At 68.4% G+C, this 54,124-nt stretch carries 69 protein-coding genes and 4 tRNA genes (1 of these 73 cut by a window edge); 17 read left to right on the forward strand and 56 right to left on the reverse strand.

The window, feature by feature from the left end; translation table 11 throughout:
* The 14 genes from RZ1_RS08860 to RZ1_RS08925 form a co-directional block, all read right to left on the reverse strand.
* Positions 1 to 267, reverse strand: a 267-nt coding sequence (locus RZ1_RS08860) for an ATP-binding cassette domain-containing protein (RefSeq protein ID WP_174565179.1), incomplete at its 3' end; no start/stop codon positions are given.
* Between the two features lie 338 nt (positions 268 to 605).
* On the reverse strand, positions 606 to 992 hold the full coding sequence (gene rplL, locus RZ1_RS08865) for a 50S ribosomal protein L7/L12 (RefSeq protein WP_072811088.1): 387 nt from the start codon (positions 990 to 992) through the stop codon (positions 606 to 608).
* Between the two features lie 108 nt (positions 993 to 1,100).
* The gene (gene rplJ, locus RZ1_RS08870) at positions 1,101 to 1,628 is read right to left on the reverse strand and encodes a 50S ribosomal protein L10 (protein WP_072811090.1); all 528 of its coding nucleotides are present in this window, start codon (positions 1,626 to 1,628) and stop codon (positions 1,101 to 1,103) included.
* Positions 1,629 to 2,064: 436 nt separating this feature from the next.
* Positions 2,065 to 2,781, reverse strand: coding sequence for a 50S ribosomal protein L1 (rplA, locus tag RZ1_RS08875; protein ID WP_072811091.1), 717 nt, complete (start codon positions 2,779 to 2,781; stop codon positions 2,065 to 2,067).
* A gap of 88 nt (positions 2,782 to 2,869) precedes the next feature.
* Positions 2,870 to 3,304: a 50S ribosomal protein L11 gene (gene rplK / locus RZ1_RS08880; RefSeq protein WP_016932670.1), complete on the reverse strand. Its 435-nt coding sequence runs from the start codon at positions 3,302 to 3,304 to the stop codon at positions 2,870 to 2,872.
* Between the two features lie 81 nt (positions 3,305 to 3,385).
* A complete protein-coding gene (gene nusG / locus RZ1_RS08885) occupies positions 3,386 to 4,201 on the reverse strand; it encodes a transcription termination/antitermination protein NusG (RefSeq protein WP_072811093.1) in 816 nt (271 codons plus the stop codon).
* 48 nt (positions 4,202 to 4,249) lie between these two features.
* Positions 4,250 to 4,675 carry a preprotein translocase subunit SecE gene (gene secE / locus RZ1_RS08890; protein ID WP_072811095.1) on the reverse strand — a complete coding sequence of 142 codons (426 nt, stop codon included), beginning with the start codon at positions 4,673 to 4,675 and terminating at the stop codon, positions 4,250 to 4,252.
* Between the two features lie 32 nt (positions 4,676 to 4,707).
* Positions 4,708 to 4,780, reverse strand: a tRNA-Trp gene (locus RZ1_RS08895).
* Between the two features lie 171 nt (positions 4,781 to 4,951).
* Entirely contained in the window at positions 4,952 to 5,377 is a 426-nt protein-coding gene (gene hadB / locus RZ1_RS08900; protein WP_072811096.1) for a (3R)-hydroxyacyl-ACP dehydratase subunit HadB, read from the reverse strand.
* Positions 5,364 to 5,939: a (3R)-hydroxyacyl-ACP dehydratase subunit HadA gene (gene hadA, locus RZ1_RS08905; protein WP_072811098.1), complete on the reverse strand. Its 576-nt coding sequence runs from the start codon at positions 5,937 to 5,939 to the stop codon at positions 5,364 to 5,366. Before hadA ends, hadB begins: the two co-directional genes overlap by 14 nt.
* 85 nt (positions 5,940 to 6,024) lie before the next feature.
* Positions 6,025 to 6,192 carry a 50S ribosomal protein L33 gene (rpmG, locus tag RZ1_RS08910; RefSeq protein ID WP_068156180.1) on the reverse strand — a complete coding sequence of 56 codons (168 nt, stop codon included), beginning with the start codon at positions 6,190 to 6,192 and terminating at the stop codon, positions 6,025 to 6,027.
* A gap of 59 nt (positions 6,193 to 6,251) precedes the next feature.
* Positions 6,252 to 6,327 (reverse strand) — tRNA-Met (locus tag RZ1_RS08915).
* Between the two features lie 53 nt (positions 6,328 to 6,380).
* Positions 6,381 to 6,453: transfer RNA gene (locus tag RZ1_RS08920), tRNA-Thr, on the reverse strand.
* A gap of 238 nt (positions 6,454 to 6,691) precedes the next feature.
* Positions 6,692 to 6,777 (reverse strand) — tRNA-Tyr (locus RZ1_RS08925).
* Between the two features lie 148 nt (positions 6,778 to 6,925).
* Between RZ1_RS08925 and RZ1_RS08930 the strand changes: the two genes are divergently transcribed.
* Positions 6,926 to 7,417 carry a YajQ family cyclic di-GMP-binding protein gene (locus RZ1_RS08930; RefSeq protein WP_072811376.1) on the forward strand — a complete coding sequence of 164 codons (492 nt, stop codon included), beginning with the start codon at positions 6,926 to 6,928 and terminating at the stop codon, positions 7,415 to 7,417.
* 43 nt (positions 7,418 to 7,460) lie between these two features.
* On the opposite strand, the gene htpX is transcribed toward RZ1_RS08930, so the two are convergent.
* Together htpX and RZ1_RS08940 are read right to left on the reverse strand one after the other, a co-directional pair.
* A complete protein-coding gene (gene htpX / locus RZ1_RS08935; RefSeq protein ID WP_072811100.1) occupies positions 7,461 to 8,321 on the reverse strand; it encodes a zinc metalloprotease HtpX in 861 nt (286 codons plus the stop codon).
* A gap of 98 nt (positions 8,322 to 8,419) precedes the next feature.
* Positions 8,420 to 9,466 carry a polyprenyl synthetase family protein gene (locus RZ1_RS08940; protein ID WP_072811101.1) on the reverse strand — a complete coding sequence of 349 codons (1,047 nt, stop codon included), beginning with the start codon at positions 9,464 to 9,466 and terminating at the stop codon, positions 8,420 to 8,422.
* A 112-nt stretch (positions 9,467 to 9,578) separates the two neighbouring features.
* Here RZ1_RS08940 and RZ1_RS08945 point away from each other — a divergent pair, with 112 nt between their 5' ends.
* On the forward strand, positions 9,579 to 10,850 hold the full coding sequence (locus RZ1_RS08945; protein ID WP_083583597.1) for a geranylgeranyl reductase family protein: 1,272 nt from the start codon (positions 9,579 to 9,581) through the stop codon (positions 10,848 to 10,850).
* Positions 10,851 to 10,899: 49 nt separating this feature from the next.
* Here the strand turns inward: RZ1_RS08945 and RZ1_RS08950 are convergent, their stop codons facing one another.
* The 3 genes from RZ1_RS08950 to menD are packed head-to-tail and all read right to left on the reverse strand — an operon-like array spanning position 10,900 to position 13,695.
* Positions 10,900 to 11,598, reverse strand: coding sequence for a demethylmenaquinone methyltransferase (locus tag RZ1_RS08950; RefSeq protein ID WP_072811105.1), 699 nt, complete (start codon positions 11,596 to 11,598; stop codon positions 10,900 to 10,902).
* Between the two features lie 17 nt (positions 11,599 to 11,615).
* Positions 11,616 to 12,065, reverse strand: a complete 450-nt coding sequence (locus tag RZ1_RS08955; protein ID WP_238071746.1) for a DUF3592 domain-containing protein — start codon at positions 12,063 to 12,065, stop codon at positions 11,616 to 11,618.
* A gap of 10 nt (positions 12,066 to 12,075) precedes the next feature.
* Positions 12,076 to 13,695 carry a 2-succinyl-5-enolpyruvyl-6-hydroxy-3-cyclohexene-1-carboxylic-acid synthase gene (gene menD / locus RZ1_RS08960; RefSeq protein ID WP_072811106.1) on the reverse strand — a complete coding sequence of 540 codons (1,620 nt, stop codon included), beginning with the start codon at positions 13,693 to 13,695 and terminating at the stop codon, positions 12,076 to 12,078.
* 104 nt (positions 13,696 to 13,799) lie between these two features.
* Here menD and RZ1_RS08965 point away from each other — a divergent pair, with 104 nt between their 5' ends.
* The gene (locus RZ1_RS08965) at positions 13,800 to 14,390 is read left to right on the forward strand and encodes a flavin reductase family protein (RefSeq protein WP_072811108.1); all 591 of its coding nucleotides are present in this window, start codon (positions 13,800 to 13,802) and stop codon (positions 14,388 to 14,390) included.
* Between the two features lie 77 nt (positions 14,391 to 14,467).
* Here the strand turns inward: RZ1_RS08965 and RZ1_RS08970 are convergent, their stop codons facing one another.
* The 3 genes from RZ1_RS08970 to RZ1_RS08980 all read right to left on the reverse strand — a co-directional run bounded on the left by RZ1_RS08970 (position 14,468) and on the right by RZ1_RS08980 (position 16,612).
* Positions 14,468 to 14,908 (reverse strand): DUF6918 family protein, encoded by a 441-nt coding sequence (locus tag RZ1_RS08970; protein ID WP_072811378.1) that lies wholly within the window; start codon positions 14,906 to 14,908, stop codon positions 14,468 to 14,470.
* Positions 14,909 to 14,993: 85 nt separating this feature from the next.
* Positions 14,994 to 15,977, reverse strand: a complete 984-nt coding sequence (locus RZ1_RS08975) for an o-succinylbenzoate synthase (protein WP_072811110.1) — start codon at positions 15,975 to 15,977, stop codon at positions 14,994 to 14,996.
* Positions 15,974 to 16,612, reverse strand: coding sequence for a PaaI family thioesterase (locus RZ1_RS08980; RefSeq protein ID WP_072811111.1), 639 nt, complete (start codon positions 16,610 to 16,612; stop codon positions 15,974 to 15,976). The genes RZ1_RS08975 and RZ1_RS08980 overlap by 4 nt, the downstream gene beginning before the upstream one ends.
* Before the next feature lie 63 nt (positions 16,613 to 16,675).
* On the opposite strand from RZ1_RS08980, the gene RZ1_RS08985 reads away from it, so the two are divergent.
* The gene (locus tag RZ1_RS08985) at positions 16,676 to 17,569 is read left to right on the forward strand and encodes a 1,4-dihydroxy-2-naphthoyl-CoA synthase (protein ID WP_072811113.1); all 894 of its coding nucleotides are present in this window, start codon (positions 16,676 to 16,678) and stop codon (positions 17,567 to 17,569) included.
* Between the two features lie 130 nt (positions 17,570 to 17,699).
* Here the strand turns inward: RZ1_RS08985 and RZ1_RS08990 are convergent, their stop codons facing one another.
* Both RZ1_RS08990 and RZ1_RS08995 read right to left on the reverse strand, forming a co-directional pair.
* Positions 17,700 to 17,954 carry a hypothetical protein gene (locus RZ1_RS08990; RefSeq protein ID WP_139281799.1) on the reverse strand — a complete coding sequence of 85 codons (255 nt, stop codon included), beginning with the start codon at positions 17,952 to 17,954 and terminating at the stop codon, positions 17,700 to 17,702.
* A 281-nt stretch (positions 17,955 to 18,235) separates the two neighbouring features.
* Positions 18,236 to 18,457, reverse strand: a complete 222-nt coding sequence (locus tag RZ1_RS08995) for a hypothetical protein (RefSeq protein WP_072811117.1) — start codon at positions 18,455 to 18,457, stop codon at positions 18,236 to 18,238.
* 100 nt (positions 18,458 to 18,557) lie between these two features.
* Here RZ1_RS08995 and RZ1_RS09000 point away from each other — a divergent pair, with 100 nt between their 5' ends.
* The 8 genes from RZ1_RS09000 to RZ1_RS09035 all read left to right on the forward strand — a co-directional run bounded on the left by RZ1_RS09000 (position 18,558) and on the right by RZ1_RS09035 (position 23,872).
* Complete coding sequence (locus RZ1_RS09000) at positions 18,558 to 19,004, forward strand: hypothetical protein (RefSeq protein ID WP_072811118.1); 447 nt, start codon at positions 18,558 to 18,560, stop codon at positions 19,002 to 19,004.
* Between the two features lie 34 nt (positions 19,005 to 19,038).
* Entirely contained in the window at positions 19,039 to 19,419 is a 381-nt protein-coding gene (locus RZ1_RS09005) for a VOC family protein (protein WP_072811120.1), read from the forward strand.
* 183 nt (positions 19,420 to 19,602) lie between these two features.
* On the forward strand, positions 19,603 to 20,811 hold the full coding sequence (locus RZ1_RS09010; protein WP_072811121.1) for an inorganic phosphate transporter: 1,209 nt from the start codon (positions 19,603 to 19,605) through the stop codon (positions 20,809 to 20,811).
* Entirely contained in the window at positions 20,808 to 21,071 is a 264-nt protein-coding gene (locus RZ1_RS09015; RefSeq protein ID WP_072811123.1) for a hypothetical protein, read from the forward strand. The genes RZ1_RS09010 and RZ1_RS09015 overlap by 4 nt, the downstream gene beginning before the upstream one ends.
* A 24-nt stretch (positions 21,072 to 21,095) precedes the next feature.
* Positions 21,096 to 21,533, forward strand: coding sequence for a DUF3349 domain-containing protein (locus tag RZ1_RS09020; RefSeq protein WP_083583598.1), 438 nt, complete (start codon positions 21,096 to 21,098; stop codon positions 21,531 to 21,533).
* Positions 21,530 to 21,829 (forward strand): DUF3349 domain-containing protein, encoded by a 300-nt coding sequence (locus RZ1_RS09025; protein ID WP_072811125.1) that lies wholly within the window; start codon positions 21,530 to 21,532, stop codon positions 21,827 to 21,829. The genes RZ1_RS09020 and RZ1_RS09025 overlap by 4 nt, the downstream gene beginning before the upstream one ends.
* On the forward strand, positions 21,802 to 22,974 hold the full coding sequence (gene menE / locus RZ1_RS09030) for an o-succinylbenzoate--CoA ligase (protein ID WP_283235751.1): 1,173 nt from the start codon (positions 21,802 to 21,804) through the stop codon (positions 22,972 to 22,974). The genes RZ1_RS09025 and menE overlap by 28 nt, the downstream gene beginning before the upstream one ends.
* Positions 22,975 to 23,002: 28 nt before the next feature.
* Positions 23,003 to 23,872: a 1,4-dihydroxy-2-naphthoate polyprenyltransferase gene (locus RZ1_RS09035; RefSeq protein WP_072811129.1), complete on the forward strand. Its 870-nt coding sequence runs from the start codon at positions 23,003 to 23,005 to the stop codon at positions 23,870 to 23,872.
* Positions 23,873 to 23,891: 19 nt separating this feature from the next.
* On the opposite strand, the gene RZ1_RS09040 is transcribed toward RZ1_RS09035, so the two are convergent.
* From RZ1_RS09040 to RZ1_RS09070, 7 genes are all read right to left on the reverse strand, one after another.
* Positions 23,892 to 24,284 (reverse strand): phage holin family protein, encoded by a 393-nt coding sequence (locus RZ1_RS09040; RefSeq protein WP_072811131.1) that lies wholly within the window; start codon positions 24,282 to 24,284, stop codon positions 23,892 to 23,894.
* A 68-nt stretch (positions 24,285 to 24,352) separates the two neighbouring features.
* Positions 24,353 to 24,907: a Clp protease N-terminal domain-containing protein gene (locus RZ1_RS31635; RefSeq protein WP_072811132.1), complete on the reverse strand. Its 555-nt coding sequence runs from the start codon at positions 24,905 to 24,907 to the stop codon at positions 24,353 to 24,355.
* Positions 24,908 to 24,912: 5 nt separating this feature from the next.
* A complete protein-coding gene (locus tag RZ1_RS09050; protein WP_072811134.1) occupies positions 24,913 to 25,128 on the reverse strand; it encodes a helix-turn-helix domain-containing protein in 216 nt (71 codons plus the stop codon).
* A gap of 62 nt (positions 25,129 to 25,190) precedes the next feature.
* A complete protein-coding gene (locus tag RZ1_RS09055; RefSeq protein ID WP_072811136.1) occupies positions 25,191 to 25,682 on the reverse strand; it encodes an NUDIX hydrolase in 492 nt (163 codons plus the stop codon).
* Positions 25,683 to 25,727: 45 nt separating this feature from the next.
* Positions 25,728 to 26,465 (reverse strand): lysophospholipid acyltransferase family protein, encoded by a 738-nt coding sequence (locus RZ1_RS09060; protein WP_072811138.1) that lies wholly within the window; start codon positions 26,463 to 26,465, stop codon positions 25,728 to 25,730.
* Between the two features lie 39 nt (positions 26,466 to 26,504).
* Positions 26,505 to 27,608, reverse strand: coding sequence for an L-cysteine desulfhydrase Cds1 (gene cds1 / locus RZ1_RS09065; RefSeq protein WP_072811140.1), 1,104 nt, complete (start codon positions 27,606 to 27,608; stop codon positions 26,505 to 26,507).
* The gene (locus RZ1_RS09070) at positions 27,605 to 27,940 is read right to left on the reverse strand and encodes a DUF4229 domain-containing protein (RefSeq protein ID WP_072811142.1); all 336 of its coding nucleotides are present in this window, start codon (positions 27,938 to 27,940) and stop codon (positions 27,605 to 27,607) included. The genes cds1 and RZ1_RS09070 overlap by 4 nt, the downstream gene beginning before the upstream one ends.
* A gap of 178 nt (positions 27,941 to 28,118) precedes the next feature.
* Between RZ1_RS09070 and RZ1_RS09075 the strand changes: the two genes are divergently transcribed.
* Both RZ1_RS09075 and RZ1_RS09080 read left to right on the forward strand, forming a co-directional pair.
* Entirely contained in the window at positions 28,119 to 28,328 is a 210-nt protein-coding gene (locus RZ1_RS09075; RefSeq protein WP_072811144.1) for a BldC family transcriptional regulator, read from the forward strand.
* Between the two features lie 193 nt (positions 28,329 to 28,521).
* Complete coding sequence (locus RZ1_RS09080; RefSeq protein ID WP_072811145.1) at positions 28,522 to 28,722, forward strand: hypothetical protein; 201 nt, start codon at positions 28,522 to 28,524, stop codon at positions 28,720 to 28,722.
* Here the strand turns inward: RZ1_RS09080 and RZ1_RS09085 are convergent.
* The 7 genes from RZ1_RS09085 to hemL all read right to left on the reverse strand — a co-directional run bounded on the left by RZ1_RS09085 (position 28,704) and on the right by hemL (position 35,997).
* Positions 28,704 to 29,672, reverse strand: coding sequence for a MinD/ParA family ATP-binding protein (locus RZ1_RS09085; RefSeq protein ID WP_072811147.1), 969 nt, complete (start codon positions 29,670 to 29,672; stop codon positions 28,704 to 28,706). The genes RZ1_RS09080 and RZ1_RS09085 overlap by 19 nt on opposite strands.
* Positions 29,673 to 29,725: 53 nt before the next feature.
* Positions 29,726 to 30,706 carry a c-type cytochrome biogenesis protein CcsB gene (gene ccsB / locus RZ1_RS09090; RefSeq protein WP_072811149.1) on the reverse strand — a complete coding sequence of 327 codons (981 nt, stop codon included), beginning with the start codon at positions 30,704 to 30,706 and terminating at the stop codon, positions 29,726 to 29,728.
* Positions 30,703 to 32,361 (reverse strand): cytochrome c biogenesis protein ResB, encoded by a 1,659-nt coding sequence (gene resB, locus RZ1_RS09095; protein ID WP_072811150.1) that lies wholly within the window; start codon positions 32,359 to 32,361, stop codon positions 30,703 to 30,705. Before resB ends, ccsB begins: the two co-directional genes overlap by 4 nt.
* A 118-nt stretch (positions 32,362 to 32,479) precedes the next feature.
* The gene (locus tag RZ1_RS09100; RefSeq protein WP_072811152.1) at positions 32,480 to 33,337 is read right to left on the reverse strand and encodes a cytochrome c biogenesis CcdA family protein; all 858 of its coding nucleotides are present in this window, start codon (positions 33,335 to 33,337) and stop codon (positions 32,480 to 32,482) included.
* A 17-nt stretch (positions 33,338 to 33,354) separates the two neighbouring features.
* Complete coding sequence (locus RZ1_RS09105; RefSeq protein WP_072811153.1) at positions 33,355 to 33,960, reverse strand: TlpA disulfide reductase family protein; 606 nt, start codon at positions 33,958 to 33,960, stop codon at positions 33,355 to 33,357.
* Positions 33,957 to 34,607: a histidine phosphatase family protein gene (locus RZ1_RS09110; protein ID WP_072811155.1), complete on the reverse strand. Its 651-nt coding sequence runs from the start codon at positions 34,605 to 34,607 to the stop codon at positions 33,957 to 33,959. The genes RZ1_RS09105 and RZ1_RS09110 overlap by 4 nt, the downstream gene beginning before the upstream one ends.
* Positions 34,608 to 34,671: 64 nt before the next feature.
* Positions 34,672 to 35,997, reverse strand: coding sequence for a glutamate-1-semialdehyde 2,1-aminomutase (hemL, locus tag RZ1_RS09115; protein WP_072811156.1), 1,326 nt, complete (start codon positions 35,995 to 35,997; stop codon positions 34,672 to 34,674).
* Between the two features lie 161 nt (positions 35,998 to 36,158).
* Between hemL and RZ1_RS09120 the strand changes: the two genes are divergently transcribed.
* A complete protein-coding gene (locus tag RZ1_RS09120; protein WP_072811158.1) occupies positions 36,159 to 38,093 on the forward strand; it encodes an acyl-CoA dehydrogenase family protein in 1,935 nt (644 codons plus the stop codon).
* A 2-nt stretch (positions 38,094 to 38,095) separates the two neighbouring features.
* Here the strand turns inward: RZ1_RS09120 and RZ1_RS09125 are convergent, their stop codons facing one another.
* The 11 genes from RZ1_RS09125 to RZ1_RS09170 form a co-directional block, all read right to left on the reverse strand.
* Positions 38,096 to 39,247: a PQQ-dependent sugar dehydrogenase gene (locus RZ1_RS09125; protein ID WP_072811379.1), complete on the reverse strand. Its 1,152-nt coding sequence runs from the start codon at positions 39,245 to 39,247 to the stop codon at positions 38,096 to 38,098.
* Positions 39,248 to 39,263: 16 nt separating this feature from the next.
* On the reverse strand, positions 39,264 to 39,467 hold the full coding sequence (locus tag RZ1_RS09130) for a heavy-metal-associated domain-containing protein (protein ID WP_072811160.1): 204 nt from the start codon (positions 39,465 to 39,467) through the stop codon (positions 39,264 to 39,266).
* 69 nt (positions 39,468 to 39,536) lie between these two features.
* Complete coding sequence (gene mce1N, locus RZ1_RS09135) at positions 39,537 to 40,013, reverse strand: transport-regulating membrane protein Mce1N (RefSeq protein ID WP_072811162.1); 477 nt, start codon at positions 40,011 to 40,013, stop codon at positions 39,537 to 39,539.
* Positions 40,014 to 40,061: 48 nt separating this feature from the next.
* Entirely contained in the window at positions 40,062 to 40,196 is a 135-nt protein-coding gene (locus RZ1_RS31640) for a hypothetical protein (protein WP_269437511.1), read from the reverse strand.
* Positions 40,197 to 40,299: 103 nt separating this feature from the next.
* Positions 40,300 to 40,725, reverse strand: coding sequence for a hypothetical protein (locus RZ1_RS09140; protein ID WP_238072303.1), 426 nt, complete (start codon positions 40,723 to 40,725; stop codon positions 40,300 to 40,302).
* Positions 40,726 to 40,850: 125 nt separating this feature from the next.
* Positions 40,851 to 41,828, reverse strand: a complete 978-nt coding sequence (gene hemB / locus RZ1_RS09145) for a porphobilinogen synthase (RefSeq protein WP_072811163.1) — start codon at positions 41,826 to 41,828, stop codon at positions 40,851 to 40,853.
* A 72-nt stretch (positions 41,829 to 41,900) separates the two neighbouring features.
* Positions 41,901 to 43,466 carry a bifunctional uroporphyrinogen-III C-methyltransferase/uroporphyrinogen-III synthase gene (locus tag RZ1_RS09150; RefSeq protein WP_072811165.1) on the reverse strand — a complete coding sequence of 522 codons (1,566 nt, stop codon included), beginning with the start codon at positions 43,464 to 43,466 and terminating at the stop codon, positions 41,901 to 41,903.
* A 63-nt stretch (positions 43,467 to 43,529) separates the two neighbouring features.
* Positions 43,530 to 44,552, reverse strand: a complete 1,023-nt coding sequence (gene hemC / locus RZ1_RS09155) for a hydroxymethylbilane synthase (protein ID WP_072811167.1) — start codon at positions 44,550 to 44,552, stop codon at positions 43,530 to 43,532.
* On the reverse strand, positions 44,549 to 45,973 hold the full coding sequence (locus RZ1_RS09160) for a glutamyl-tRNA reductase (RefSeq protein WP_072811168.1): 1,425 nt from the start codon (positions 45,971 to 45,973) through the stop codon (positions 44,549 to 44,551). Before RZ1_RS09160 ends, hemC begins: the two co-directional genes overlap by 4 nt.
* Complete coding sequence (locus RZ1_RS09165; RefSeq protein ID WP_083583610.1) at positions 45,970 to 46,839, reverse strand: redox-sensing transcriptional repressor Rex; 870 nt, start codon at positions 46,837 to 46,839, stop codon at positions 45,970 to 45,972. Before RZ1_RS09165 ends, RZ1_RS09160 begins: the two co-directional genes overlap by 4 nt.
* Positions 46,840 to 46,997: 158 nt before the next feature.
* Positions 46,998 to 47,288 (reverse strand): glutaredoxin family protein, encoded by a 291-nt coding sequence (locus RZ1_RS09170; RefSeq protein WP_072811172.1) that lies wholly within the window; start codon positions 47,286 to 47,288, stop codon positions 46,998 to 47,000.
* 149 nt (positions 47,289 to 47,437) lie between these two features.
* On the opposite strand from RZ1_RS09170, the gene RZ1_RS09175 reads away from it, so the two are divergent.
* Positions 47,438 to 48,442 (forward strand): HAD family hydrolase, encoded by a 1,005-nt coding sequence (locus tag RZ1_RS09175; RefSeq protein ID WP_072811174.1) that lies wholly within the window; start codon positions 47,438 to 47,440, stop codon positions 48,440 to 48,442.
* Positions 48,443 to 48,498: 56 nt separating this feature from the next.
* On the opposite strand, the gene RZ1_RS09180 is transcribed toward RZ1_RS09175, so the two are convergent.
* The 7 genes from RZ1_RS09180 to RZ1_RS29940 all read right to left on the reverse strand — a co-directional run bounded on the left by RZ1_RS09180 (position 48,499) and on the right by RZ1_RS29940 (position 53,987).
* On the reverse strand, positions 48,499 to 49,512 hold the full coding sequence (locus RZ1_RS09180; protein ID WP_072811176.1) for a lysophospholipid acyltransferase family protein: 1,014 nt from the start codon (positions 49,510 to 49,512) through the stop codon (positions 48,499 to 48,501).
* Positions 49,509 to 50,576 (reverse strand): NAD-dependent epimerase/dehydratase family protein, encoded by a 1,068-nt coding sequence (locus tag RZ1_RS09185; protein WP_072811177.1) that lies wholly within the window; start codon positions 50,574 to 50,576, stop codon positions 49,509 to 49,511. The genes RZ1_RS09180 and RZ1_RS09185 overlap by 4 nt, the downstream gene beginning before the upstream one ends.
* 289 nt (positions 50,577 to 50,865) lie before the next feature.
* A complete protein-coding gene (locus tag RZ1_RS09190; RefSeq protein ID WP_003402602.1) occupies positions 50,866 to 50,967 on the reverse strand; it encodes a 30S ribosomal protein bS22 in 102 nt (33 codons plus the stop codon).
* A gap of 197 nt (positions 50,968 to 51,164) precedes the next feature.
* On the reverse strand, positions 51,165 to 51,404 hold the full coding sequence (locus RZ1_RS09195; protein ID WP_072811179.1) for a helix-turn-helix domain-containing protein: 240 nt from the start codon (positions 51,402 to 51,404) through the stop codon (positions 51,165 to 51,167).
* 167 nt (positions 51,405 to 51,571) lie between these two features.
* On the reverse strand, positions 51,572 to 52,390 hold the full coding sequence (gene proC, locus RZ1_RS09200; RefSeq protein ID WP_072811181.1) for a pyrroline-5-carboxylate reductase: 819 nt from the start codon (positions 52,388 to 52,390) through the stop codon (positions 51,572 to 51,574).
* Between the two features lie 65 nt (positions 52,391 to 52,455).
* Positions 52,456 to 53,337, reverse strand: coding sequence for a thioesterase family protein (locus RZ1_RS29935; RefSeq protein WP_072811183.1), 882 nt, complete (start codon positions 53,335 to 53,337; stop codon positions 52,456 to 52,458).
* Positions 53,334 to 53,987, reverse strand: coding sequence for a MerR family transcriptional regulator (locus RZ1_RS29940; RefSeq protein WP_072811381.1), 654 nt, complete (start codon positions 53,985 to 53,987; stop codon positions 53,334 to 53,336). The genes RZ1_RS29935 and RZ1_RS29940 overlap by 4 nt, the downstream gene beginning before the upstream one ends.
* Before the next feature lie 94 nt (positions 53,988 to 54,081).
* On the opposite strand from RZ1_RS29940, the gene RZ1_RS09215 reads away from it, so the two are divergent.
* On the forward strand, positions 54,082 to 54,124 hold the beginning of the coding sequence (locus RZ1_RS09215; protein ID WP_072811184.1) for a hypothetical protein. Its footprint extends 374 nt past the window's final position; 43 of the gene's 417 nt are visible here — the first part of the coding sequence; its start codon is at positions 54,082 to 54,084; its stop codon lies off the right edge, out of view.

Raw genomic sequence — 54,124 nt, forward strand, 5'->3', positions numbered from 1 at the left:
ATCCTGGAACAGCACCCCGAACAGCTTCCGGATCTCGTAGAGCTCCTTGCTCGAACACTGCAGGATGTCCGTGCCGTCGATGACGATCGAGCCCTGCTCCGGACGCAGCAGACCGATCAGCGACTTCAGGAACACCGACTTACCCGTACCGGACGGGCCCAGCAGCGCACTGACCTCACCCGCGGGGAGAGTCAACGTGACGTCCTGCCAAATCCTCTGTGAGCCGAACGACTTCGTGAGCCCCTCGACCGCTACCTCAACTCCCACCGCTACCTCCACACCTCTCCGACACCGTCCCCACCTGTGGGTCGCGTCACTCTATCGCATCGGAGTGGTACCTGTGACACCGAATACTACCCAGGAGTAAGAAAGGCGGTCAACGCGAGCAACATACCCTGACCTATGTCAGTGACCTGCGCCGATGCGACACACGTCACGTGGTTCGCCGACAACATATCGCCACCGGTTCGTTCCCGCAGGCCAACTCGCCGGACGCCCGGAAACACGAAAAGGGCCGCTTCTCGCGGACTTCACAGTCCACGGGAAGCGGCCCCTGTTCACACTCGAACGCCGGTCACCCGGCGAGCAGCGCAGGCACAGCCGTCTTACTTGACGGAAACCTTGGCGCCGGCCTCCTCGAGCTTCGCCTTGGCGGCCTCGGCAGCGTCCTTGGCGACCTTCTCCAGGATCGGCTTCGGAGCACCCTCGACGAGGTCCTTGGCTTCCTTCAGGCCCAGGCCGGAGACGATCTCGCGGACGACCTTGATGACCTGGATCTTCTTGTCGCCGGCACCCTCGAGGATGACGTCGAACTCGTCCTGCTCGGCCTCGGCCTCGGCAGCGGCGGCCGGAGCACCGGCGGCGGCAACGGCGACCGGAGCAGCGGCGGTGACCTCGAAGGTCTCCTCGAATGCCTTGACGAACTCCGAGAGCTCGAGCAGGGTCAGTTCCTTGAACGCGTCGAGCAGCTCTTCGGTGGTGAGCTTCGCCATGATGGCGGTCCTTCCTGTAAGTCCCTCGTCGCTGATCCGCGACCGTGGGATGGTGCGCGCCGGAGCGCGCATGGATGTGTCAGTGATTCGCGGAGATGCGGATCAGCTTCAGGCGGCCTCTTCGGCTGCCTTCTTCTCCTGCAGGGCGGCCGCCAGGCGAGCCACCTGCGAAGCAGGAGCGTTGAACAGGCCTGCGGCCTTTGCCAGGTTGCCCTTCATCGCGCCGGCGAGCTTGGCCAACAGCACCTCGCGGGACTCGAGGTCCGCGATCCTGTTGACCTGATCCACGGACAGCACAGCGCCGTCCATGTACCCGCCCTTGACGACGAGAGCCTTGTTGTCCTTCGCGAAGGCCTTCAGAGCCTTCGCAGCGTCCACGGGCTCACCCGCGATGAACGCGATCGCGGTGGGTCCGACGAACAGATCGTCAAGGCCCTCGACGCCTGCCTCTGCAGCAGCACGCTTGACGAGGGTGTTCTTGGCGACGGAGTAGGTGGCACCCTCTCCGAGAGCGCGTCGCAGTTGGGTAAGACTTCCGACCGACAGACCGCGGTACTCCGTGATCACAGCGGCCGTCGAGTTCTTGAACTGCTCGGTGATCTCCGCAACCGCGGAAACCTTCTCGGGCTTTGCCATACTTCGCCTCCTCTCAGTAACAGTCGTTTTCCCGTCCGTCCCGTGCGGGACGTCCCACTTACGAAAACCGCACAGGCCGGAAACGACGAACGCCCCGGTGCAGGGCACACGGGGCGCAGAAGGAGAAGGCTCACACGTTTCGCGCGTCGCCGCGCGTGATGTTCACATCTCCCCTGACCTCGTCCTCCTGCGTGGGCCGCCGGATGACTTCCGGACCTTCAACCGAATCCGCACGCGGACCCGGTGACCAACGGTCTTGGGTAGAACATGATCGGGGTGAGATCGGCACAATGCCGAACTACGCAGGACAGACTACCGGGCCTCGCAGAGCAAACACAAATCGGAGCAAATACACATCGGACCGGAAGATGTAGATCGGCCGGCCCGGACCCGAGGTCCGTGCCGGCCGATCGTGCTACGAGCGTGTCGTCCGACCTTACTGGTCGGCCTCCTCGAGGAGGTTACGCGTACGCGCCGGATCCACCGGGATGCCCGGTCCGGTGGTCGTCGCGATGGTGACCTTCTTGAGGTAGCGACCCTTCGCGGAGGACGGCTTGGCACGCAGGACCTCGTCCAGCGCAGCCGCGTAGTTCTCCACCAGCTTGGCGTCGTCGAACGAAGCCTTGCCGATCACGAAGTGCAGGTTCGCATTCTTGTCGACGCGGAAGTTGATCTTGCCGCCCTTGATGTCGGCGACAGCCTTCGCGACATCCGGAGTGACCGTGCCCGTCTTCGGGTTCGGCATCAGACCACGCGGGCCGAGGACACGCGCGATGCGGCCGACCTTGGCCATCTGGTCCGGGGTGGCGATCGCGGCGTCGAAGTCGAGCCAGCCACCCTGGATCCGCTCGATCAGGTCCTCGGCACCGACGACGTCGGCGCCGGCAGCCTCGGCCTCGGCGGCCTTCTCGCCGACCGCGAACACGATGACGCGGGCGGTCTTACCTGTGCCGTGCGGCAGGTTGACCGTGCCGCGAACCATCTGGTCCGCCTTGCGGGGATCCACACCGAGGCGCATCGCGACCTCGACGGTGGCGTCGTAGTTCTTCGACGACGTCTCCTTGGCCAGCTTCGCAGCCGCGAGCGGGCTGTAGAGGGCCGAGGCGTCGATCTTCTCAGCGGCGGCGAGGTACGCCTTGCTGCGCTTTGCCATGTTCTGTCCTAACTTCTCACCGTACGGTGAATGGTTCGGTCGTGGTTACGGGCCTGGCAGGCCCTCCCACGGGTTCCTGCTGTGGGCGTCAGCCCTCGACCGTGATGCCCATCGAGCGCGCGGTGCCGGCGATGATCTTCGCGGCGGCCTCGATGTCGTTGGCGTTCAGGTCTTCCTGCTTGGTCTTGGCGATCTCGCGCACCTGGTCCATGGTGACCTTGGCGACCTTGGTCTTGTGCGGCTCGCCGGAGCCCTTCTGCACACCCGCAGCCTTGAGCAGCAGCTTCGCCGCCGGCGGGGTCTTCAGCTTGAAGTCGAACGAACGGTCCTCGTAGACCGTGATCTCGACCGGCACGACGTTGCCGCGCTGCGACTCGGTCGCGGCGTTGTAGGCCTTGCAGAACTCCATGATGTTGACGCCGTGCTGACCCAGCGCGGGGCCGACCGGCGGTGCCGGGTTGGCCGCGCCGGCCTGGATCTGGAGCTTGATGAGCCCGGCAATCTTCTTCTTCTTGGGGGGCATCTCTATTCCTAGTTTCTTGCTCGGTGTGGTTCTTGCGTACTGCTACTGCAAGTTCTTGAGGGGGTCGGTTCCCGGAGCCGATCAGATCTTGGAGACCTGGTTGAACGACAGCTCCACGGGCGTCTCGCGACCGAAGATCGACACCAGGACCTTGAGCTTCTGCTGCTCGGCGTTGACCTCACTGATCGACGCGGGCAGGGTCGCGAACGGCCCGTCCATCACGGTCACGGACTCGCCGACCTCGAAGTCCACCTCGATCGTGGGCTTGGCGGCGGCCGCCGCGGCCTCACCGGTCGTCGCCGCGCCGGCAGCCGGCTTCTTCTTCGCCTGCTGCGGCAGCAGGAACTTGACGACTTCCTTGATCGTCAGCGGCGACGGACGCGAAGTCGCGCCGACGAAGCCGGTGACGCCGGGAGTGTTGCGCACCGCGCCCCACGATTCGTCGTTGAGTTCCATGCGCACGAGAATGTAGCCGGGCAGCACCTTGCGGTTGACCTGCTTGCGCTGGCCGTTCTTGATCTCGGTGACCTCTTCGGTAGGCACCTCGACCTGGAAGATGTACTCGGCGAGGTCCAGGTTCTGCACGCGGGTCTCGAGGTTGGCCTTCACCTTGTTCTCGTAACCCGCGTACGAATGCACGACGTACCAGTCGCCCGGCTCGAGGCGCAGCTGCTTCTCGAGCGCCTCGGCGGGATCCACATCGGCTTCCGCTTCGACTGTCTCTGCCTCGACCGCCTCGGACTCGTCGGTCTCGATCGGCGCGTCCTCGACGGTCTCGATGCCCGCCTCTGCCGACTCCCCGGCCGCTTCCGCGGTCGCGGCGTCGTCGACAAAGACCTCGTCCGAAACGCTCTCCTCGGCCGAAGGCTCGTATGAGTCGTTCTCGGGGGTGCTCACCGGGGCACTTTCCTCTCGTCGATCACAATTCGCCGGCACGCGTACGCGCTAGCCGAACAACCAGCTGACGCCCTTCACGAACGCCAGATCAATTCCAAAGATGAATGCGGTCATGACCGTCACGAAGACCACGACGACCGTCGTGTAGGTGACGAGCTGCTTGCGGTTGGGCCAGATGACCTTGCGCAGCTCGGCGATGACCTCGCGGAAGAAGCGCCGCAGACGCTTGAAGATGTTCTCGGGCTTCTTGGTTCCGGACTTTGCGGCGGGAGCCTTCGTGGCGACTGCGGATGCCGAACGTCCCGACCCGGCGGCACCGCGCGGGGAGTCGGGGGAACGTCGACCGGAACGCTTGCCGCTCGGACGGGAGGACGCAGAGGAAACGCCGGGGGTTGCGTCGGTTGCAGTCCGGCCGTCGCGGGGATCGGAGATCCCGGCGGTGTCGCCGTCGCGCGTACCGCGCTCCTCGCTCACATCGTTCCTCTCGGTCGCTGGCCGTCCGGGTGCAGGGGCGACAGGACTTGAACCTGCAACCTGCGGTTTTGGAGACCGCTGCTCTGCCAGTTGAGCTACGCCCCTTTGGTCGACTCGCCGGAACCCGGCGTCTTCCGTCGACCTATCCGTGACCACATGACACGCGCGCTACCCAGTCGGTCTGAACAAGCACCGAAGAGCAGCGCGCTGCGCTATGCGATCCCAGAAGCCTTAGTGTACTTCATAGCCCCGGAACAAACCCAATCCGACCGGCGCTCAGGCCAGACGAACCGTTGCGGTGGCCCGCCCGAAGATCTTACGCCCTTCGGACTTGGCCACAATCGCGACCACTGCTGTCTTGCTGGTCTCGTCCACCGACCTGATCTTGCCAGTGAACTCCACCTCGGCGGCCTTGTCGGCCTCCACGAAAACCGGGCTCGTGAAACGGACGTTGTATTCCGTCACCGCACCCGGATCCCCGAGCCACTCCGTCACGAAGCCGGCCGCGATGCCCATGGAGAGCATGCCGTGACCGACGACGCCGCGCAACCCGGCGAGTTCTGCAACCTTGTCGCTCCAGTGAATCGGGTTGGGATCACCCGACACACCCGCGTAGTTGACGAGGTTGCCCCGGGTCAGGGTGACGACCCGCGGGGGCAGCTCGTCTCCGACAGAAACGTCCTCGAATCTACGAAGCGACATGCATCATCACATCCTTGACCGCGTGGGCGATGTTCGCGTCCACCTCGCCGCCGGTCCGACCGACCAGCGTCGTCCACGTGGTCAGCACGAGGTTGTCGTGCTGGTCCGTGATGATGTTCTTGGTGGTGATGATGTCACTGCCGGCAGCCTGACGGAAATCGTCGAGGAACACGTCGCAGAACAGCCGATCACCGACCTGGATCGGGCGATGGAACACGATCCGCTGATCGGTCTGCATGATCTGGCTCAGGTCGTAACCGACGACGATCTCGTCGAACAACTTGCGCTGGGCGATCATGCCGATGATCGAGATGAAGGTCAGCGGCGCGATGAGACCGTCGTAACCGAGGCCCTTGGCCGCTTCCTCGTCGTGATGCGCCGGATGGGGATCCAGCACCGCACGCGCATACTCGCGCACCTTCTCCCGGCCGACCTCGTAGAAGTCTTCGACCCGGTAGTGGTGACCGACCATGGACGCAGCGTGGGCCGCGACATCGAACGGGATCCCGGCCTGTTCGGTCACGTCCACGATGTTCTCTTCACTCACCAGTGTGTCCGTCATACGAAAAACCCCCCGCAAATCTGCCCCGACGTCTGTGACGTGGGCAGTTCTGCGGAGAGCTCACGCGTCGACGTCGACCTGTTGACTACTTCGACTCGCGGTGTGCCTGGTGGCTGCCGCAGTTCGGGCAGAACTTCTTCAGTTCCAGCCGGTCGGGGTCGTTACGACGGTTCTTCTTGGTGATGTAGTTGCGGTGCTTGCACACCTCGCAGGCCAGGGTGATCTTCGGCCGAACGTCGGTTGAGGAGGCCACGGGATGCCTTCTTTCGCGTAAATCTGATCCGCTGTAGATCAGGGTGATTCATTCTGCTTTGGTAGCGATGGCCGGACTTGAACCGGCGACACAACGATTATGAGTCGTTTGCTCTACCAACTGAGCTACACCGCCTCGGTGTTGAGTGCCGTACGAAGCAGCTGCTCGGCGGGCACCACAATCCAGCGAGCCCCCTGACGGAATCGAACCGTCGACCTTTTCCTTACCATGGAAACGCTCTGCCGACTGAGCTAAGGGGGCGTGGCCGCCGTTCGCATCTCTGCTCCCTGCGGCCTCCAAAAGATTACACACACTCGCCCGCAGTACAAAATCACCAGGTCAGGGCGCGTAAATCACGCAAGAGGCGAGTGTTCCGCGAATCCGGCCGGAGCTGCCGGGGACACCACCCGATGTCGACCACCCGATGTCGACCACGCGACGAAACACAACCGGCCCCGAAATGCAGAACGGCCCCGATCCGCGAAGATCGGGGCCGTGCTGGTGGCAGGTGTAGGATTCGAACCTACGTAGGCGTAAGCCGACGGATTTACAGTCCGCTCCCATTGGCCGCTCGGGCAACCTGCCTGGTGCGATCCGGGACCGTGTCCCTGACGCGTTGGAAGAATACAACGCACACCCCCCTCGAATGCAAACCGGGTGGATACAGGCGGTTGCGAACCGATAGCGTCGGCATGGAAACCCGTACAGAACTCGATCCGAAGTGGAGTGCCTCGTGGCTGATTCGTCGTTCGATGTGGTGAGCAAGGTCGACCGGCAGGAGGTGGACAACGCACTGAACCAGGCCGCGAAGGAACTCGCGACCCGCTTCGACTTCCGCAACACCGACGCCTCGATCGAGTGGTCCGGTGACGAGGCCATCACTCTCACCGCGAACACCGAGGACCGGCTGCTCGCCGCGCTGGACGTGTTCAAGGAGAAGCTGATCCGCCGCGACCTGTCGCTCAAGTCGTTCGATGCGGGCGATCCGGCGCAATCCGGCAAGGTCTACAAGCTGACCGGCACCCTCGTGCAGGGCATCAGCCAGGAGAACGCAAAGAAGATCTCCAAGCTGATCCGCGACGAGGGACCGAAGGGCATCAAGGCGCAGATCCAGGGCGACGAGCTGCGCGTCTCCGGCAAGAAGCGCGACGATCTGCAGGCCGTGATCTCGCTGCTCAAGAACGCCGACCTCGACGTGGCCCTGCAGTTCGTCAACTACCGCTGACCGACGCCGCGCATCCGCAGCGGCCTGCGCTGGCACACCCCGGTCAGCGCAGGCCGGCCAGGCGTTCGAGACGCTCGATCCGCTCGTCCATCGGGGGATGGGTCGAGAACAACCGGCTGACCTTCTCGCCCGCCCGGAACGGATTGGCGATCATCATGTGCGACTGGGCCGCGATTCGCGGTTCCGGCGGTAGCGGCGCCGCCTGGGTGCCTCGTTCGAGCTTGCGCAAGGCCGACGCCAGCGCCAGCGGATCACCGGTGAGCTCCGCTCCCGATTGATCGGCTTGATACTCCCGCGACCGGGACACCGCCAGTTTGACCACGGTGGCCGCGATCGGACCCAACAGCGACACCAGCAGCAACGCGAAGGGATTCGCGCCCTCTCGGTTTCCGCCGAAGGCACCCGCGAACATCGCGAAGTTCGCCAGACCCGAGATCACCGCGGCCATCGCCCCCGCCACCGACGAGATCAGGATGTCCCGGTTGTAGACATGGGAAAGCTCGTGTCCGAGGACCGCCCGCAACTCCCGCTCGTCGAGAATCTCGAGAATCCCACTCGTGCAGCACACCGCCGCGTTGCGCGGGTTGCGGCCGGTCGCGAAAGCATTGGGAGCATTGGTGGGGCTGACGTACAGGCGCGGCATCGGCTGGTGTGCCGTCGTCGCGAGCTCCCGCACGATCCGGTAGATCACGGGGGCCTGCACCTCGGTGATCGGCTGCGCGTGCATCGCCTTCAACGCCAGCTTGTCGCTGTTGAAGTACGCGTACGCGTTCATGCCCACGGCGAAGACGATCGACAACACCAGGATCGTCGGGTTCCGGAACAAGGAGCCGATGAACACGATCAGTGCCGACATGCCGATCAGCAGCACGGCCGTCTTCATACCGTTCGCGTACCCGTGCACCTAGCACCTCTTCCCGATCACAGAACCTGCGACGTTCAACGAACCGGGGCCCGCGCCAGGTTCCCGGCCGGCTGCCAGGCGGGATGCACCCCGCCGAATTATCCGACCCGGGCGATCGTGTAGTCCACCAAACGGGACAAAGCGTCGTTCGCCGGACCCTGCGGCAGTGCGGTCAGCTCGGCATGCGCGCGGTCCGCGTACTCCGCCAGCGTGCGCTTGGCCGCAGCCATACCCGGCGAACGGACCAGCAGGTCGAGGGCCTCGGCGACGAGATCCTCATCGATGACGGGCCCGACGAGGATCTCGCGCAGACGATCCGCATCCGGTCCGGACTCCCGCAGGGCGTACAGCACCGGCAGGGTGTGCACCCCCTCGCGCAGGTCGGTTCCCGGAGTCTTCCCCGATTCCGTGGACACCGATGCGATGTCGATGATGTCGTCGGCAATCTGGAAAGCCGTGCCGACCGCGTCGCCGAGCCGCTCGAGCCGGGCGATGTGCTCGGCGTCGGCACCGGAGAACGTGCCGCCGAAGCGACCGCACGCCGCGATGAGCGAACCCGTCTTCTCCCACACCACCCGCAGGTAGTGCTCGACCGGGTCCTGTTCCTTCCGCGCACCGATCGTCTCGCGCATCTGGCCGGTGACCAGCTCGGCGAACGTCTCCGCGATGATCTGCACCGCAGACGGCCCCAGCGTCGACACCAGACGCGACGCGTGCGCGAACAGGTAGTCGCCGGCGAGAATCGCGATGCTGTTACCCCAGCGTGCGTTCGCGCTGGGCGCACCGCGGCGCATCGTCGCCTCGTCCATCACATCGTCGTGGTACAGCGTCGCCAGGTGCACGAGTTCGACGACGGTCGCCGCGATCACGAGGGACGGATCCGTCGGATTCGGCCCGAGCTGGCCGGTGAGCACCGTGAACAGCGGACGGAACCGTTTGCCGCCGGCCTTCGCCAGATGCAGTGCGGCCTCGGTCAGGAAGTCTTCGCCGTCGGAGAGTTCCTGCACGAGCAGATCCTCGACCCGGACGAGTTCGTCCCGCACGGTGGCCGCCAAGCTCGGATCGCCGAGATCGACCCCGGCCACCACGGTTCCCGACACCGCGCCGGACGAACCGGCGGTCTGCGCCGCCCCCTCAGTGCTCACGATGAAGTACCCATCCTGTTCTGTCGCCTCGGCTCCACCGTAGTGAACCTAGCCGCTCACCCGGCCGCCCACCTCGTCGAGGCACCGAACCTACACCTGACAAGATGAGCACGTGGTGGAACAACCCTCCGCGCGCGCGTCGCGCCAGACCGACAACTCCCTGCCCGAACGCACCGATGTTCTCGTCATCGGCGCAGGTCCCGCCGGTTCATCCGCGGCGGCCTGGGCAGCGCGGGACGGACACGACGTGCTGCTCGTCGACGCCGCGACGTTTCCGCGCGACAAGACCTGCGGCGACGGACTGACCCCGCGCGCCGTCGCCGAACTCGACCGGCTCGGGCTCGGCGACTGGCTCCGCACCCACACCGTCAACCGCGGACTGCGCCTCGAGGGTTTCGGGCAGCGACTCGAACTCCCGTGGCCCGACGGATCGTTTCCCACCCAAGGCAGCGCGGTCCCGCGCACCGAACTCGACGACCGCATCCGCCGTACCGCCGTCGAGGCCGGGGCGCACATGGTCGACGGAACGAAGGCCGTCTCCGTCGACCGCGACGGCGACCGCATCACCGCGGTGACGATGCGCACGTCCTCGGGGCTCCGAACCGTGGCATGCCGGCGACTCGTCGTCGCGGACGGCGTCCGCTCCCCGCTCGGAAAGATCCTCGGCCGGACCTGGCACCGCGACACCGCCTACGGCGTCGCGGCCCGCGCCTATGCCTCTTCCCCACGCAGCGACGACCCGTGGATCACCTCGCACCTCGAACTGCGCGACCCCGCCGGCACCCTGCAGCCCGGATACGGCTGGGTGTTCCCCCTCGGATCCGGCGAGGTCAACATCGGTGTCGGAACCCTCGCGACGTCGGCCCGCCCGGCGTCGGGATCGCTGCGACCGCTCATCGACCTGTACGCCGCGCAACGCCGCCCCGAATGGGGCCTCGGCGAGGTAACCCGCGTGGCATCGGCGTTGCTCCCGATGGGCGGGGCTGTCAGCGGGATCGCCGGACGCAACTGGGCGCTGATCGGCGACGCCGCCGCCTGCGTGAACCCACTCAACGGCGAAGGAATCGACTACGGCCTCGAAGGCGGCCGCCTGGTCGCCCGTGTCCTCGACTCCGACGACCTCACCCACCTGTGGCCCACGCTCCTGCGCGAACGCTACGGACGCGCATTCTCCGCGGCACGACGGCTCGCGGGCCTGCTCACCATCCCGCAGTTCCTGCCCGCGACCGGGCCGATCGCGATGCGCTCACGCGCACTCATGACGGTCGCGGTCCGTGTGATGGGCAACCTCGTCACCGACGCCGACGCCGACCTCGTCGCCCGCGCCTGGCGGACCGGGGGGCGCGTCTCGATGCACTGGGACCGACGTCCCCTGTTCGCCTGAGACACCGCGCTGCTGTGCAGCGCTCTACCGAACCGCGCTGTGCAGCGCTCTACCGAACCGCGCTGTGCAGCGCCACGATCCCCCCGGTGAGGTTGCGCCACCGCACCGACTTCCACCCCGCAGCCTCGATCCGCAGCGCCAGTTCCTTCTGATTCGGCCAGGCCCGAATCGACTCCGCCAGATAGACGTACGCGTCGGGGTTGCTGCTCACCGCGCGGGCCACGCGCGGCAGCGTCCGCATGAGGTACTCCATGTAGACCGTGCGCAGCGGCTCCCGGACCGGAGTGGAGAACTCACACACCACAAGCCGTCCCCCCGGCCTGGTGACGCGTGCGATCTCGCGGAGCCCGGCATCGAAATCGGAGACGTTGCGCAGCCCGAACGAGATGGTCGCGGCATCGAAGACGGCGTCGGCGAACGGCAGTTTCATGGCATCACCGGCGACCATCGGCACCTGCCGGAAACTGCCGGCCTTCAGCATGCCGGTCGAGAAGTCGGTGGCGACGACCCACGCCCCGGAGCGGCCCAATTCGACGGTCGAGACGCCGGTGCCGGCCGCGAGATCGAGGACCCGCTCCCCCGGCTTCAGGTCCAGCGCCGCGCGCGTCGCCCGTCGCCACCCGCGATCCTGCCCGAACGACAGCACCGTGTTGGTCAGGTCGTATCGTTCGGCGACACCGTCGAACATGGACGCGACCTCGCGCGGATCCTTGTCGAGGGACGCACGCGATCCGTGAGTAGTTGCCACGGCCGAAACGTTACCCGCTACGACCGCCGCCGCAGATACAGCAGTATCGGCGTCGTGATGAGCCAGGTGACGACGATCACGGACCCGGCAGGCACGATCGCGACGCGCGCGTCCCGGCCCGTGACCCGGACGAGGTCCGGGTCGCTGCGGGCGTATTCGACGGCGATGCGCTGCCCCACCGTCAGGCCCGTCGGATAGAGCACACCGAGTTCCGGGTTGTGGGTGACCCCGTCGGGTGTGACGAAGCTGATCGCGGATCGCACGGAACCGGCCGAGAGCACCTCGGCGGTCGCGGTGCCGGTGTCGGAGCCGATGATCCGGTCGTTGCGCCATGCGCCGAGCACCAGGATCACCGCGAGCACCGAGACCGCGACCGCGACGGTGAGCACGGCCCGGCGGGTCCGCTCGGAGGCGGTCGTGCCCGGGGATCCGCCAGTGCCCGGGGAGCCGACAGGGGGGATGGTCACGCCCGCGACCTCACAGTTGCGCCCGCACAGCCGCGTGGAGTTCACGCAGGCCGGCGCGGTCGGTGGCGACCTCGAGCACCCGGATGCCGCCGACGGGGAGGGCCGGATCGGCGAGCGCGGCGGTCAGGCCCGGCAGATCGACGTGGGTGTGCGGTACCCGGTAGGCGGTGCACAGCGCGGCCAGGTCCATGCCGTGCGGTGTGCCGAAGACGCGCTCGAACACGCCCGCGTACTGGGGATCGCCCTGTTCGAGCAGCTCGAAGATGCCGCCGCCGTCGTCGTTCGCGACGACGATCGTCAGGTTCCGGGGACGCGGTTCGGCGGTGCCGACCAGCAGACCGGACGCGTCGTGCAGGAACGTCAGGTCGCCGAGCAGCGCGACGGTTCTACCGTCCTCGTACGCGAGGGCCGCGCCGACCGCGGTGGAGACGGTGCCGTCGATCCCGGCGACACCGCGGTTGGACAGCACGGTCACACCCTGCTTCGGGTAGCTCACCAGCGCGGCGTCGCGCACCGGATTCGACGCACCGAGCAGCAACTGGTCGCCGGGGCGCAGGGCATCGGTGACGGCCGCGGCGACGTGCAGGCCCGTCGGCTTCGGATGCCGGTCGAGCTGAGCGCGCACCGCCTTGTCCGTGTGTGCGGTCAGCCGGCGGCAGCGGTCGAGCCACGCCGGATCGGGGTTGCCGGTGACGACAGCGCGGGTGCCGGTGGCCAGGACGTTGCCGGACACGTCGGGCCACCGCGGGCCCGTGGTGAGCGCGTACACCTCGACGGACGGGTCGGCGAGCAGCTTCGACACGGGCCGATGCAGCGTCGGCCGGCCGGTGACCACTGCCTTGCGGGGCTGGAGCTGCGGCAACGACATCGGATGTACGGGAATGCCGTGCATCGGCGCGGTGGGTTCGGCGACGGTGGGCAATCCCGCCAGTTCCGGCCGGTACGCCGAGCCGTGTCCGGAGATGACGATGGTGTCGTCGGTGACGTCGAGTTCGAGCGGCACGTCGAGGGTGGCGTGGGCCGTCGTGGTCCACGCGCTGCCGTCGGCGCGTCCTTCCGGCACCGGCCCCTGCACGTGCACATCGGGAACGAGCGGTTCGCGCAGTGGGATGTCGAAATGCACGGGACCGGCATTGCCGGAGCGGGTGCCGCGCGCGGCGGCGAGGACGCGGCTGACGGCCGAACGCCACTGGCTGTTCTGCTCGAGCCCCTCGGCCAGGCCCAGGCTGATCGTCGCCCGGACCTGGCTGCCGAACAGGCCGAGTTGCTCGACGGTCTGGTTGGCACCGGAACCGAGCAATTCGTACGGCCGGTTCGCGCTGAGCACGACGAGCGGCACGCGGGCGTAGTTCGCTTCGAGGACGGCGGGCCCGAGGTTCGCGACCGCGGTACCGGAGGTCATGACGACCGGAACGGGCTGACCGGATGCGAGCGAGAGCCCGACGGCGAGGAATCCGGCGGTGCGTTCGTCGATGCGCATGTGCAGCCGCAACCGGCCGGCCGTGTCGGCGGCCTGCAACGCGAACGCGAGCGGCGCATTACGCGAACCAGGGCACAGGACCACGTCGCGAACACCGCCTCGGGCAAGTTCGTCGACTACTGCGGTGGCCTGGGCGGTGGACGGATTCACGGCGTCCAGCGTAGTTCGGGGTTCGGTGCCGGTTCTCGTTCCCCCGGCCGATCGCGAGTGGTGTCACAGGACGAATATGTGCGGACGCACGTGAGAATGGGTGCATGCGCACAGTCTTCGATCCCGCCGAACTCGGCGCCGGTCGCTTCTACCGACTCCTCACCGCGACCGTCGTGCCGCGACCGATCGCGTGGGTGTCGACGATCTCGGCGGACGGGGTGCCCAACGTCGCGCCCTACAGTTTCTTCACCGTCGCCGGTACCGCACCGCCGGTCGTACAGTTCACGTCGGTGGGCCGCAAGGACAGTCTCCGCAACATCGAGGAGACCGGTGAGTTCGTGATCAACATCGCGACGGTGCCGTTGATGGAGCAGGTCAATGCGACCTCCGCCGGGTTCGCGCACGACATCGACGAGTTCGAGCAGGTGGGCCTGCGCGCCGAACGCAGCGAGCGGGTGCATCCCCCGCGGGTCGCCGAGTCGCCCGCCTCGATCGAGTGCACACTGCATCGGGTCATCGAGGTCGGTGACTGTTTCGTGGTGATGGGGGACGTGGTGGCGGTCACGGTGCGTCCCGACGTGCTCGCCGACGACGGCGCACCCGATTTCGCGGCACTCGCCCCGGCCAGCCGCCTCGGACGCACCGAATGGGGGCTGACACCCGAGGTCCGGACACTTCCGCGGCCGCCGCAATAGGCTCCCGCGCTGCTGCGGCGAGTGGTGATACCTTCCCGTCCCCGTCCGCGAGGCCGGAAAGGTATCCACTGCTCAGGTCAGCCGGCGTGCTTCTGGATGAGCGCACCCAAGCGCGGCAGCGCCTCGCCGACGTGCTTCTTCGCCGACGGACGCAGCGCGTCGTACACCTTCTTGATGGCGGTCTTCGACGTACCGGCGATGCGCTCGTCCGTCACACCCAGGAGTGCATCGGAAACCTGTTCCTCGCGAGCCACGAGGAAGTCGGCGAAGGATCCGGCACCGCCGAATTCCTGCCAGAACGGCTGGATCTTCTGGACGAACTCGGGCAGCAGCCCTTCGATCGCGCCCGGCACGATCGACGGTCCGACCTTCTTCACCGCGGAGTATCCACCCTTGAGGGCGAGACCCGAGGCGCCCTTCTTGTCCGAGACCTCAGCATCGATCAGAGCCTCGACGTCGGTGACGACTGCCGGGAACTTGTCGGCGCCGAGCAGAGCATCACCCAGAGCTGCAACCACTTTCACTGCCTCCATACATGGGACTTGTGTGACCATTGGGACGCCCGAACGATATACGACGCGACGGCCGCAACATACTCCCGAGTTACCCGAGCAGCGCATGGCAGCGCCGAAGCCGGTCCGTCCACCACCGGGCCCGATCCTCGGGAGCGGCCAGCTCGGCAAGGCGGGCAGGATCGGGGGCGACCGCGCCGACCGGGATCATCCCGTCGGTCATCGTCCTCACCGCTGCCACGTCGGTCGTGAAGAAGCCACCCGTGCCCAGGCCACAGGCATAGGGCAGATCCGGAAGCGCGGCGGCGGCAGCCAACCCCGCGCCCATGCCGACCGCGGAATCGAGCGCGCTCGACACCACGACTGGCACGCCGTACTCGGCCAGTTCCCCGGCGAGCGCCAGCAGCCGCCTGGCGCCACCGAGCGGTGCGACCTTCACCACAGCAATGTCGGCGCCGCCCGCGCGCACCACACGCAGCGGGTCCTCGGCGCGCCGGATGCTCTCGTCCGCCGCGACCGGGACTTCCGGCAGCCGTCGTCGCACCTCGACGAGTTCGGGCACGGTGGCGCACGGCTGCTCCGCGTACTCGAGGGGTGCGTCCGCGGTGAGAGCGGTCAGCGCGGTGACGGCCTCGTCGACGGTCCAGCCGCCGTTCGCGTCGACGCGCACGTTGCCGATCAGTTCGCGGACCGCCCGCACCCGTGCGATGTCCTGGGCGAGGTCCTGCCCCTTCTCGGCGACCTTCACCTTCGCGGTACGTGCGCCGGGGAACCGGGCCAGGATCTCGGGCACCCGGTCCGGATCGACCGCGGGTACGGTCGCGTTGACCGGGACCGCCGCCCGTCGCGGAGCGGGATCGCCGAGCCAGGCGGATTCGATCGCCGAGCGCAACCAGCACGCCGCTTCCTCGTCGCCGTATTCGGGAAACGGGCCGAACTCGCCCCAGCCGGCCGGACCCTTGACCAGCACGACCTCGCGGGTGGTGATCCCCCGGAACCGCACCCGCATCGGCAGCGCCACGACGACCGAGCCGGCGAGGACCTCGTCGAGCGGGGGCAGTACCGGCTCGGTCACGGCTGACCGGGCAGCAACTGGACCATGAGGGCCTCGCAGTCGCACAGCAGCGTGCCGTCCGGGGTGCGCAGCTCCGCCGAGCAGAAGATCTTGCGGCCTTCGACCCGATCGACACGGCCCTCGACGACGAGCTCGGTCCCGATCGGAGTGATCTTGCGGTAGTTGATGCGCAGATAGCCGGTGCGGGCGATCGGATGCCCGGAGGCGTGCACGATCATGCCGAACAGGTCGTCGAACAGCAGCGGGATGGTGCCGCCGTGCACGGCGTTGTTGCCGCCGCGGTGGAACAACCGGAACATGCCGCGTTCACGGACAGCGTCGGCGTCGAACTTCTCGATGAGCCACGGCGGTTGCAGCAGGCTGCCGCGGCCGGGCAGGTCCGGATTGAATCCCGCCGGCGACTTGCCCTCCGGAACCTGGTGCGGCTCGAGGAGATCGCCGAGGGCCTCGGCCTGCTCGATCGCCTGTTCGACTACGTCGTCCGGCGGGTTCGTCGAGACCGCAAGATCCTGCAGCCGACGCAGGGCTTCGACGAGCCGGCCGTAGTTCGGACCCGCCTTGACGGGCGTGTACACGGGGAACCCGCCGTGGTGTTCGTGTTCCGTGTCCACCGACCGGTCCGTTTGCTCACTCATACCCAGCACGCTATCGGCCGCTGACGATCGGGGCGTGCCAACCCCACCCTCTAAGGTGACGACGTGACCTTCAATCCTGAGCTGTGGCGTCCCGTTCCCGGGTTCGAGAATCTCACCGACATCACGTACCACCGGCACATCACGCAGGGCACCGTGCGTGTCGCGTTCGACCGGCCGGAGGTGCGCAACGCGTTCCGTCCGCACACCGTGGACGAGCTGTACCGGACGCTCGATCACGCGCGTATGACGTCGGACGTGGGTGCGGTGCTGCTCACCGGCAACGGTCCCAGCCCGAAGGACGGTGGCTGGGCGTTCTGCTCGGGTGGCGACCAGCGCATCCGAGGCCGCAGCGGTTACCAGTACGCGAGCGGCGAGACCGCCGACACCGTGGACAAGGCTCGGGCCGGGCGGCTGCATATCCTCGAGGTGCAGCGGCTGATCCGGTTCATGCCGAAGGTCGTGATCGCGCTCGTCAACGGCTGGGCCGCCGGTGGCGGGCACAGCCTGCACGTCACGTGCGACCTGACCCTCGCCTCGCGCGAGCACGCCCGGTTCAAGCAGACCGACGCCGACGTGGGCAGCTTCGACGGCGGCTACGGCAGCGCCTACCTCGCGAAGATGGTCGGGCAGAAGTTCGCCCGCGAGATCTTCTTCCTCGGCGACACCTACACCGCCGAGGAGATGCACCACATGGGCGCGGTGAACCGGGTCGTCGACCACGACGAACTCGAGAACGTCGCGCTGGAGTGGGCTGCGAAGATCAACGGCAAGTCCCCGCAGGCGCAACGCATGCTCAAGTACGCGTTCAACCTGCAGGACGACGGACTGGTCGGTCAGCAACTGTTCGCCGGTGAGGCCACGCGCCTGGCGTACATGACGGACGAGGCCGTCGAAGGTCGCGACAGCTTCCTCGAGAAGCGGGACCCGGACTGGTCACCGTTCCCCTGGTACTTCTGATCTCCTCACCGGCTGCTCGACCGAAGGCGAGCCCGGAGACCCCGATGCCTGGGCGCCGAGTCGCGTCCAGGCACCGGCGTCCCGGCTCCGATCGACGGCTCGCGGATCGGAGTCGGCGTATCCCTCCCGCCTACCGCGGCATGACGCCGCTGAATCCGCCGGGAGTCTTGCAGGGCACATCCGTGGGATCGGGAACCTGCACACCGGGCTGAATCGGGATGCAGGCCGGGTCGATGATCGGCTGCTGCGGGGCGCCCTGTTCGACGGTCGGCCCCGGTGTCCAGCCATGGGGCGCGCCGCCCGCCTGCGCCACCCCCGCCGCCGCCAGGACCGCTCCTGCCGCCGCCATCGTCATAATCGCGCCACGAATCATCTTCGTACCCATCGGTTTTCTCATCTCGTCTCGACGGAAGCCTTATTGCCTCACTACATCGTTCGATGAGCGAAGGCAGCGGAATGTTCCCGGCGATCGGGCATCGACCCGAACGATCCGCGCCGGGATGGGAATCCGGGATGCTTTGCACCCCAGCATCTTCAGAGCAGTCAGGACCGGGGCACGGCGACGGTGATGTCGGCGCCCCGCAGTTCCTCGTATCGTTCGGTATCCACATTCCGCGCCGTGATCGAGATCCACAGGGTGCCGATGAGTAAGCCGCCGGTCGACCGTCAGCCGAGATGACCCGGGGTCATACGTTCGGTCGATTCCACAATCAGCTGGTGCCCGACCGTCGTGGCCTTGCGCAGCGAGGTTTCCATCCGTTGCAGGACCTCGACGATGTCGTCGTTCGACAGGCCCGACAGGTCGACACCGAGCAGGCCGTCGACGGCGGTGTCGAGGGCGGTCAGCCGCGCCTCGATCGTACCTCCGCCCACCTGATTCGAAATCATGTTCGAATATAGCGAGGGGTACCGACAGGACCGGTCGAGCTTCCGAAAGGATCGGGGATGAATCGATCGCAAACCCGCCCGGTCCGGCACACTGTGCACCATGACCGACCGCGAGCGTCCGGCACCCGAACACATCCGCCCGGAGGGTGTCGACGACGCGACGATCGAGGCTCTCGGAAAACTGTCCGAGGCACTCGAGACCGTCGAGCAGGCCCGTGGTCACCTCTATGCGTTCCATCAGCTCATGGGCCGCGGCGACCTTCAGGTCGGGGAAGCCGCCGACCTCCTCGACGCGGCGGGCCACACCGAACTCGCCCAGCGGGTGCGGACCGAACTCGTCGGCCGCAACATCATCGAAGGTCGGTGGAGTTTCCAGCTCGTCGAGGAGTTCGACGACGGCTACTGGTCGGAATTCCGGGCCCTCGACGCGGACGTACGCGGCAAGCTGGCCGGCGGTCGGCGGCACTTGTTCGAGGCCGAGATGAAAGAGGAGCGGCGCACCCACGGCCGGCGAGGGCACGAAGCGCGACCCGGCTCGCCCGAGTGAAGGCTCACCCGAATCGAAGGAAGGAAACCGGAACGTGGAGGTACTGAGCAGCCGGACGATCCTGCGTCCGCGCGACCACGAGGCGGCGCTCGAGTTCTACGGAACGACCCTCGGCCTGGCGATCGCCCGCGAGTACCCGGGCGGCACGGTGTTCTTCGCCGGCCAAGGTCTGATCGAGATCGCTGCACACGGCGGGAGCGACGAGCCGACTCGTTTCCCCGGTGCTCTGTGGCTACAGGTGCGCGACGTGTACGACGCCGAGGCCGAACTGGCCCTCGCGGGCGTGGAGATCGTACGGGAGGCCAAGCAGGAACCGTGGGGACTGCACGAGTTGTGGATCGCCGATCCCGACGGCATTCCCGTCGTACTCGTGCAGATTCCGCCGGACCACCCGATCCGGCGCGACACCCGGTAGCGCGGGCCCTGCCCACACCGATCACGACGCGATATGACCACGATCACATCGGACCGGGAGTGACTCCTCCCACACGGCTCCGGCGACACCCTGCCGCGACCTCGCGTAACAGGTTCGAAACGCTCCCAGTTCATCAGACGTTCGCTGTACTTTTACCTCCCTGCTACCGCACAATCTTCAGATGTGACCGCTGAGCTTGTTGTCCTCCTGGTAGTGGTCGTCACTGCCCTCGCATTCGACTTCACCAACGGATTCCACGACACCGGCAACGCAATGGCCACATCCATCGCCACAGGTGCGCTGAAGCCGAAGGTGGCCGTTATGCTCTCCGCGGTCCTCAATCTGGTGGGCGCGTTCCTGTCCGTCGAGGTCGCCGCGACCGTCGCGAAGGGCGTCGTCGATCTGGGGAGCACCGGTGGTGAGGAACTTCTCACGATCGTGTTCGCGGGCCTCGTCGGCGGCATCCTCTGGAACCTCGCGACGTGGCTGTTCGGCCTCCCGTCCAGCTCCTCCCACGCATTGTTCGGCGGACTGATCGGCTCGGCTCTCGCGGCGATCGGTATCCACGGCGTCGTCTGGGACGGCGTGATCGGCAAGGTCATCATCCCGGCGCTGCTCGCGCCGGTGGTCGCAGCGCTGGTCGCCACCGTCGGCACATGGACCGTGCATCGCCTCACCCACGACATTCCCGAGGACCACCGCTCCCGCGGCTTCCGCATCGGCCAGGTCGGCACCGCGTCCCTCGTGTCGCTGGCCCACGGCACCAACGACGCCCAGAAGACGATGGGCGTGATCTTCCTCGCGCTGGTTGCCCACGGCACCATCACAGCCGACGCCGAGATGCCGTTCTGGGTGAAGTTCGCCTGTGCGGTCGCGATCGCGCTGGGTACCTACCTCGGCGGTTGGCGAATCATTCGCACCCTCGGCAAGGGACTCGTCGAGATCTCGCCGCCGCAGGGCATGGCCGCGGAGTCGTCGTCGGCCGCCATCATCCTCACGTCCAGCCACTTCGGTCTGCCGCTGTCGACCACGCATGTGGCAACCGGCTCGATCCTCGGCACCGGACTCGGCACCAAATCGGCCGAGGTCCGCTGGGGTGTCGCCGGCCGCATGGCGGTGGCCTGGCTGATCACGCTGCCGTCGGCTGCTCTGGTCGGCGCGATCTGCTGGGGTATCGCACATGTGATCGGTGGCCTGCCCGGCGTCCTGGTGGTCTTCGCGATCCTGTGCGCTCTGGCCGGGTTCATGTACCTGCGGTCGCGTAAGCAGCCGATCGACGCCTCCAACGTCACCGCGGAATGGGACGGCGGGAAGAGCGGCAACGCCCCCGGTACCGCTGGCTCCGCGACCAACTCGGCGGCTCGGCCGGCCGGTTCGAAGGAACGCCTGTGAATCTGCTGACCCACACCCTGAGCTCACTCTGGCAAGTCGTCCTGGTCGGACTGATCTTCGGCGCCGGCCTTCCGGCGCTGTTCGCACTGGGGATGCGTTCGCTTGCCTCGGGCGGCAGCGGTGAGAACGCCCGGCCCACCCCCCTCGGCACCACCGGTGCCGTCGTCTGTTTCGCCGTGGTTCTAATTGCCATCATTGCGGGAATACTGCTGTTGACTGCGGACTTCCTGTCCAGCAGTTTCGGCATCACCCTGTTCTGATCGCACACCACGAAAGAAGCGCCAGTGTCCAAGTATTCGCTCCGCTCGGTCCTCGACTGGCTGCGCGCCGGCTACCCGGAGGGCATTCCGGCCAAGGACCACTTCGCGCTGCTCGCGGTACTTCGGAGGCGACTGACCGACGAAGAGATCGCCCAGGTCGTGGAGTTGTCCATTGCGACCGCGCACGAACGTCCCGATCGTCACGTCGACTACGACACCCTGAAACAGATCATTGCGGGGGTCCTGCACGAGGATCCGACGGAAGAGGATGTCGAGCGGGTCACCGCACGGCTCGCCGGCGGCGGATGGCCGGTGGTCTCCACGGACGACAGCGCCTCCTCCGCCGAGGCGGCCTCGGGCGACATTCCCCCGCCCGACGAGGCCGTCCCGACCGGCAACCGGGTCTGGGACGATATGCCCGTGAAGGAGCCTGCCCACGGCCCGGGCCGAGGGGCGCCGTGATCTTGCCCCCGTTCCTTTCCTCGATCATCGAATGGCTGCGCGCCGGCTACCCCGAAGGGGTACCGGAGCAGGACTACGTTCCGCTGCTGGCGCTGCTCACCCGGCGCCTGTCCGAGCAGGAGGTCGATCAGGTCGCCGATGCGCTGATCGAGGCCGGCGACCTGCCCATCACCAAGACCGACATCGCGGTGCTCATCACGAAGGTCACCAACGAGATGCCACTCGACCGTGATGTGGACCGGGTTCGGCGGCACCTGGAGACCGGAGGCTGGCCCCTCACCGGACGCGACCTGTGAACGGCGTCCTCGAGGTCCTGCCGGTCCCGTCCGGTCGGGACGTCGTCGCGGTCCTGCCTGCGCTCCGCCGCATGCTCGGCGGCGACGGCCCGGCCATGCTGCCCGTGCCCGCCGACGACGATCGCGAGACCCGCCGCCTGACCGACGCTCTGCATCCCGGAGAGCCCATCGCCGACGGTATCGGGCTGGTGATGGCGACGTCCGGCACCACCGGAACCCCCAAGGGCGCCCAGTTGTCGGCAGCGGCCCTCCGCACCAGCGGCGAGGCCACTCACGAACGCCTCGGCGGAACCGGTTCGTGGCTTCTCGCGCTGCCCGCCCATCACATCGCCGGAATGCAGGTGCTGTTGCGCAGCCTGCTGTCGGGCACGGACCCGGTCGTCGTGGACGTTGCGAACGGGTTCGATCCGGCAGCGCTTCCCCCCGCGATCGCCGCGATGGACGGCCCCCGGCGGTACTCGTCGATGGTGCCGACCCAGCTGATCAAGACGCTCGAACATCCGGACGCCACGCGAGCTGCCGCGGAACTCGACGCGATCCTGCTCGGCGGTGCCGCGACCCCCGCGCCGGTGCTGCGGCGCGCCCGCGACGCCGGGATCACGGTCGTGCGCACCTACGGGATGAGCGAAACATGTGGCGGTTGCGTGTACGACGGGGTCCCGCTGAACGGGGTGGACGTACGGGTCGACGCCGATTCTCGGGTGTGGCTCGGCGGCGCGACCCTCGCGTCCGGCTATCGCGGCCTGCCCGACCATCCCGGATTCGCCGAACCGGGCTGGTTCCGCACCGACGACGCGGGGCTCGTCGACGACGGGGTGCTCCGCATCCTGGGGCGTCTCGACGAAGCCCTGTCGACGGGCGGGCTCACCGTCGTGCCGCAGGTCGTCGAAGCGGTCCTGATGGAGCATCCGTCGGTGCGGGAGGTCGCGGTGATCGGCCTGCCCGACGACCGGCTCGGCCAGCGTGTGGCCGCTGTCGTGGTCGCGGCACCGGGCCGCTCCCCCGCTCTCGACGAGTTGCGCGACCACGTGTCCGGGACGCTCGATCGCACCGCCGCGCCGCGCGAACTGCACGTCGTCGACGCTCTGCCGCTGCGGGGACCCGGCAAGGTCGATCGTCGCGCGCTCGTCGCCCGGTTCTCCTGACCACCCGGCCGGGTGCGAAGATCGACCCATGGCAACCGCTGGTCAATGGCTCGAAGGCGCCCGTCCGCGCACCCTCCCCAACGCGATCGCTCCCGTCGTCGCCGGTACCGGCGCCGCCGCGGCGATCGACGGTGCGGTGTGGTGGAAGGCGCTGCTGGCGTTGCTCGTGGCGTTGCCCCTCGTCATCGGCGTGAACTTCGCGAACGACTACTCGGACGGTATCCGCGGCACCGACGACGATCGAGTCGGTCCGCTGCGGCTGGTGGGTTCGGGTCTGGCGTCGCCGGCGAGCGTCAAGCGCGCGGCGTTCGCGTGTTTCGGGATCGGCGCGGTCGCGGGCATCGTCCTGGCTGCGACGAGCGCGTGGTGGCTGATCCTCGTCGGCGCGGTGTGCATCGTCGGCGCCTGGTACTACACGGGTGGTCGCACCCCGTACGGCTACAGCGGTTTCGGTGAGATCGCGGTGTTCGTGTTCTTCGGCCTGGTCGCGGTGCTGGGCACGCAATTCGTGCAGGCCGGGCGGGTGACCTGGGTGGGTCTGGCATGTGCGATCGCGGTCGGATCGCTGTCGACGGCGGTGCTGGTGACGAACAACCTGCGCGACATCCCGACCGACACCGTCAGTGGGAAGCGCACGCTCGCGGTGCGGCTGGGCGATCCGCGGACCCGTACGCTGCACCTGGTGCTGGTCGTGGTGCCGTTCGTCGCGTCTCTTGCCCTGGTGGCGGTGACCCCGTGGGCGCTGGCGGGTCTGCTGGCGGTGCCGTTCGCGGTGCGCGCCCACGCCCCGGTTCGTGCCGGTGGCCTGGGTATGAGCCTGATCCCGGCGTTGCGGGATTCGGGACTCGCGATGCTGGTGTGGGCGCTCGCGACCGCGCTGGCCCTCGCGTTCGGCTGAGGGCTCGGCGCGGCAGCGGTCAGTCTCCGTCGGGCACGAACGCACCGAGCACGAGGTTGACGATCGAGATGATCAGGGCGCCCCACACCGCCGCCCAGAATCCGCTCAGGGTCAGGCCGTAGTCGGTGAACGAGCTGATCCACGAGGTCAGCCACAACATCAAGGCGTTGATGACCAGCGTGAACAATCCGAGGGTCAGGATCAGCAGCGGCAGGGACAGCAACTTCACGAACGGCTTCACGAGTGCGTTGACGATCGTGAAGATCAAGGCGAGGACGAGGAGCGCGAGGATCGTGCGGCCGGTGAGCCCCTCGTCTCCTTCCACGGCCCCGATGTCGACGCCGTTCACGAGCGTGGCGGCGAGCCAGAGCCCGACCGCGTTGATGACCAATCGCAAGATCAGTGATGTCATACCGTCACTGTTACACATGCCTGCCGGTGTGGCCGATGCGATAGGTGGTGCCGGTCGGGCGGCGTGAATCAGGCGGCGCGGCCGAGGCGCGCTGTCAGCAGTTGCCGCAGGTCTTCACGGGTGATGCGGGTTTCGATCAGCCGGATGACGGGCGAGTCGTCGGAGCGCAGGATGCCGAGCAGCAGGTGTTCACTCCCGATGGATCGTTCCCGCCGGACGATGGCCTCGCGCAACGCCAGTTCGAGCGACTTCTTGGCGCCGCGAGCGATGGGGATGCGTCCCCAACGGCCCGGACGTCCGCCGTCGGGCGACGATCGGTCGAGGATCCCTTCCCCGAAGGCGCGCTCGAGTCGTTCACGGATGGCGTCGAGATCGATGCCGATGCTTTCGAGGGCGTCGGCATCGTCCGGTCCGAATGTGTCCTGGCCGGCCTCGAGATCGATACGGACGGCGTCCGCGGTGAGTCCGGCATCGGCGAGTTGCGCACGCAGCGACGCGTCGGCGGTGGTGAGTATCCCGAGCAGCAGGTGCTCGGTGCGGATCTCGGCGGCGTGGAGTGCCCGCGCCTGCGCCTGGGCGTCGACGACGGCGGACCGAGCGCTGTCGGTGAATCGTTCGAACATCGCCTCTACCTGCGCTTCCTGTTGTATTTCTGGTGGACGGCCTGCCTGCTCACCTCGAGGGCGTCGGCAATCGCCTGCCAGGACCAGCCCTGGGTGCGGGCGTTCTCGACCTGGATGGCTTCGAGTCGTTCGAGCAGTCGCCGCAGAGCCCGCACGGCCCGCAGCCCCTCGGCAGGGTCGGGGCTGGCGGCGGATGCGGCGAGCGTCGTTGCTTCACTCATGTTGTCAATCTAGGTTGACACCGACACTCTGTCAACCAATGTTGACAGTCTCGCCGATCGGATCAGCCGGTCCGGTACGTACGTCCGGCTGCGTCGAGGTGCTCCCGGAGCGCCCCGAGCATCGGCCGCTGTCCCTTCACCAGCGCCGATGCCGCGACGGGCAGCGTGACCCAGCGCGCGTCGTCGACCTCGGGAAAGTCCTGCATCCGTCCCGACCGCGGCGGCCACTCGAGTTCGAACGTGTTGCTGCGGACGAACGCGAAATCCTCGGCAGCCTCGCCGACGTACGCGGTGACGACCTTGCCGGAAGGCTGCCGGAACTGCCCCAGCAGCGACGTCGGCACCGGCGGCGCCGGAAAACCGCACTCCTCCTCGAATTCGCGCAGCGCGACGACGAGAGGATCCTCGTCCGCGTCGTACGTCCCCTTCGGAATCGACCACGCCGCCTCGTCCTTCCCCGTCCAGAACGGGCCGCCGGGATGCACGATCCAAACGGTGAGCAGGTCTGACGGATCGATGCGGTACAGCAGCAGACCCGCGCTCGTCACCGCCATCGGTCGCTCCTCCCCGACTCCGTGCCGACACCGTGCGCCGGCGTGTCAATACCGTGCGACGGCGCCGTCGACCGCGCACTGCAGCTCGTCCGCGACACGGTGGGTGATCTCCCGCGGGGTCCCGGTCAGCTCGGGCACGGGGATGGTGATGAAGACACTCGCGGGCCTCCCGGGATCGTTGTCCGGTCCGTAGGCGATGCCGATGGTTACCAGCGCCGGCCGGGCACCGAGCGCGGCGGCACGTCGCACGATATGGCCGACGCCGCTTCCCACCGCCTGTATCCGGATCGGGTCCCCGGTGTTGCACGTGCCTTCGGGGAAGATCGCCACCGCGTCACCCCTGCTCAGCCGCAGCGCGGCGATGTCCATCATGCGGCGGCCCGCATCGGCGACGGCCCGCACACCGTGGTTCTTCGCGCGGAACACCGGAATGCCGCCCATCATGTCCACCTCGCGCCGCTGTCCCCGCTCGCGGAACAGCTCGTCCTTCGCGAGTACCCGGGTGCGTCCGATCAGCGTGCGCAGCGGGGACCGCCACGCGGTGGCGGCGAGCGTGTACTGGTCGCTGTGGGTGAGATGGTTCGCGACGATGACCAGCGGTGCACCGTCGTCGATCACCGCGCGCAGTGCGTCTCGCGCCCCGGCACGGTAGTGCACGTGCGGACGGTAGCGCGCCGCGAGCATCGCGTAGGCCGCACGCGCGAGCAGGCGGGGCTGCTGATGGTCGCGGTAGAAGTCGTAGACGGCATCGTAGTTCGCCAGGGTCACCTCGGGGCGATCCATGCGACCACGGTACGCGCACGACCGGATCGCCGGCGCAGTTCAGATACTCCAGACCCCGGTTTTCGCGAACAACTCGAGGGTGCCGGCCGGACCGGTCAGGTCCAGCCCTTCGGCCGCAACCCACTCGTCGGAGAAGTAGGTCTGCGCATATCGTTCCCCACCGTCGCACAGCAGGGTCACGACGCTGCCGCGACTACCCGTCTCGAGCATCTCGGCGATGAGCCCGAACGCACCCCACAGGTTGGTGCCGGTCGACCCGCCGACGCGCCGGCCGAGGACCTCGCTGGCGTGCCGGACGGCGGCGACGGAGGCTGCGTCGGGGACGCGGATCATCCGGTCGACGACGTGACAAACGAACGACGGTTCCACGCGCGGGCGCCCGATGCCCTCGATCCGGGACGGCATCCCGGTCGTATAGTCGGCCGATCCGGTTGCGTAGGCGCCGAAGAACGCCGAGTTCTCCGGGTCGACGACCGCGAGCCGACTGCGATGGCGCTGATAGCGCAGGTAGCGGCCGATGGTGGCGCTGGTACCGCCGGTGCCCGCGCCGACGACGAGCCACTCCGGCACCGGATGTTCCTCCAGCTGCAACTGCGCAAAGATCGACTGAGCGATGTTGTTGTTGCCGCGCCAGTCGGTCGCGCGTTCGGCGTGGGTGAACTGGTCCATGTAGTGACCACCGAGCTCGGAGGCCAGGCGTTGCGCCTCGGTGTAGATCTCGGGCGGCCGGTCGATGTAGTGGCAGCGGCCGCCCTGCGCCTCGATCAGCGCGACCTTCGCGGTGCTGGTGCTGCGAGGGACCACCGCGACGAACTCGAGCCCGAGGAGGTTCGCGAAGTACGCCTCGCTCACCGCGGTCGATCCGGACGACGCCTCGACGATCGGGGTGTCCTCCCGGATCCAGCCGTTGCACAGCCCGTACAGGAACAGCGACCGCGCGAGCCGGTGCTTGAGGCTGCCGGTGATGTGGGTGGACTCGTCCTTGAGGTAGAGCTGAATGCCCCAATCGACGGGCAGCGGGTAACGCAGCAGGTGGGTGTCCGCGCTGCGCTGCGCGTCGGCCTCGATGAGCCGGATCGCGTCGTCGACCCAGTCTCGCGGCGAACTGCGATCGACGGAGATCGGCTCTCCCGGTTCGGTCACCTGCCGTCCTGCCCCCGCAGGCGGGCCTCGAGGTCGGCGCGGTCGGCGCGACGGCGGGCGTCGACGTCGGCGATGCCCTCGTTCACCCGGCGACGCAGCGGCGCGAACAGCACCAGCGACAGGGGCAGCGCGATGAGCACCGCGAACAGGGCCGCGATGACGAGCGGAATCTCGACACCGAAGGCGCGCGGCACGTAGAGGATCAGGGCGGCGAGGACGACGACGAGCAGTATCCGCGCGAGCGAGTACAGGGCCACGTCGCGGGCGAGAGCTCCCTTGCCGGTGGGGGTCTGTCGGTCCTGATCGGGGCGGTTGTCGGATGCGTCGTTCACACGTCCAGGGTAGCCGTCCGCCGCGGGGCGGCATTCCGTACAAGTCGTCCGTTTTGTCTATTACTTCCGCTTTACCAACCGTAGACCGTTCGAGCAACCGGGGGTTTCGGTGTCAACATGGCGGGGAACAACCGATCGAAACACCCGATCAAGACGAAACACCCGGAGGACTACAGCAATGAGTGCACCTGCTTTCAACGGCGCCAAGGAATCTCTGCTGACACCCGGTCAGGTCGCCGCGCTCTTCCATGTCGATCCCAAGACGGTGACCCGCTGGGCCCATGCCGGCCGGTTGGGATCCCTGCGCACGCCGGGCGGACATCGCCGCTTCCGCGAATCGGAGGTCCTGGCCCTGCTGCGCTCGCTCACGACCGAAGCCACCCACTGATACCGCACCTCCGACGCATTTGCGCCGGCCCCTTCGGCATTCCGGCTTTCCGGACGAACCCGGCAATTTCGCTGCCGGGTGCGCCGGAGCACCTGTTCGTGTCGCCCCTGGTCGCGGCGCATAGACTGGTGAGAAGAGTTCCCCACGGCTGTGTCCGGACCGACGGGGCGCGTCCACGGCAAGGAGGTGCATCGTGCTTTACCTGCTGGCATTCATCGGTGCGGTAACACTCGCGGTTCTGCTGTGGAAGGGGTTCGGTCCGAGTGCGCACACTCACCCCGGCCGTGCCCTGGGTCCGGACGACGATCCCGAATTCCTGTGGAAAGTCGATCGCGAGGTGCACCGACGCCGCACCGAAGGTCCCGCGGCCCCGGATCAGGACCCCGGCGACTGAGCTTCCGACCGCCGCGGGAAATCCGCGGCGATATCCGCCGCGAGCCCCAGCAGCGCGCGCCGGGTGCGTCCCTGGAGGCGATCGAGGTCCACCTCGGCGCCTTCCTCGAGATGCGGGTCGAAGGGCAGCACATGGACCGCGCGGCAGCGCTGCGCAAAATGCCCGACGAGCCGATCGATGTCGACCTTGCCCGACCGTGGCCTCACCCCGTTGACCGCCGCCACCGACTGGGCGACCAGCTCCCGGTAGCCGTGCGCGTCGAGCCAGTCCAGCGTGGCGGACGCACTGCGCGCGCCGTCCACCGAACCGGAACTCACGACGACCAGCGCGTCGGCGTTCTCGAGGATCGCGCGCATCGCCGAGTGCATCAGTCCGGTTCCGCAATCGGTGAGCACGATGCTGTAGAACCGCTCGAGCGTCGACAGGACCTGCTCGTAGTCCTGCGCACTGAATGCTTCCGACACCGCCGGATCGCTGTCGGAAGCGAGCACCTCGAGCCGGTGCCGGTTCTGTGAGGTGTAGGCGCGCACGTCGCCGTAGGTCCGCACATGCGATTCGTCGCGCAGCAGGGTCCGCACGGTCGCCGGGGTTTCCGACGGCACCTTCTGGCTGAGTGTGCCGCGGTCCGGGTTCGCATCCACCGCGATCACGCGATCCCCGCGCAGCGCCGCGAACGTCGACCCGAGCGTCACCGTCGTCGTGGTCTTGCCGACGCCGCCCTTGAGGCTGAGCAGGGCGATGCGGTAGCAGCCGCGCAGCGGTTGCCGGACCTGGTCGACCAGTTCGAGCCGGTTCCGGTCGCGGCTGTTGTCGCCGACGTTGAGGCGACCGCCCGTGCCCTGGTAGAGCGCGCGCCGCCAGCCCCCTGCCGGTGGCGGTACCACCCGGCGGACCAGCAGCGACGCATCGAGATCCTGGGCCGTCGGCCCCCGGTTCGTTCCCTCCGGCATCCCCGTCCCCCTGTCCTCGCCCCCAGCTACGACCGCCGAGGACGATAGCAGGATCAGGTCAGGCCGGCGTACGAGTGCAGACCGGACACCACCATGTTGATGATGAACAGGTTGAACAACATGGCGACGAACCCGGCCACGTTGATCCATGCCGCGCGGGTGTTGCGCCAGCCCGACGTCGCGCGCGCATGGAGGTACGCCGCGTAGACGACCCATGTGATGAACGAGACGGTTTCCTTCGGATCCCAGCCCCAGAACCGGCCCCACGCGGCCTCGGCCCAGATCGCGCCGAGGATGATGCCGGCGCCGAACAGCGGGAATCCGATGATCGTCGTGCGGTAGGCCAAGCGGTCGAGGGTCTGCGCGTCCGGCAGCCGCTGCGCGATACGGCCGAACGCCCCGCTTCCCTCGGCGTCCTTCGGGAACCGGATACGCAGCAGGAACAGCATGCTCGCCACACCGGAGACGAGGAAGATGCCGCTGCCGACACTGATGATCGTCACGTGGATCGGCAGCCAGAACGAACGCAGCGCCGGGACCACGGGCGCGGCGTCCGCATACAGGACGGTCGCGGCGAGGAACATCAGGATCAGCACCGGCACCAGCAGGTAGACCCACATGATGCGGTAGGACGGCTTGCGCAGCGCCACCAGACCGAACAGGACCGCTGCGGTGCAGGCCATCGCCACGAACTCGTACATGTTGCCGAGCGGGAATCGCTCGGTGGCCAGGCCGCGCAGCACGATCGAGGCGACCATCAGCGCCGCGACGACGACCACGAGCGCGCGGCCCATGTTGCCGAGCCGCTCCGACATCGTCCGGGTCGGTGGGGCGTCGATCCGGCCCGGAACCTGCGAGCCGGCCGGAGTTCCACCGGCGGGGGCACCGGCCGGGACGAGTTCCCGTTCGGCGACCCGATCGGCCCGATAGGTGGCGTACTCGGCAACGAGCAGCACCATGGCCAACGTCAGCACCGCGAATGCCGATTCGAACGCCCAGTCGCTGTACCGGGCGAGCGTCTCGTGAACAATCATGCGTTCTTCTCCTCTGCCCTACCGGCAGCGTCGTGACCGAGCAGGCGCGCAACCAGACGGTCGAACTCGTCACCCCAGCCCGCCTGATCCGTGCGGGCCAGACCACCGAGCTCTACTACGGTTCGTCGTTCGCCGTCTGTCACTGTACCGGCCGGATACACCCGGACCCAGACACGCCGACGCTTGACCAGCAGCGACACGAGCAACCCCGCCATCATCGCCAGCGCCGACACGAGCACCCATTGCTGCGCCGGATCGTGCGAGACCTGCAGGTTCACGAAGTCGGTGGCGCCGTCGAAGCGGACCTGGGTGCCGTCCGCGAGGGTGACGCTCTCCCCGGGTCGCAGGTTCACCCGATCCTGCTTGACCAGGCGACCCTGGTTGATCAGCTCGCCGTTGAGCGAGAACAGCGACTGCGGGCTGCCGGTGTCGAGGCCGGCGTCGCCCTTGTAGATGTCGATCGCCACGGCAGGATCCTGCATCGCCGGGAACGCCGACGACAGCAGCGACCCGTGCAGCGCGGCCGTCGGCGCGAACAGGCCCTCGATCGCGATCTGGTTCCTGCGGCGTTCGTCGGCGTCCGGGAACATGCCACCCGGCGGGTCGAAACGCATCGCGCCGCTGCTCAGGAACGTCCTCGCATCGCTGGGAGCGAACTGCAGGGTCTCGGTGCGGGTCTCCCCGTTCGGCCAGGTCACGGTGAACGTCGGCGCGAAACCGTGGCCCTGCAGGTAAACACGGTCACTGCCGACGCGCAGCGGATGGTTCACCTTCAGCTCGGCCTGCTGCCACGTGTTCGAGGTGATGTCGTCGCCGTACTGGTAGTCGATGTTCGAGGTGAACATCTCGGCCTGACCGCTGTCGAGATAGTCCGCTTTGAAGTCGTTCACCCGGATGCACATCGGATTCAGACCGGTGCCGTCGAGGGTGACTCCGGCCCGGAACGAATCGAACGACGCCGGGGAGGTCGTGCAGAACTCCTCCCCGTTCGCGATGAGGATCCGCTGCCCTTCGTAGCCGAAGAGCTTGCCCATCGCGACCGTGGCGAGGAGACCGACCAGAGAGATGTGGAAGACGAGGTTGCCGAACTCGCGCAGGTAGCCCTTCTCCGCGGACAGGGTCAGCTCACCGTCCTTCGCGCGCGGGCCCCCGGCACGTTCGGCGATGCGCCAGCCCTTCAGCTGGCCGCGGACCCGGGCGAGTACCGCCTCGGGGCTCCCCTCGACGGTCGTCTCGGCGTGGAGCGGCAATCGGCCCAGGTTCCGAGGTGCGGGCACCGGGCGGGTCCGCAGCGCCCGGTAGTGCTCCGCGCAGCGCGGCAGGATGCACCCGACGAGCGAGACGAACAGCAGCACATAGATCGCGGTGAACCAGAAACTGCCGAAGACGTCGAACAGTTCGAGCTTGTCCATGAACGGACCGAGCGTGGGCCGCGCCTCGATGTAGTCGTCGACCTTGCCGGCGTTGAGGCTGCGCTGTGGCAGCAACGCGCCCGGGATCGCGGCGAGCGCCAGCAGGAACAGCAGTACCAGAGCGGTCCGCATCGACGTCAGCCCGCGCCACGTGTTGCGCGCGAACGCGACGGCGCGTGCGACCGGCCCCTGCCGGGGCGGCGCCGGCTGCGGCGCGGCGGTGGGGGTGTCGGTCGCGGTCACCTGTGAACTCCCCTGCCGCTGCGGCCTCCCGGGACGTGGTGGTCACCCGTGCGGACCATCGGATCGGGCTGCATCTACTGCCTCTCGAAATGTTCGGAACTTGTGGCGACCGCTGCCGTCAGATCGGCAGCGTCACCTCGGAGATGAAGGCGTCCCGCACCCAGGACACGAACATGTCCCACGCGCCGGTGACCAGGGCGACCCCGACGGCGATGAGCATGATGCCGCCGAAGATCTGCACGGTGCGGGCGTGCGTCCGCAGCCAGCCGACTCCCCGCAACGCGCGTGCAGACCCCAGAGCCAGCACCACGAACGGCAGACCCAGCCCGATGCAGTAGAAGACGATCAGGGTGACACCTCGCGCCGCCGTCGTGCCTTCGGTGCCGGCTGCCAGCGAGATCACCCCGGCCAGGGTCGGTCCGAGGCACGGAGTCCAGCCGAGCGCGAAGACACCACCGAGCAGCGGCGCACCCGCCAGGCTCGACAGGCGACGCGGCTCGGGACGGGTGTCGCGTTGCAGCGCGGGGATCAGACCCACGAACACCAGACCCATGACGATGGTGACGACCCCACCGACCCGCATCAGCACGTCACGGTTGACCGAGAGCAGCGATATCGCGCCGAACACGGAGGCGGTGGCCAGGACGAACACGACAGTGAACCCGGCGACGAACAACCCCGCAGCACCCGCGACCCGCAACCGGCCGTCGCTGCGCAGCGTCGTCGTGCGTGCCTGCGCCTGCGCCTCGGTGACGGCGGGAGCCTCGGCACCGACGACACCGGCCAGGTACGACAGATAGCCGGGAACGAGCGGCACGACGCACGGCGACGCGAACGAGACGAGACCGGCGAGCAGGCACGCACCGGCGGCGAGCAACAGCGGACCGCTCGCGGCGATCGACTGGAAGGTGTCGCCCACCCCGGCCGCCAGCAGCGCCTCGGCGCCGGTGGGGGTGACCGCGGCGGTACTCGTCATCACTGCTGAACTCGTCATCACTGCTGGCCGGCCGGTTCCGCGGCGACCCGCTCGACGACGGGCTGCAGGTCCTCGGCGAGCAGTTCGGTGAGGAACACCGCGGCGACCCGGTGCTCGCGGTCGAGAACGACCGTCGTCGGCACCACCGACGTGGGGTAGTTGCGGCCCAGCGCGAGCAGCGACCGCATCGCCGGATCGTAGATCGACGGGTAGCTCACCTTGTTGTCGACGACGAAGTCCTGCGCCTTGTCGCGCTGGTTGTCGCGGACGTTGATGCCGAGGAACTGCACGCCCAGGTCCTTGGTGGACTCGTACACCTGCTCGAGGTCGCCGACCTCGCTGCGGCAGGGCGCGCACCACTGACCCCACACGTTGAGGACGACGACCTGCCCGTCGTAGTCGGCGAGCGAGAGCGTCTGCGCCTCGTTCATCAGGTCCTCACCCGACAGGGCGCCCAGGGTGCCGCGTTCGGACGGCGGATCGTAGAAGATGCGGGTCTGACCGCCCGGGGAGACGAAATCGAACGTGCCGCCCGTGGCGACGGCGTCGTCACCCGTCGCGCACGACGTCAGAGTGGCGACACCGCACAGCAGCGCCGCGACGGCCACGAGGATCCTTCTCATGCGCCGTGCACATTCGGGTCGGAGGCTCCGGCCGGCTCCGAGTACACGATGTCGACGAGGGTGTCCCCGTCGTACACCAGCGACGTCAGGGAAGCGAGGCTGCACTGACGGTTCCGCGGGTCGTGCCACAGCCGCTCACCCTCGAGGAATCGGCGCAAGGTCCACACCGGAAGCTGGTGGCTCACACACACCGCTTCGCGGCCGACTGCGGCGACGCGGGCGGCATTGACCGCGGCGAGCATGCGATGCGCGATCTGCAGGTACGGCTCACCCCACGACGGGGTGAAGGGATCGCGCAGCTTCCACCAGTGCCGGGGCCGGCTCAGCGCGCCGTCGCCCACCGCGACCTTCAGCCCCTCGAACTGATTGCCCGCCTCGATGAGGTTCTCGTCCGTGACGATCTCGAGGCCGTGCTTCTCGGCGATCGGCGCGGCGGTCTGCTGCGCCCGCTCCAGCGGGGACGCGACGACGTGCGCGATGTCGTGATCGGCGAGCGTCGCCGCGACCGACCGTGCCTGAGATTCACCCGTGACGGACAACCGGTAGCCGGGCAGCCGGCCGTAGAGGATGCCGGTGGGATTGTGCACCTCGCCGTGCCGCAGCACGTGCACGATGGTGCGCTTCTCGGACGGGACGGATTCGGTCACGTGGGGATTCCTCGCGTCGGGCGGTGAGCAGATCGGGGTGAGGGGCGGATCGGGGCCGGGTCGGTCAGGGTGCCGTCGCTGCCGCGGCGGCCTTCGCGGCGTGCGGCAGCGCGTCGGCGATACGCGAGAACGCGTCGTCGTCGAGGGCGGACGAGACGAACCACGTCTCGAACGCGCTCGGCGGGGCGTACACACCGTGGTCGAGCAGGGTGTGGAAGAACGCCGGGAATCGCCAGGTCTGCGCGGCCTTCGCCTCGCTGTAGTTGGTGACGGGTCCGTCGGTGAAGAACACGCTGAGCAGGGTGCCGGCGTTCTGCACGCGGTGCGGCACGCCTTCGGCGGTCAGCGCCTCGTCGAGCAGCCGGCCCAGGGTCGCGGCGTTGCGGTCGAGGGTGGCGTACACGTCGGCGTCGGCGGCGCGCAGGCTCGCGAGACCCGCGGCGACCGCGACCGGGTTACCCGACAGGGTGCCGGCCTGGTAGACCGGCCCGGCGGGAGCGAGACGGGCCATGACGTCGGCGCGGCCACCGAACGCGGCAGCGGGAAGGCCACCGCTCATCACCTTGCCGAACGTGACCAGGTCGCCGGCGACACCGTCGATGCCGTGCCAGCCGGTGGCGCTGGCGCGGAATCCGGTCATGACCTCGTCCATGATCAGGAGCGCACCGTGCTCGCGGGTGATCTCCCGAAGTCCCTCGTTGAATCCGGGCAGCGGCGGGACGGTACCCATGTTCCCGGCGGCGGCCTCGGTGATGACGGCCGCGATCTGCCCCGGGTTGGCGGCGAACGCGGCTCGGACGGCCTCGAGATCGTTGTACGGCAGAACGAGGGTGTCCTCGGCCTGCGCGCCGGTCACGCCCGGGGACGTCGGCAGCCCGAACGTCGCGAGGCCGGACCCGGCGTCGGCGAGCAGCGCATCGACGTGACCGTGATAACACCCGGAAAATTTGACGATCTTGCTGCGCCCGGTGAATCCGCGTGCCAGACGCACCGCACTCATCGTCGCTTCGGTTCCGGAATTGACGAGCCGAACCTGTTCGACGGGCGCGATCCGCGCCACGATCTCCTCGGCGAGTTCGACCTCACCGGCGGTCGGCGCACCGAACGACAGACCGGACGTCGCGGCGGTCCGCACCGCCTCCACGACCGCGGGGTGCGCGTGGCCGAGAATCATCGGCCCCCACGAACACACCAGGTCCACATAGGTATTGCCGTCGACGTCGGTGAGGGTGCTGCCGGAGCCCGATGCGATGAAGCGGGGGGTTCCGCCGACCGAACCGAACGCTCGAACCGGCGAGTTGACGCCTCCGGGCGTCACCTTCGACGCCCGGTCGAACAGGGCGGCAGAAGCGGTGTCGTGGGTGCGGGAGGCATCGGGAGTCGCAGTCACGACCTCCAGTGTCCCAGTTTCGGCGGATTTGCCAAAAGGCACCCGGGCGTGCGGGGAGCGAGCGCGTGACCCGCGTCTCGGTCCGTCCGGGCGCTGCGGTTCACGGAGTGCCGGAATGCGAACGCCACCGCTCGCGGTGGCACCGCCCTAGGGTCGGATTCATGGCGACCACAGCTGATCATCTCCGCGACACACTCGACGGCGCGTGGCGGCAGGCCCGCTCCCGGGCCCGCACCGACCTGGCACGGGAGGAGTTCGCGCCCCATCACATTCCCGATCTGAACCGGGCCCGCGCGGCCGTCCTCGACCAGATGCGCCTGCTCGCCGCGGCCGGCTACGCGTCGGCCGGTTTCTCCGAGGCGAGCGGCGGCACCGGAGATCCGGGCAGCGCGGTCGCGTCGATCGAGATGCTCGCGATGTCGGACCTGTCGCTGATGGTGAAGTCGGGTGTGCAGTGGGGTCTGTTCGGTGGCGCGATCGAGAATCTGGGCACGCAGCGGCACCACGAGCGTTACATCCGCCCGCTCATCGACCTCGAACTGCTCGGGTGTTTCGCGATGACCGAGACCGGCCACGGCAGTGACGTGCAGGCCCTCGAGACGACCGCCACGTACGACCCGGGCACGCAGGAATTCGTCATCGACTCCCCCACCCCGTCCTCACGCAAGGACTACATCGGAGGGGCGGCGCGGCACGCGACGGTCGCGGCGGTGTTCGCGCAGCTGATCACCGGGAACGCGACGGAAGGTGTGCACTGTTTCGTCGTGCCGATTCGCGACGAGAACGGCAACGACCTGCCGGGCGTAACGACCTCGGACTGCGGATACAAGGGTGGTCTGCCCGGCGTCGACAACGGCCGCATCACCTTCGACGGGGTCCGGGTGCCGCGGGAGAACCTGCTCAACCGGTATGCGGATGTCGATCCGGACGGCACCTACCGCTCGCCCATCGAGAACCCGAACCGCCGGTTCTTCACGATGGTCGGCACCCTCGTGCGCGGGCGCGTCACGGTCGGCGGCTCGGCCGGGGCCGCCGCGCGCGTCGCGCTGACCATCGCGACGCAGTACGCGCTGCAGCGACGCCAATTCTCCGCACCGAACGACGAGCAGGAGGTGCTGCTGCTCGACTACCTCGTCCACCAGCGCCGGCTGCTGCCCCTGATCGCCCGCTCGTATGCGCTCGGCTTCGCGCAGAACGAGCTGATCTCGGCGATGCACCGCATCCAGACCGCGCCCGCCGAGGAGGTCGATCCGCAGGAGCAGCGCGAGTTGGAGGGGCGCGCGGCGGGTCTGAAGGTCGCGAACACGACGCACGCGACCCGCGCCATCCAGGAATGCCGGGAGGCGTGCGGCGGCGCCGGATACATGGCCGAGAACCGGCTGACGGCGCTGCGGGCGGACACCGACGTGTTCACCACCTTCGAGGGCGACAATCACGTCCTCACCCAGCTCGTCGCGAAGGAACTGCTCACCGCGTACGCCGACGAGGTGCGCGGGATGAGCCCGGTCGAGTGGATGCGGTTCGCGGCGACCACCGTTTCCGACATCGTCAAGAAGCGCACCGCGGCGCAGCAGATCATCCAGACACTCGTCGACACCCGGCAGGACAACGAGGAGGACGGCAGCCTGTTCAACCGGGGCACGCAACTCACGATGTTCGAGGACCGCGAACAGTACCTGCTGTCGACGGCGGCGCGCCGCCTGCAGGCGGCGTCGAAGCGGGAGGACAACCCGTTCGACGCGTTCAATTTCGTGCAGGATCATGTGTTGCACGCGGCCCGCGCGCACATCGACCGCGTCGTGCTCGAGGCGTTCGTCGCCGGTATCGAGTCGTGTGAGGACGAGGCCGCCCGGGAACTGTTGTCCGGCCTCTGCGACCTGTACGCGCTGAGCGTCATCGACGACGACAAGGCGTGGTTCATGGAGCATCGGCAGCTGTCGGTGGAGCGGGCGAAGGCGGTGCTGCGCGGCATCAACGAACGGTGCCGGTCGCTGCGTCCGCACGCAGCGACGCTCGTCGAGGGTCTCGGTGTGCCCGAGTTCCTGGTGGGGTCGGCGATGCTCGACGGGCCGGGCACCGACGCGGGTCGCGTCTGAGTTCAGTCGGGTGCCACCCGGAGGATGCGGTCGTCGTCTCCGTTGTCCGTGGTCACCAGCAGGGAACCGTCGGGTTGCGGAGTCAGGGACCGCAGCCGCCCGTATGTTCCTTCGAGCAGGGTCGTGGAATCGGCGACGCTGCGTCCGTCTTCGGACAGTTTCAGCAGGATCAGCCGGGCCTCCTGCTGGCTGCTGACGACGAGGGCGCCCGACCAGGGTCCCCACGCGTCACCGGTGACGAACGCCGTGCCCGGGGTCGCGATGGTGGGCGACCCCGAACTCCACACCGCGCCGATCGCGCCGGGGACCCGGTCGGGGTCGGTCATGGGCACCGACTCGTCGTAGCGGCCGGGCTCCCGGTCGGGACGGTAGCCGTAGTTGCCGCCGGGTTCGAGCAGGTTGACCTCGTCGTCGCGCCGGGTGCCCTGTTCGACGGAGTAGATGCGCCCGGTGCCGGGCTGCAGCGCCAGGCCCTGCACGTTCCGGTGTCCGAGCGTGTACACGACGCTGCCCGGGTCCGGGTTGCCGGCGGCGGGTGTTCCGTCGGGATTCAGGTGCAGCACCTTGCCGCCGAGGCTGCCGCGATCCTGCGGGACGGTGGGGCGCGCGCTGTCGCCGGTGCCCACGTAGAGGGTGCCGTCGGGGTGGGCGAGGATGCGGCAGCCGCCGTGGCGTCCGCCGCCGGCGACGGGCATGCCGGAGATCACGGTGCGCAGCCGGGTGGCGGCGGTCCAGTCGGCGTCGACGGCCCATGCGAGGACCCGCACGTCGTCCGGGTCGCGGTGGCCCTGGCAGGTGTAGAACGTTCGATCGGTGGCGAAGTCGCGGGACAGGGCGATCCCCATCAGGCCGGTCTCCCCGACCGCGTAGAGGTCGGACAGGTCGGCCTGCAGCGGCGCGGCGCGCCCGTCCGGGTGGCGTACGACGAAGCGCCCGCCGCGTTCGCCGGTGAGAAGCGTTCCGTCCGGTGCCCGGACCACGTCCCACGGATGGTCCAGACCGTCGAGCAGGGTGTCGACGGTGACCGACGGCGGCGCGCTCACGGCGGGCACGGTCACGGAGGACCCCGGCACCGGGGTGCGGGGCGGCTCGTCGGCCGCGCACGCGGACGCGAGCGCCGCGCACGCGAGCAGCGCCGCGGCGGCCGTCCGCATTCGCGCGGTCACTATGTCAGCGGACGAGCACGTATCCGGCTTCGTCGACGGCATCCGCGACGGCCTGCGGGTCCAGTTCGGTGTTGCTGGTGACTACGACGGCACCGGTCTCGAGGTTCACGTCCACGTCGGAGACGCCGTCGAGTACGGAGATCTCCTCCCGCACCGCCGAGACGCAGTGTCCGCAGGTCATGCCCTCGACGCGGTAGGTGTTCTGCATGGTGGCTCCTTCGAGTCTCGACAACACAGCCGACAATACCCCCAGGGGGTACCTGCCGCTACCGGCCCCTCAGCGCGAACGCCCGCTCACGAGACCGTCGAGACACCGGCGCAGAGTGGCGTCGTCCTTCGCCCACGCCCGGACGAACGTGCCGCCGCGCAAGCGCAACCCGATCGCCGTGCGTTTCCGTGGCACACCGGCCAGTTCCCCGAGGGTCCGCGCGTTCTCCCACCGGGCCGGGTCCAGCGCCTCCGGATCGGCGGGCGCGAGGACCGCCTCGATGTCCGCGACGGGCAGTTCCTCGGTCCCCTGCCGCAACACCGTCTCGGTCAGCTCGACACTCACGTGCCGGCGGCCGGCGACGACCATGACGTACGCGAACACGGCGAGCACGACCGCAATCACCGGCAGTGCGAACCAGTGCACGACCGGCCCGGTCGCCACTTCGATCAGAAGCGCCGCGAGGCAGAACAGCGGACCGAATGCCACTGTCCGCCAGCGGGCGCCGGGCTCGTGGAACAGCGGCGCGGGCACACTGCCGGTCAACGTGAACTGTCGATCAAGGTGAGCCGTCCGTCGAGGTGGAGCTGTCCGTCAGGCCGAGAAGGTGCCGGGAACGACCAGGAGCACGAGCGTCACGAGACCCAGGACTGCGATGAGGCCGATCAGAAGGGCCTCACGTCGACGGCTGTAGGGTCGCGGTTCCACGTACGGGTGTTCCACCTGCATGAGTCCTCACGCTCGTCGGGCACGGCCACAGACCGTTGGTCGAGCTCACCGTACTCGCAACGGGTGCAACGTCAAATCCCCGGATGGAGCGGGTGCCGAAACCTCAATTTTTAGGAATGCGAAGGAAGTACAGATTTGATTCCCGGCGATGCATGAGTACGATCGCGCCGACCGTCAGCACCGCCTGGAGGATCCCGACGATCCCGAGCACCCAGCTCTCGGCACCGGTTCCGGTGCCCACACCGAACAGCGTCGGGACGGTCGACAGGGTCATGAACACGCCGACCAGGGTCAACAACATGCGCGCCCAGTTCTTGCCGCGCCGAATCTGCCGCACAACGAGATAGAGCAGACCGAGAATCACGCAGCTGCCCACCGCCGCGACGCCGAGCCCGAACGGAATCAGCGCGAGCACCTCGTCGCGGGTCAGCGCCTCCGATCCGGACATCGTCGACATCTGGTCCATCATCAAGTCGACGAACGCCTGACGATCCCGCCACATGAGAGCCAGGCTCGTGACCGTCGACACGATTCCGAGAATCAGGACCCCACACCACAATTGATAGGCAGTCCCGACATCGACGGGCATCGGGCGCGGCCCACCGCCGTCCGGCCCGTGCGGCGGCGTCGGCATCGGCATCAGCCCCGGCGCGGTCACGACAACCAGCCCGCGGCCTCGGCGGCCCAGTACGTCAGGACGATGTCGGCGCCGGCGCGGCGGATGCTCATCAGCGACTCCAGCACGGCGGCATCGCGGTCGATCCAGCCGTTCTGCGCGGCGGCGGTGATCATCGAGTACTCCCCCGAAATCTGGTATGCCGCAACCGGAACGTCGGCACGATCCGCGACCTCCCGAAGGATGTCGAGATACGACATAGCGGGCTTGACCATCACCAGGTCCGCCCCCTCGGCGAGATCGAGGTCGACCTCGCGGAGCGCCTCACGGCGGTTCGCCGGATCCTGTTGATAGGTACGACGATCGCCCTCGAGCGACGATCCGACGGCCTCACGGAACGGGCCGTAGAACGCCGACGCGTACTTGGCCGCGTACGCCAACTGCCCGACGTCCTGGAAGCCGGCCGCATCGAGAGCCGCGCGGATCGACCCGACCTGCCCGTCCATCATTCCACTCGGTCCGAGCAGATGCGCCCCCGACTCCGCCTGCGCCACAGCCATTTCCGCGTAGCGCTCGAGCGTCGCGTCGTTGTCGACCCGCCCGGACCCGTTGAGCACACCGCAGTGCCCGTGATCGGTGAACTCATCGAGGCACGTGTCGGCCATCAGCACCGTCGCGTCACCGAGTTCGTTGCGCAGTTCCCGCAGCGCCCGATTGAGCACCCCGTCGGGATCGGTGGCGCAGGATCCGCGCGCATCCTTGTCCTCCGGGCGCGGCACACCGAACAGCATCAGACCGCCGACGCCGGCCTCGACCGCCGCCGTCGCCGCGGCCCGCAGCGAGTCCTCGGTGTGCTGGAACACCCCGGGCATCGAGGAGATCTCGCGGGGCGCATCGATCCCGTCGGCGACGAACATCGGTAACACCAGATGCCGTGGCTCGAGCGAGGTCTCGGCAACGAGGCGTCGCATCGCCGGGGTGGTGCGTAGCCTGCGGGGACGGAATTCCGGATACACGGTAATCACCTTCCGATACGAGTCGTGCGCGGTTCCGGTAGCGGTGGCTACCGAAACCGCGCACGAGTGGAGTCAGCGCCGGGCTCGGGACTTCTTGCGCGGCGGCGGCAGAGCACCTTCGGCGCGCAGCCGGGCGGCGTGCTCGGCGAGCGCCTCGACGAGCGGACCGACCTGCGCGGTCTCGGGCTGTACGTCGACCCGCAGCCCGAACTCGATCGCGGTCTCCGCGGTCTTCGGCCCGATGCACGCGACGATCGTGCGCGCGTGCGGCTTACCCGCGATACCGACGAGATTGCGGACCGTCGACGACGACGTGAAGCACACCGCGTCGAAACCACCGGTCTTGATCATCTCGCGGGTCTCGGCCGGCGGCGGCGCGGCCCGGACGGTCCGGTACGCGGTGACGTCGTCGATCTCCCAGCCGCGTTCACGCAGCCCCTCGGCGAGCGTCTCGGTCGCGATGTCCGCGCGCGGCAGCAGGACCCGGTTGACCGGGTCGAACACGTCGTCGTACGGCGCGAACTCGGCGAGCAGCCCCTCGCTGGACTGCTCCCCCGTCGGCACCAGCTCCGGGGTGATGCCGAACGAGCGCACCTTGTCCGCGGTGGCCTGACCGACACACGCGATCTTCACCCCCGAGAACGCCCGCGCGTCCAGACCGAACGCCTCGAACTTCTCCCACACCGCGCGCACCGCGTTGGTGGAGGTGAACACCACCCACTGGTAGCGACCGTCCACCAGGCCCTTGACGGCCCGTTCCATCTGGGCGGGACTGCGCGGCGGCTCGACCGCGATGGTCGGCACCTCGATGGGGATCGCACCGTGGGTGACGAGCCGATCGCTCATCTCCCCGGCCTGATCCTTCGTGCGCGGCACCAGCACCGTCCAGCCGTACAGGGCACGCGACTCCCACCACGACAGCTTGTTGCGGTGCGCGACGACCTTGCCGACCGTGACGATCAGCGGACCCACCAGCTCGGACCCGGCGTCGTTGAGGGTCGCGAGGGTCGCTTCGACGGTGCGCTGCTGGCGTGTCGTGCCGCGCACCGTGATCGCGGCCGGGGTCTGCGGCGCGAGACCGTGTTCGACGAGGGCACTCGCCGTCTCCGCCAGATGTCCGGAGGTCGCGTGCAGCACGAGAGGGCCGGGTGCGGCAGCGAGCGCAGCCCAGTTCACCTCTCCGCGGACGTCGACCTCGGTGTGGCACGAACCCAGCGCCATTCCGGCGTAGCTGGGGACGGCCGAGCCGGACGGCAGGCCCGGCAGGACCTCGAACACCACCTGGGTGCGGGACACGGCATTGACCTCGGCGATCACCGAATCGGTGGTCATCGGATCACCGGCGACCAGACGCACCACGTCGTGGCCGTTCCGGGCCTCGGCGACCAGGGTCTTCGCGACCTCGGCGGGCTCGCCCAGCGCGGGACGGACCTCGGCGATCGGTTCCCCGGTCTCGGGGTCACGTCCGGCATCGGTGCCGACGAGCGCGACGACGGCCTTGTCGACGTCGGGGTCGGTGAAGGCCATGGTGGCGCCTGTCAGCACGTCGTGGGCGCGCACCGTGAGCAGCGCCGGGTCACCCGGCCCCGATCCCACGAACAGGATCCGTCCGGGAGTGTGCTTGCGGACTCGGCTCATCGGTCATTCTCCAGTGCGATCAAATCTGCGGTATCGGGAAAACAGGAAGGGGAAGGAAGGGCGTCAAACATCTGCTGCACCTTCCGATGCCGGCACGCCTGCGGCACCTTCCTCGGCGGCCATCAGGTCGCGAGCTCCGAGATCGAGGAGCTCACGGGCGACGGCGCGACCCACCTCGGCGGCACGGTCCAACGGTCCGACGGCGCTGGCGCGGATCGCGTCGGAACCGTCGAGCGCTGCGGCGCAGCCCCGCACCGACAGCTCTTCGAACACCCTGCCGTCGTCGTCGAGGGATTCGACGACCTCGGCGAGCGCCCCGACCGGTGCGGTACACCCGGCCTCGAGCTCGGCGAGCAGTGCACGCTCGGCGTCGACAGCAGCGCGGGTTGCCGGGTCGTCGAGCGCGGCGAGCACGGCGATCAGGTCCGGGTCGTCGGCGCGGCACTCGACGGCGAGCGCTCCCTGCGACGGTGCCGGCAGCATCTGCACCGGTTCGAGGGACTCGGTGATGCGATCGGTCCGGCCGATACGGGAGAGGCCGGCGCGGGCGATGACGATCGCGTCGAGCTCGCCCGACTCGACCTTGCCGAGCCGGGTGTCGATGTTGCCGCGCAGCGGCTGGATGTCGAGGCCGAGTCCGAGCGCGGCGAGCTGCGCGCGACGTCGTGGCGCGGACGTACCGACCTTCGAGCCGGGCGGCAGTTCGCCGAGCACCAGGCCGTCGCGGGCCACGAGCGCGTCGCGCGGATCCTCACGCGGCGGCACCGCGGCGATGACCATGCGCGGATCCTGGACGGTGGGCAGGTCCTTGTACGAATGCACAGCGAGATCGACGTCGCCGGCGAGCAGCGCCTCGCGCAGCTCCGCGGTGAACACCCCGACGCCGATCCGCGCGATCGGCGCCATGGACGTGTCGCCCTTCGTCGTGATGATCACCAGTTCGGCGGGATGTCCGGCGGCGATCAGCGCGTCTCTGACGGTGCCCGCCTGCGTGGTGGCGAGGAGGCTGCCGCGCGTTCCGATGCGCAATGTGCGGCTGCCGGCCCGGTCGTCGCTCCGGGTGACCGATGCGGCCTCGGCGCTCATGCCTGCCTGTCCTTTCGTGGAGCCCGAAGCTCCGATGTGAGGGCGGGATCGAGGGCTGCGGACAGGTCGGTCGTGCCGACCGGGTCCGTCAGGGCGCCCAGTTCCTTCGCCGTGGGCGTGGCGACAGCCTCGACCGCACCCGGGCGCAGTTCGAACAGTTCGCGCAACGCCTCGGCGTACTGGTCACCGCCGGGGGTGGACGCCAGCTGTTTCACACGCACCGTCGGCGCGTGCAGAAGTTTGTCGACGACGCGACGGACCGTCCGCGCGACCTCGCCGCGTTCCCCGTCGTCGAGGTCCGGCAGACGGGATTCGAGGCGCATCAGTTCCGCCTCGACGACCTCGGCGGCGCGCTGCCGCAACGCGGTGACGGTCGGGGTGACCTCGGCGAGACGCTGCGCGGTCAGATAGTCGGACAGTTCCGCGGCGACGATCGCGCGGGCGGCCTCGGCGTCGGATGCGGCCGCGCCGGCGGCGGGATCGTTCTGCAGCGCCTCCATGTCGAAGACGAGGACACCGGGCAGACCCGAGACGGACGCGTCGACGTCGCGGGGCAGACCCAGGTCGCAGATGACGAGAGGGCGGTCCGGTCCGCGGCCGGGCTCGGCGAGCGCGCGGTGCGCGTCCGCGAGGGTCACCACGGTCCCGACCGCGCCGGTACAGGTCACCGCGACATCCGCCTGGGCGAGCGCGGACGCGAGATCGCCGAACCCGACGACGTCGGACTCGACGCCGTTGCCGCGGGCGGTTTCGGCGAGGCGTTCGGCGCGGTCGCGGGTGCGGTTGGTCACGATGATCCGGCCGATTCCGGCGCGAGTCAGGTGCGCGACCGCGAGCCCGCCCATCGCGCCGGCACCGATGACGGCGGCGGTGCGGCCGACGAGCCCGCCCAGCCGGGCACCGGCCTTGTCCAGCGCCACCGAGACGACCGAGGCGCCGGCCGCGTCGATGCCGGTTTCGCTGTGGACGCGCTTGCCGACGCGCAGCGCCTGCTGCGCGAGTTCGTGCAGCGCCCGGCCCGCGGCCTGCTGGGCGTCGGCGCTGGCATAGGCGGTGCGGATCTGGCCGAGGATCTGCTGTTCCCCGACGACCATCGAATCCAGGCCGCTGGCGACCGAGAACAGGTGCTCGGCGGCGGCCTCGCTGTACCGCACGTACGCGTGCTGGTGCAGGTCGGACAGGGTGAGCCCGGAATGCTCCGCCATCAGGGAACTGACGTCGGCGAGCGCCCCGTGGAAGGCGTCGACGACCGCGTAGATCTCCACCCGGTTGCAGGTGGAGACGATCATCGCCTCGGAGATGTGCCCGGACGACATCATCTTGTCGGTCAGCTTCGGCCGGTCGGTGTCGGTGACCGCGACCTTCTCGAGTACGGAAACCGGGGCACTCCGGTGCGAGATTCCGACGAGGAGAACACTCACGGCGCGATCACCGATCCGTTTCTTGTGACGGCCGGACCCAGCGGGCCCGACTTCCCGGACGAGGCCCGATGCGGGGCGCTCGTTGCCTTCACCGCGGTGCTGCGAGGACCGCAGGGCTGCCCCATTCCGGCGGGGCGTCCGTCACCGGAAGCGTGTGCGAGTTCGTCGTTGCGGGCGCTGTTGAACGAGAGCACCTGCATCTCGACGGCGAGATCCACTCGGCGCACCTCGACGTGCTCGGGCACGTCCAGTGGCGTCGGGGCGAAGCTGAGGACGCTGCGCACCCCGGAACGGACCAGGACGTCGCACACCTGCTGGGCGGCGTCCCCGGGGGTGGCGACGACCCCGATGGTCGCACCGAGTTCGCGGGCACCGGACTCGAGCCCGTCGACGTGGCGGATGGTCAGTTCCCCCACCCGGGTACCGACGATCGAGGGATCGGAATCGAACAATCCGGCCATGGTGAATCCGCGGCGGTCGAAACCCGGGTACCGGGCGAGCGCACGGCCGAGATTCCCGACCCCGACGAGCACCACGCGGTGTCCCTGGTCCAGTCCGAGCGCGTTCTCGATGCGCGCCTGCAGGCGCAGCACGTCGTAGCCGACACCGCGCACACCGTTGGGTCCGAGAAACGACAGATCCTTGCGGAGCTTCGCCGATCCGACCCCGGACGCGGTCGCGAGTTCCTCGCTCGAAACGATGAGGGTCCCGGCATCGGCGAGCCCGCCGAGGACCCGCAGATAGGTCGCGAGACGCGTCACAGTAGCCTGGGGGATGTCGCGCACCGGAACTCCGGGAGAGGCACCCCCGCCGGTCCCGGCGGTGCCGCGGGCGTCGTCGCCCTGCGGTGGGTGCAGCTCTGTCACGTTCGTGGCTCCTCGTCCGGCCGACGGATACACGTCGGTCCTCACGGTGATCCGGGATTTCGTTCACACCACGGTAACCGCTTGTGAAGCCATGCACAAAGTTGCTCCGAGGGGTCCGAATGTGCTCGCTACCTGCGCGACGACTGCGCCGGCGGAGGTCAGCGAGCGAGATCGGCCCTCAGGCGCGACTCGTCGACCTCCCAGTAGCTGTGCTCGCGACCGTCGAGCAGAACGACCGGCAACCGGTCGCCGAACTCCGCGCGCAACTCGGGATCCGTTGCGGCAGCGTCGTCGACGTCGATGCACGTCACGGTCAGCCCGAACTCCTCGCACACCTGCTCGAGCTGTTCCCGCGCGGGTGCGCACGCGCCGCAGCCGGCGCGGACGAGGAGAGTGACTTCGTGGGCGGGAACGGATGCGCCTGCGGCGCCCGGTCGAGGCTCTGTCATTCCCCTACTGTGCGCCATCACCCGTCGAGATGAACGTCACACCCGGTTCCCGCGTTCGATCCCGTCCGGAACACGGCCCGGTCCCGGGCTAGGCTGGGCGCGTCGTCCGCTGCCCGCGGCGACACGGCCGTCGTGACACGGAGGTGCGAGTGCCTGGACGTTCATTGCCGTACGGGTGGGGAATCGGCGAGTCGCTGTCCGGGCTCATCCGACCGGGACGACCCCGGTTGTTCAGCAAGTTCGGGCCCAGCGAGGCCGAGGTGCGCGCGAACCTGGCCGGTGAGGCCAGCGCCGACGCCGCTCTGGCGTTGCACGAGGCACGGACCGAGGCCCTGATCGAGGCCGGTGCCGAAACCGAGGCCGCGGCCCCGGTGCCACGGGATCTGACCGCAGCGGCATTCTTCGACGTCGACAACACGATGGTGCAGGGCGCCTCGATCATCCACTTCGCCCGGGGGCTGGTGGCGCGGGACTATTTCCGCAAGACGGATCTGCTCGAGTTCGCGTGGCAGCAGGTGAAGTTCCGGGTCACCGGCAAGGAGAACTCGAACGACGTCGCAAGTGGTCGAGAGAAGGCGCTGTCGTTCGTGCAGGGGCGATCGACGGAGGAACTGCGCCGGCTCGGCGAGGAGATCTACGACGAGATCATCGCCGACAAGATCTGGCCCGGCACACGAGCGCTCGCGCAGATGCACCTCGACGCGGGGCAGCAGGTGTGGCTGGTCACCGCGACCCCGGTCGAACTGGCCGATGTCATCGCGAAGCGGCTCGGCCTGAGCGGGGCACTGGGGACGGTCGCCGAATCGCAGGACGGCATCTTCACCGGCCGTCTCGTCGGCGACATCCTGCACGGCCTCGGCAAAGCACACGCGGTGCGGGCCCTGGCGATCCGGGAGGGGCTCAATCTCAAACGGTGCACCGCCTATTCCGACAGTCACAACGACGCGCCGATGCTGTCGCTGGTGGGTACGGCCGTCGCGATCAACCCCGACGCCGACCTGCGTGAACTCGCCAAGACCCGAGGCTGGGAGATCCGGGATTTCCGGACCGCCCGCAAGGCCGCGCGGATCGGGGTGCCGACCGCGCTGGGAATCGGTGCGGCAGGCGGGGCGCTGGCGGTCCTGCTCGGACGCCGGCGGGACCGCGCCGCATAGTCCCACGGCCGCATAGTCCTTCGACAGCGGTTGCACCGCGTGTGACGGCAGCGGGTTCAGCCAAGGAAGACGTTGCGGCGCCGGGTGAGCAGCTTGTACAGCGTCTGCTGGATGGTTTCCCGCACGTGGTCGGTCACCTCGAACAGAACCATCGGGTCGTCCGCGGCCGCGTCGTCGTACACGTCGGTGGGGATCGGGGTACCGAACTCGATGTACCACTTGGACGGCAACGGAACGAGCCCGAGCGGGCCCAGGAGGGGAAACAGGGGCGTCACCGGAAAGTAGGGCAGACCGAGCACGCGCGCGAGCGAGGTGAGGTCGGCGATGTTCGGGTAGATCTCCTCCGACCCTACGATCGAGCAGGGCACGATCGGAGCATGCGTCTTCAGCGCCGCGGACACGAACCCGCCGCGACCGAATCGCTGCAGCTTGTACCGCTCACGGAACGGTTTGCCCAGGCCCTTGTAGCCCTCGGGGAACACCGCGACCACCTGGTCCTCGCGTAGCAGCCGCTCGGCGTCGGGATGGCAGGCGAGGGTGTGACCCGCCTTGCGGGCGACGGTCCCCACGACGGGCATGTCGAATGCGAGGTCGGCGGCGAGCATCCGAAGCGGCCGGTGCGCCTGATCCCACACCGCGACCGACGTCATGAGCGCGTCGATCGGGAGCGTGCCGGCGTGATTGGCGACGACGAGCGCGCTGCCGTCGGCGGGGATGTTCTCGATACCGCGGACCTCGACGCGGAACCACTTGTCGAACAGCGGACGCAGCATCGGCATCACGACGTTCTCGGCGAAGTGCGGGTCGAATCCGAAGTCGTCGACGTCGTAGTCGCCGGTCATACGGCGACGCACGAACTCCGCGGTCCCGGTGACCTGGTCGATCAGGGTCCGGCGGAGGTCGTCGAGGAAACCGTCCGCTGCGGTGTGCTGTGCCGGCAGGTCGAAGGCGTCGAGATCGAGGCCGCCGAGGTCGCGGCCGGCGGGGTGTCCGCTGCCGGGTCTCGCGCCGCCGCGGCGCTGCGCATTCGCACCGCCGTGCAAGGGAATGACTTTTGCAACCTGTGTCATCGCGCCTCCGTTCTCTCTCCCAGTGCGGAGAGAACCATCGATTCGGCTCGATCCACCCATTCGGTCTTCACGATGCGGCTCAGCCGGATACTGCGGGCGAAGTCGTCGAGTGCGTCCTTCGTGGTCCAGCGCGGTTCGAACCCGAGTTCGGCACGCATCCTCGTGGTGTCGAGTCCGCAGCCGAAGTGGAAGTAGTCGAGCTCTTCCTTGGTGAACGACTTCATGACCGATCCCATGAGCGCATGTCCGGCGGTGCGGAACAGCCCGTACGGCATGGGCACGGCCAGACCGCCCGCACGCCGGACGGCCTGCGACATCATCACGATGCCGTCGCCGGCGACGTTGACGGCCCCGGGAGGGCCCGCCATGGTGGCCCGCTCGAGAGCGGACAGCGCGTCTTCTTCGTGCAGCAACTGCAGCCGGGCGTCGCGCCCGAGCACCGTCGGCACCAGCGGTGAAGTCAGGTATGCGGACACCGAACCCGGCAGCCGGTTCCCGACGGTGGGGGCGAGCCGCAGGATGGTGGTGGAGATGTCGCTTCGCCGCCGGGCCAGACCCCGCAGATAGCCTTCGATCTCGATCATGTCGCGAGCGAAGGCACCGGTCGGGCGGCGGCGGGCGCTCATCTCCTCGGTGAACTTCGCCGGGTCCTTGGCGCTGGATCCGTACACCGCCGACGACGAGCGCAGCACCACACGCCGGACGGACGGCGCCTTCTGGCACACCGCGAACAACTGCATGGCGCCGAGGACGTTCATGTCCTTCATGGCGGTGCGGCTACCGGACTTGGGCGCCTTCGTCACCGTCGAGGCATGGACGACCGTGTCGACGTCCATGTTTCGGATGACTTTGCCGATCAGGGGGTTCCGGATGTCCGCGAGGACGAACTCGGCGCGGCCCATACGCCGGAGCATGTCCTTCGTGGGTGACTGGGTATCGACCGCGATGACACGGTCGATCGCCGGATTCTGAGCGAGCCGCGTGACGAGGTATCCGCCGAGGAATCGGCTCGCACCCGTCACCAGAGCGACCTTCGGCGGCTCGACGTCGGCACTCGAGGTCACGCACAAACCCCCTGTCGTTTTCGGGATTACCGGTCTTCGGGACTACCGGCTTTCCGGAACTCGGCGAACCGCCGATCGTCGGTTCGGTTACCCGTGTCATGTCGACCGAGCCCGCGCCACGGAACGATCCTCGTACGGTATGGGTCCCAACAATACGGTGAGTTGCGCCACCCCGCATTACGCAGAGGCAATCCCTGATCCCGAACGGCGCACAACGGTCGAACCCCCCCGAGCCGGAAATGCCGTATGCCCGCCACCGAAACGGTGACGGGCATACGGCATGTCGAAATTACTTGCCGAGTTTACGACGCTGAACGCGCGTACGGCGGAGCAGCTTGCGGTGCTTCTTCTTCGACATGCGCTTGCGGCGCTTCTTGATCACAGAACCCATGGCGGGTATCCCTCGTTCTCTCTAGCGGTCCTGCGCACGCCGGTGACGTACGCCTGTATGTCGACGCTGGGCCTCGTGGTGACGAGCTCAGCGCCTTACGACACCGGCTGGCCGGTACGACGAGTTGCAATCGTACCGGGGCGGAACCGCCGAGCGAAAACGAGGTCCGTCCTGCTCGCCGATACGCCCGACGGCAGTCACCCGACGTCGAAGTACGAAGTTTCCAAATAGTCGTGAACGGCCTTCGCGTGGACGCGGAACGACCGTCCCACGCGCACGGCAGGTAGCTCACCACTGTGGACCAACCTGTACACGGTCATCTTCGACACCCGCATCAACGCCGCAACCTCGGCCACGGTGAGAAACTGGGTGCCGGCGAGAACCGACTGTCCGTCCTGGGGCGGTTGCCCTTTCGACGGTGTGTTTCCAGAAACCATTGGACACCTCCGGCACGTCCCGCGCCGCCGGCTTCCCCTCCGGCGGAACAGACACGCACGTGCTTATCCGAGCTTAGCGTGACGATTGGTTCCTGTGCGACGGTGCGGACAACGAATTTGGTGCGCCGTCCGTTCCGTCCGTGTTCTACTCGCCGGTTGCGCCGGTTCTACTCGCCGGTGGAACCGAGTTCGGCGGAACGGTTGCGGGCGGCGGTCAACGCCTCGTAGAAGGCGTGGCGAATCCCGACGCGCTCGAGTTCGCGGACGGCCGCCGCTGTGGTGCCGCCGGGCGAGGTGACCGCCGCGCGCAGGTCCGCCGCGTTCTCCCCGGAACGGTCGAGCATCGCCGCCGAACCGGTCATCGTCTGCACGACCAATTCGGTCGCCACCGCACGGCTCAGGCCGAGCGAGACACCGGCGTCGATCATCGCCTCCGCAATCAGGAAGAAATAGGCCGGGCCGGAACCGGACACCGCGGTGACCGCGTCGATCTGGGATTCCGGGACGACCGTGACGGTTCCGACGGACGACAGGATTTCGCGAACCAACTCGAGATGGCCGGCCTTCGCGTGCCGGCCCGCGGCGATGACGCTGGCGCCCTCACCCACGAGCATCGGCGTGTTCGGCATGACCCGCACCACCGGGAAACCGGCGGACAGCTTGTTCTCGTACCGCGTGGTGGGGATACCCGCGGCCAGCGACACCAGCAGCTGTTCGCGATCACCGTCGAGGTCCGCATTCGCCAGGTCGGTGAGGACGGCATCCACGTCACCGGGTTTGACCGCGACGACCAGGACGTCGGCGCCTTCGGCGGCGTCGGCGACTGCGCCGGTCACACGGATCGAGTACTCCTGCGCCAGCGCCTCGGCTCGGGCCTCGGACTTCTCGGAGACGACGAGGTCCTTCGTCGCGAATCCACCCTGCAGCAGGCCCGACACGAGGGCCTCGCCGATCCGGCCGCCACCGATCACCGCAATTCTCGTCATGGCCGTAAGCCTGCCACGCCGGCGGAACAGCGCGTAGCCCGCCCTGCCGGGCAGATGCCTGAGGCCTACCGGGGCATCATCGCGAGCTGGCGGCTCTGCACCACGACGGCGCCGGTGGAGTCGACGACGGTGTGATCCTCCTCGAACCACGTGGTGCCGAGCACGGTGCTGCTCGCCATGACACGCATCCAGCCCGGCTGAGGAACGCGACGCAGGTAGGCGGTCAGCTGCACCGTCGGAGCCCAGCCGAACCGGCCGAGGTTCATCGCGACCGGCGCCGAAATGTCCCCGGCCATGAGTGCGAACAGCGCGGCGGTGTCCCGGTCGGCTTCGTCCCCGGGGCGCGGGCGGGCCCACATCCGCACGACGGGGTCGCCCTGCTTCCCGGCGAGAAAGTGCGCGCTCGTCTCGTCGATGGACAGGTCCGCGCCGCCGGACACGTGGACGATCTGCCCCATCGGATGCTCCGGCGTCACGAGGGTCGATCCCGGCGTCGGCTCGGCCGGCAGCTCCGCGACGGGCTGCGCCGCGGCGAACACATCGCCGCCGTCGTCGGGGCGGCCGAGTGTGACCGACGCCCGCACGGCCACACGGTCTCCCTGCACGAGCTCGACGTCGACCACGGAGATCTGTTTGCCCCGCTTGCGGATGACGGTGATCAGGTCGACGTCGCCGGGGTCGGGTGCCGCGACGAACGAGGCACTGACCGCGAGCGGCTGCATGTCGGCACCGGCGCTGCCGGCCGTGTCGGTGATACCGGCTGTCTCCGCGACCTCGGCGGCGAGGAGAGCGCGGCGCGCGGCGGCGGCGCACACGGCGAGCATGCAGCCGCCGTGGACCTTGGGACCGATCGTCCAGGTGGCGTGGATGTGGGCGCGCCACCGACCGTCGCCGACGGAATCGAGGGTGGTCAGGTCCCGGAACGGGTGGGGGCCGAGGTCGGTCACTGCTGCTCCTGCTGGTTGTGCGAGTCGTCGAGGAAAATGCGGGCGGCGAGGTCCTGGTGCGCGAGCCGGCGCATCGCTGTGAGGACCGGCTCGTAGAGGGCGGTGCCGAGCACCGCGGCTTCGACGGTGTCCTGCCGGGGATGGCTGGGCAGCAGCGCGAGGTCGATCTCGGCGATGCCGCGGATGTGCCTGCCGTAGACGTCGATGCGTTCGTCGGTCATCGACAACCCGGCCGCTTCGAGTGCTTCGAGCGCACGCTCGAGCTGGACGACAGCCGCGAAACGCGGGTCGTACATCTGGCCGAGCCGCTCGAGGACACGCCGCGCGCGCGGGTGGTCGCGGGCACCGGCCGCGTCGTCGGGTTCGCTGTCCGGCGCGTAGGGCGGGAGCGCCTCGATTGCGCGGCCGAGGACGGCGAAGAGCGGGTCGTCGCGGTTGTCGATCAGGTCGACGACGATCTTGACCTGGCTCAGCGGCAGCCCCCGGGCGACGAGGGCGCGGACGAGGGCGAGGCGCCGGACGTGTTGTTCGTCGTACCGGGCTTGCGTGGCACTGGTGATCTCGCCCGGCATGAGCAGGCCCTCGCGCAGGTAGTACTTGACGGTCGCGAGCGGCACTCCGGTGCGGGCGACGAGCTCCGAGATCCGCATGTTCACCTCCGATCCTTGACATCGGATACTACAACTATCCATTATTGGATAGCTGCACTACCCAATGAGTGTCCGGCTCGGCAGAGGAAATCTCATGAATCCCGTGCTCACCATCGTTCTCGGCATCACATTGCTCA

This window comes from Rhodococcus zopfii NBRC 100606 = JCM 9919 (assembly GCF_001895025.1).
Taxonomy (GTDB): domain Bacteria; phylum Actinomycetota; class Actinomycetes; order Mycobacteriales; family Mycobacteriaceae; genus Rhodococcus; species Rhodococcus zopfii.

Coding starts and splice junctions, on each gene's coding strand:
- rplL (WP_072811088.1), bottom strand. CDS start 992: ATGGCGAAGCTCACCACCGAAGAGCTGCTCGACGCGTTCAAGGAACTG.
- rplJ (WP_072811090.1), bottom strand. CDS start 1,628: ATGGCAAAGCCCGAGAAGGTTTCCGCGGTTGCGGAGATCACCGAGCAG.
- rplA (WP_072811091.1), bottom strand. CDS start 2,781: ATGGCAAAGCGCAGCAAGGCGTACCTCGCCGCCGCTGAGAAGATCGAC.
- rplK (WP_016932670.1), bottom strand. CDS start 3,304: ATGCCCCCCAAGAAGAAGAAGATTGCCGGGCTCATCAAGCTCCAGATC.
- hadB (WP_072811096.1), bottom strand. CDS start 5,377: ATGTCGCTTCGTAGATTCGAGGACGTTTCTGTCGGAGACGAGCTGCCC.
- hadA (WP_072811098.1), bottom strand. CDS start 5,939: ATGACGGACACACTGGTGAGTGAAGAGAACATCGTGGACGTGACCGAA.
- RZ1_RS08965 (WP_072811108.1), top strand. CDS start 13,800: ATGCGCACAGTCTTCGATCCCGCCGAACTCGGCGCCGGTCGCTTCTAC.
- RZ1_RS08980 (WP_072811111.1), bottom strand. CDS start 16,612: ATGAGTGAGCAAACGGACCGGTCGGTGGACACGGAACACGAACACCAC.
- RZ1_RS08990 (WP_139281799.1), bottom strand. CDS start 17,954: ATGGGTACGAAGATGATTCGTGGCGCGATTATGACGATGGCGGCGGCA.
- RZ1_RS08995 (WP_072811117.1), bottom strand. CDS start 18,457: ATGATTTCGAATCAGGTGGGCGGAGGTACGATCGAGGCGCGGCTGACC.
- RZ1_RS09000 (WP_072811118.1), top strand. CDS start 18,558: ATGACCGACCGCGAGCGTCCGGCACCCGAACACATCCGCCCGGAGGGT.
- RZ1_RS09035 (WP_072811129.1), top strand. CDS start 23,003: ATGGCAACCGCTGGTCAATGGCTCGAAGGCGCCCGTCCGCGCACCCTC.
- RZ1_RS09040 (WP_072811131.1), bottom strand. CDS start 24,284: ATGACATCACTGATCTTGCGATTGGTCATCAACGCGGTCGGGCTCTGG.
- RZ1_RS31635 (WP_072811132.1), bottom strand. CDS start 24,907: ATGTTCGAACGATTCACCGACAGCGCTCGGTCCGCCGTCGTCGACGCC.
- RZ1_RS09050 (WP_072811134.1), bottom strand. CDS start 25,128: ATGAGTGAAGCAACGACGCTCGCCGCATCCGCCGCCAGCCCCGACCCT.
- RZ1_RS09055 (WP_072811136.1), bottom strand. CDS start 25,682: ATGGCGGTGACGAGCGCGGGTCTGCTGCTGTACCGCATCGATCCGTCA.
- RZ1_RS09060 (WP_072811138.1), bottom strand. CDS start 26,465: ATGGATCGCCCCGAGGTGACCCTGGCGAACTACGATGCCGTCTACGAC.
- RZ1_RS09075 (WP_072811144.1), top strand. CDS start 28,119: ATGAGTGCACCTGCTTTCAACGGCGCCAAGGAATCTCTGCTGACACCC.
- RZ1_RS09085 (WP_072811147.1), bottom strand. CDS start 29,672: ATGCCGGAGGGAACGAACCGGGGGCCGACGGCCCAGGATCTCGATGCG.
- ccsB (WP_072811149.1), bottom strand. CDS start 30,706: ATGATTGTTCACGAGACGCTCGCCCGGTACAGCGACTGGGCGTTCGAA.
- RZ1_RS09100 (WP_072811152.1), bottom strand. CDS start 33,337: ATGACGAGTACCGCCGCGGTCACCCCCACCGGCGCCGAGGCGCTGCTG.
- RZ1_RS09105 (WP_072811153.1), bottom strand. CDS start 33,960: ATGAGAAGGATCCTCGTGGCCGTCGCGGCGCTGCTGTGCGGTGTCGCC.
- RZ1_RS09120 (WP_072811158.1), top strand. CDS start 36,159: ATGGCGACCACAGCTGATCATCTCCGCGACACACTCGACGGCGCGTGG.
- RZ1_RS09125 (WP_072811379.1), bottom strand. CDS start 39,247: ATGCGGACGGCCGCCGCGGCGCTGCTCGCGTGCGCGGCGCTCGCGTCC.
- RZ1_RS09130 (WP_072811160.1), bottom strand. CDS start 39,467: ATGCAGAACACCTACCGCGTCGAGGGCATGACCTGCGGACACTGCGTC.
- RZ1_RS31640 (WP_269437511.1), bottom strand. CDS start 40,196: ATGCAGGTGGAACACCCGTACGTGGAACCGCGACCCTACAGCCGTCGA.
- RZ1_RS09150 (WP_072811165.1), bottom strand. CDS start 43,466: ATGAGCCGAGTCCGCAAGCACACTCCCGGACGGATCCTGTTCGTGGGA.
- hemC (WP_072811167.1), bottom strand. CDS start 44,552: ATGAGCGCCGAGGCCGCATCGGTCACCCGGAGCGACGACCGGGCCGGC.
- RZ1_RS09170 (WP_072811172.1), bottom strand. CDS start 47,288: ATGACAGAGCCTCGACCGGGCGCCGCAGGCGCATCCGTTCCCGCCCAC.
- RZ1_RS09180 (WP_072811176.1), bottom strand. CDS start 49,512: ATGACACAGGTTGCAAAAGTCATTCCCTTGCACGGCGGTGCGAATGCG.
- RZ1_RS09190 (WP_003402602.1), bottom strand. CDS start 50,967: ATGGGTTCTGTGATCAAGAAGCGCCGCAAGCGCATGTCGAAGAAGAAG.
- RZ1_RS09195 (WP_072811179.1), bottom strand. CDS start 51,404: ATGGTTTCTGGAAACACACCGTCGAAAGGGCAACCGCCCCAGGACGGA.
- proC (WP_072811181.1), bottom strand. CDS start 52,390: ATGACGAGAATTGCGGTGATCGGTGGCGGCCGGATCGGCGAGGCCCTC.
- RZ1_RS29940 (WP_072811381.1), bottom strand. CDS start 53,987: ATGCGGATCTCGGAGCTCGTCGCCCGCACCGGAGTGCCGCTCGCGACC.